The organism is Stenotrophomonas sp. YJH_SMC_40 (genome assembly GCF_059368615.1).
The window spans coordinates 112359-168343 of record NZ_JCAFRX010000006.1; the positions used below are offsets into that span (position 1 = coordinate 112359).

The following is a 55985-nucleotide window of genomic DNA, read 5'->3' on the forward strand; positions in this document are numbered from 1 at the left end:
GGTTGCTGCGCCATTCCTGGGCGATCTTCGCCAGCGGGTCGCTCTGGCCCTGGTGCTCGCGCAGGCGCTCGTGGACGCTGCGCATGAAGCGATGGAAGTGGGTGCGGTACTTCTGCTTGATCGGCAGCCCGTCGTAGAACAGGTCGACCAGGAAGGTCTTGCCGCGGCCGACGCCGCCCCAGAAGTACAGGCCCTTGACCGGCTCGGGCTTCTTCCAGAACGAGGACAGGCGGTCCAGCCAACCGTCCTCGGCACTGTCCAGCAGGCCCAGGTGGATGCGGTCCAGCTCGGCCAGCGCCGCATGCTGGGCCGGGTCGTTCTGCCAGTCGCCACGGGCAACCCCTTCCGCGTACCGCTGCGACGGGGTCAGTTCCACGTCGCTCATGCCGCCGCGCCCAGCCAGTGCTTGACGCCGTGGGTCAGCGCGCCGCGCAGGTCGATCAGCTTGCGGTGGAAGAAGTGGCTGGTCTCGGGCATGCGCACCAGCTCATGCGGGAAATCCAGCGAGTCCAGCCACTGGTAGACAGCCTGCGGGTCGACGATCTCGTCCTGCTCGCCCTGGATCACCAGCCAGCGGGCCGGCGGTGCGATGCCATCGAAGTCCCAGCGGCCGGCCGGCGGCGCGATCGAGATCAGCGCTTCCGGCTGCAACTCGGCCGCGGCCTTCAGTGAAACGAACGCGCCAAAGCTGAAACCGGCCAGCCACAGGCGGTCGTCCGGACGCTGGCTGCGCACCCAGGCGGCGACGGCCTTCAGGTCGTGCTGCTCGCCCACGCCATGGTCGAACTCACCGGCCGAACCACCCACGCTGCGGAAGTTGAAGCGCACCGTGGCGATGCCCAGCTCGCGCAGGGTGGTGGCGGTCATGGTGACCACCTTGTTGTGCAGGGTGCCGCCTTCGGTGGACAGCGGATGGCAGATGATGGCCACGATCGGCTGCACCGGCACATCGGCCTTGGGCAGGTCGACGACCACTTCCAGCGGGCCGGCCGGGCCGTCCAGTTCGAGGCAGGCGGTTTCGCCGGGGGCGACGGGGAACGAGTGCTTGTGCATGGCACCATGATACCGTCCCCCGCCCCTGCCCTGTGCCCGTCCCATGCTCTACCTGTCTTTGGCCGTGATCTGCAGCGTGCTGGTTTCGGTGTTGTTGAAGGTGGCCGGACGCCGCCAGCTGGATGTTTCGCAGATGGTCACCTGGAACTATCTGGTGGCGGCAACGCTCACCGCCGTGGTGCTGCAGCCGCCGCTGGATTCGCTGCGCGCGCCGCACGCGCCGTGGCTGTCATTGCTGGCGCTGGCGGTGGTGCTGCCCTCGATTTTCCTGGTGCTGGGCCGCGCGGTGGCGGTGGCCGGCATCGTCCGCAGCGACGTGGCGCAGCGGCTGTCGCTGCTGCTGTCATTGGCGGCAGCCTTCCTGTTCTTCGGCCAGACTGCCACGCCGTGGAAGCTGGCCGGGCTCGGCCTGGGCCTGCTGGCGATGGTGGCCATCAGCCTGCGCCCGCGCGGACCGGCGGTGGCGTCCTCGCCCGGTGGCTGGGGCTGGCTGCTGGGCGTATGGGGCGGCTTCGCGGTGGTGGACGTGCTGCTCAAGCAGGTGGCGCTGTCCGGCACGCCGTCGATGGCGGCGGTGCTGGCCAGCTTCAGCGTGGCCTTCGTGCTGATGCTGGCGTTGCAGCTGTGGCGGCACGCCAGTGGCCGCAGCCGGTTGGCCTGGCGCAACCTCGGCGCAGGTGCGCTGCTGGGCCTGCTCAATGGCGGCAACATCCTCTTCTATGTGCACGCCCACCAGTCGATGCCGGACAACCCGGCCACCGTGTTCGCCGGCATGAACATCGGCGTGGTGGTGCTGGGCGCGCTGGTAGGTGTGTTCGCCTTCGGCGAGGCCACCACGAAGTGGAACCGCGCCGGCCTGGCGCTGGCGGTGCTGGCGATCGGGTTGATCGCCTGGGGGTGAGCGTTGGTTGCGGCGGGCCATTTCCGCGCCCGCGGTGGGATGTCACTTTTCTTTTCGCGCGAAAAGAAAAGTAACCAAAAGAAACGCGCCGCCAGCCGCGAGCCGGTGCTGTGCACCGGTTCCCTGCGCTTCTCGGTGAATCAGGGGACAGCGCCGAACTCGCTGCGCTCAAACATCGGCGCCTCTTCGCCCCTGATTCACCTGCGATGCTCGGCTCGCTTGAAGGCGGACTGATAGATCAAAAGCAACGGCAGCATCCGTGCCGATCAAGGTCCCTCCCAGAGCAGATCCCCGCCGAACCTTATCTGTCGAAACCCAACAACAGCGGGTCGTGGTCGGAGCTGCGCCACGGGCCCTGCACGTTGCGGCCCTGGTAGCCACTGGCGTCCTGTTCGTCGGCATTGCTGTGCCACTCGGCGGCACCGCGCAGGCGCTTGGCCATGCCCGGGCTCAGCAGCGCGTGGTCGAGGCGGCCGGTATAGCCGTTGTAGACGTAGCTGTAGGGATGCTCGATCTTGGCGACCTTGAACGCGTCCTGCCAGCCCAGGTCATGCAGGGTGCGGATCGGGTCTTCCATCGCGTAGGCATTGAAATCGCCGAGCAGCACCGCGTCCTTTGCACCGGTACCGGTCGGGTCGGTCTGCAGCCAGGCGTGCAGCTGCTGCGCCGAGGTCACGCGGGTGGCGTTCCAGCAGCCCTGGTTGTCGTTGTGGTCGGCGTCGGCACCGGCGGCGTCGCGGCAGCCCTTCGACTTGAAGTGGTTGGCCACCACCACGAACGGCGCGCCCTGCTTGCCCTGGAAGGCCTGCGCCAGCGGCACGCGGCTGTGCGCGACGAACGGGCCACCGGTCAGCGTGGCCGGCTTGCCCACCGGCTGCAGGCGCGCGCTGCGGTAGATGATGCCGACCCGGATCGGGTTGTCACCGGGGCCGTTGCCCGCGTCGACAAAGCGCCAGTCGCCCTGCGCGCCACGGTCGCGGTTGAGCGCATCGACCAGTTCGGCGATGGCCGACTGCGGGCCGTAGCCGTCGTTCTCCAGTTCCATCAGCGCGGCGACATCGGCGCCCAGCGCGTTGACCGTGGTGACCAGCTTGGCCACCTGCGCCTTGTGTTCCTCCAGCGTGCGTGCGCCGCGCAGGGTCGGGAAGCCACCGCCCTGGCCGTCGCCGTTGAAGAAGTTCTCCAGGTTGAAGGCCGCCACATGCAGGTTGCCCGGCACGGTCGGCACCGCCGGGCGCTTCAGCTCCGGCAGCTTCAGCGCGCCTTCGACCTGCAGGCGCGGATGGCCCTGCGCGTCCATGCGCACGATGCCCTGCACATCGCGCAGCTGCATGCCGGTGCGCAGCACCGGGTTGCCCGGCAGGTAAGCCACGCTGGCCGGGTCGCGGGCATCGCTGCCATCTTCCAGCACCAGGCGGCGGCGCTGGTTGTCGGCCATCACCTGCTCATAGCCGGCAGTGCCCGGCGTGGCCACTTCGGTCGGCTGCCAGAGGCGGCCATCGAAGGCCACGGTGAGCTGGCCGAAGCGCTCCAGGCCGTCGGTACCGGCCAGGGTCAGCGGTGCGGCGATGCGCACGCGCTGGCCATCCAGTGCACGCCAGTCGGCCGGCGCGGCGGTCAGCACCACGGTGGCGCTGCTGCGCGCAGCGGAGGGCGACGCGGCCGGTGCGGCCTGCGGCTGGGCCTGGGCAAAGGCACCGGCCGGCAGCAGCAGGGACAGGGCAAGGGCGAGGGAACGGCGGCGCATCAACGGGCGACTCCATGGAAGAGGCGCACAGACTAACCTTGAAATGCGAAACCCCAGCGACGCGCGCGGTTTTGGCCTTGGCCGGCAAAGCCGCCGGCGGCAGACGGAGAACGACCGCGGCGATTGGGGCGACCGGCGGGTAGAGTCGACTGTTAGTCGACTAACGCGCGCTGCGCGGGCTTTTTCGGTGGCGTTGGGAAGAGCAGTCGACCAACAGTCGACTCTACCCCCGTTCCGCGGTTCCGCCATCCCGTTCGGCCGTTCCATGTTCCGCGGTTCCGCCATCCCGTTCGGCGGTTCCATGTTTCGACGTTTCCGCCGTTTCGCGGTTTGGCCGTTCCGGCGCCTACTTCAGGTTGCCCAGCATCCAGTCCACGGTGGCGTGGATCTGTTCCTCGGTCAGCGCCGGGTTGCCACCCTTGGGCGGCATGATGCCGCCATCCGGGCCGGTGTAGCCCTCGATGGCGTGCTTGTAGAGGCTGTCCTTGCCCTGCGCGATGCGCTTGTCCCAGTGCGAATGGTCCAGCGTCGGCGCCATGCCCACGCCGGTGGTGTGGCAAGCGGTGCACAGGTTGTCGAAGATGACCTTGCCGTCCTTGGTGCCGCCGTAGGCCACCTGCGAGGCGGCCTTGGCCAGCGCCGCGGCCTTGGCCGCAGCCTGCGCGGCGGCGCCGGTGCTGCCGGCATAGACCGCGCCGGTGGGCGAGATGCGCTGTTCGGTGCGCTTGGCCGCAGTCGGCGACACCTCGGGCGGAATCCGGGTGTGGATGTAGGCGGCTAGGAGGATGAGGCCGAGGGTGATGGTCGCCAGCAGCGCGATCACCATGGAGAAGCGTTTCAGGAACTCCAGATCGTAATTCCGCACTCTTCGTTACCCCTGGCTGATAGTCGTTGGACCACGGCTGAGCGACTGCGTGATGGACCGAGTATAGAACGCGCTTTGCGTGCGACAACAGGCGTCACTGCTGGTGCGGCGCAACATGCCGGGGGCTGGGGTCAGATCCCTTTTGCGGCGCAGAAGGGATCTGACCCCAGCAACAGAAGCCGGCCAGCGGCCGGCTCTACCACGTTACCGGGCGCCGATCGCGCGCAGGCAGAAGCTGCAGATCGCATCCACCAGCGCGTCTTCGTCGCGGTGCGCTTCGCGGCTGGGTGCGGTCGGGCCGACCATCGCCTCGGTGAAGGCGCCGACCAGGCAGGCGGCGGCCACATGCGCGTCCTGCGCCGGCAGCTCACCGGCGGCCACGCCCTCCTCCACCAGCCGCAGGAACACGTCGCCGAAGGCGCGACGACCACGCATGCGCTCAGCCTCCACGTCCGGATCGACCGGTTCGACGATGAAGGCATGCGCCAACCCCGGCCCGGCCAGGGCGCGGCGAACGAAGGCGGTGATCGCCAACCGCAGGCGCTCGCTGGCCACCTCCGGACCACTGGCGATGCGCTCCATGATCGCGACCTCGTGGGCCACCGCGGCGTTGAGCACCTCCACGAACAGCTCGGCCTTGGACGGGAAATGGCGATAGATCAGGCCGGTGGATACCCCCGCCTGGGTCGCCACGGCGGTCACCGGGGCGTTGCGCCAGCCGCCGGTGGCGACCAGCTCACGGGTGGCCAGCAGGATCCGTTCACGGGCCCCGGCCAGGCGTTCTTCCATCAGTGCAGAGCGTTTGTAGGCCATGTTTTGATTCTGGTTTCAATTTTTGAATTTGTATTCACTTCTTATCCGAACCCCGCTACGCTGGGTCCAATCGCCCGTGCGGGCCGCGGTCCTGCAGACCGCCGCCCGCTCCCCCGCCGGGTGCGTCCATTTCCTGCCATCCCGTCGTGGAGCCACCACAATGCACGTGCCATCCCTGAACTTCGACCTTGGCGAAGACATCGACCTGCTGCGCCAGAGCGTGGCCCATTTTGCCGCCGCCGAGGTCGCACCGCTGGCCGCCGAGGCCGATGCCAGCAACCAGTTCCCGCTGGCCCTGTGGCCGAAGCTGGGCGAACAGGGCCTGCTCGGCCTCACCGTGGAAGAAGCATACGGCGGCACCGGCATGGGCTACCTGGCCCACGTGGTGGCGATGGAAGAAATCTCGCGTGCCTCCGGCGGCATCGGCCTGTCCTATGGCGCGCACTCCAACCTGTGCGTGAACCAGCTGCGCAAGAACGGCAACGAAGAACAGAAGCAACGCTTCCTGCCCGGCCTGTGCGACGGCAGCCTGGTCGGCGCGCTGGCGATGAGCGAGCCGGGTGCCGGTTCGGACGTGGTGTCGATGAAGCTGCGCGCCGACAAGCGCGGCGACCGCTACGTGCTCAACGGCAACAAGATGTGGATCACCAACGGCCCGGATGCCGACGTGCTGGTGGTCTATGCCAAGACCGACATGGACGCCGGCGCCAAGGGCATCACCGCGTTCCTGGTCGAGAAGGGCATGAAGGGCTTTTCCACCGCGCAGAAGCTGGACAAGCTGGGCATGCGCTCCTCGCCCACCTGCGAGCTGGTGTTCCAGGACTGCGAAGTGCCGGAAGAAAACGTGCTGGGCCAGGTTGGCGGTGGCGTGCGCGTGCTGATGTCCGGCCTGGACTACGAGCGCGTGGTGCTGTCCGGCGGCCCGCTGGGGCTGATGGCCGCAGCGATGGACGTGGTGATGCCGTACGTGCACGAGCGCCACCAGTTCGGTGAGGCGATCGGCAGCTTCCAGCTGATCCAGGCCAAGATCGCCGACATGTACGTCGGCCTGGGCGCCTGCCGCGCCTACGTCTATGCCGTGGCGCGCGCCTGCGACCAGGGCCGCACCACCCGCCAGGACGCCGCCGGTGCCATCCTGTACGCCGCCGAGAAGGCGACCTGGCTGACCGGCCAGGCGATCCAGATCCTGGGCGGCAACGGCTACATCAACGAATACCCGACCGGCCGCTTGTGGCGCGACGCCAAGCTGTATGAAATCGGCGCCGGCACCTCGGAGATCCGCCGCATGCTGATCGGCCGCGAACTGTTCCAGCGCACCCTGTAAGGCCACCGCGATGACCGTCCTGAACAGCCAGCTGCAACCGGGCAGCGATACCTTTGAAGCCAACCGCGCGGCCATGCAGGCCGTGGTTGACGATCTGCACGCCACCCTGGCGCGCACCGCGCTGGGTGGCAGCGAGGCCGCGCGCGCCAAGCACACCGCACGCGGCAAGCTGCTGGTGCGTGACCGCATCGACGCCCTGCTCGACCCCGGCAGCGCCCTCCTCGAAATCGCGCCGCTGGCCGCGCATGGCATGTACGAAGACGCCGTGCCAGCCGCCGGCGTGGTGGCCGGCATCGGCCGGGTGAGCGGCGTGGAGTGCGTGATCGTGGCCAACGATGCCACGGTCAAGGGCGGCACCTACTACCCCATGACGGTGAAGAAGCACCTGCGCGCGCAGGAGATTGCCGAACAGAACCACCTGCCGTGCATCTACCTGGTCGATTCCGGCGGTGCGTTCCTGCCGCTGCAGGACGAAGTCTTCCCCGACCGCGACCATTTCGGCCGCATCTTCTACAACCAGGCCAACCTGTCGGCGCAGGGCATTCCGCAGATCGCCTGCGTGATGGGCAGCTGCACCGCTGGTGGCGCCTACGTGCCGGCCATGAGCGACGAGACGGTGATCGTGCGCGAGCAGGGCACGATCTTCCTCGGCGGCCCGCCGCTGGTGAAGGCGGCCACCGGTGAGGTAGTGACCGCCGAGGAACTGGGCGGCGCCGACGTGCACACGCGCATATCCGGCGTGGCCGACCACATGGCTGACAACGATCTGCAGGCACTGGCACGGGTGCGTGCGATCATCGCGCAGCTGAACTGGCGCAAGCCGGAACCGGCGATGGCGGTGCAGGCCAGCGAAGAACCGCTGCTGCCGGCACACGAACTGTACGGTGTGATCCCGGCCGATACGCGCAAGCCCTACGACGTGCGCGAAGTGATCGCGCGCCTGGTCGATGGCTCGCGCTTCGACGAGTTCAAGCCGCGCTATGGCGCAACGCTGGTCACCGGTTTCGCCCATCTGAATGGCTACCCGATCGGCATCATCGCCAACAACGGCATCCTGTTCTCCGAGTCGGCGCTGAAGGGCGCGCACTTCATCGAGCTGTGCACCCAGCGCAACATCCCGCTGGTGTTCCTGCAGAACATCACCGGCTTCATGGTCGGCCGCAAGTACGAACAGGGCGGCATCGCCAAGGACGGCGCCAAGCTGGTGATGGCGGTGGCCTGCGCCAAGGTTCCCAAGTTCACCGTGGTGATCGGCGGTTCGTTCGGCGCCGGCAACTACGGCATGTGCGGCCGCGCGTACTCGCCGAACTTCCTGTGGATGTGGCCGAACGCTCGCATCGGCGTGATGGGCGGCGAGCAGGCCGCCAGCGTGCTGGCCACGGTCAAGCGCGATGGCATCGAAGCCAAGGGCGGCCAGTGGCCGGCTGCGGAGGAAGACGCGTTCAAGGCGCCGATCCGCGACCAGTTCGAGCAGCAGGGCCACCCGTACTACGCCAGCGCGCGCCTGTGGGACGACGGCGTGATCGATCCGGCCGACACCCGCCGGGTGCTGGCCCTGGCGCTGTCGGCCAGCCTCAACGCCGCCCCGCAGCAGACGCGCTTCGGCGTGTTCCGCATGTAATCCATGCCATGACCGAGCACGCTCCCATGAAGCCCGTTGCCATGTTCACCAAAGTCCTGATCGCCAACCGTGGCGAAATCGCCTGTCGCGTCATCGCCACCTGCCGCCGCCTCGGCATCGCCACCGTGGCGGTGTATTCCGATGCCGACCGCAACGCGCGCCACGTGCGCCTGGCCGACGAAGCCATCCGCATTGGTCCGGCCGCCGCGCGTGAGAGCTACCTGCGCGGCGATGCGCTGCTCGACGCGGCACGCGCGACCGGCGCGCAGGCCATCCACCCCGGCTACGGCTTCCTGTCCGAGAATGCCGACTTCGCCGATGCCTGCGCCGCCGCCGGCATCACCTTCATCGGGCCGCCGGCCAGCGCCATCCGCGCGATGGGCGACAAGAGCGCGGCCAAGGCGCTGATGGCCAAGGCCGGCGTACCGCTGACCCCGGGCTACCACGGCGACCAGCAGGCACCGGACTTCCTGCGCACGCAGGCCGACGCCATCGGCTACCCGGTACTGATCAAGGCCAGCGCCGGTGGCGGTGGCAAGGGCATGCGCAAGGTCGAGCGCAGCGAGGACTTCGTCGATGCGCTGGCCAGCTGCCAGCGCGAGGCGGCCTCGGCGTTCGGCAACGACCACGTGCTGGTCGAGAAGTATGTCGAGCGCCCGCGCCATATCGAGATCCAGGTATTCGGCGACAGCCACGGTGACGCGGTGTACCTGTTCGAGCGCGACTGCTCGGTGCAGCGCCGCCACCAGAAGGTGCTGGAAGAAGCGCCGGCCCCGGGCATGAGCGCGGAACGTCGTGCTGCGATGGGCAAGGCGGCGGTCGATGCCGCGCGCGCGGTGGGCTATGAAGGTGCGGGCACGGTGGAGTTCATCGCCGGCCCGGACGGCGATTTCTACTTCATGGAAATGAACACCCGCCTGCAGGTCGAGCACCCGGTCACCGAGTACATCACCGGTACCGACCTGGTGGAATGGCAGCTGCGCGTGGCCTCGGGCCAGCCGCTGCCGCTGCGCCAGGAGCAGCTGGCCATCCACGGCCACGCGATCGAAGCGCGCCTGTATGCCGAAGATGCCGACCGTGGCTTCCTGCCCTCCACCGGCACCCTGCGCCGCCTGCGCCTGCCAATCCCGTCGGCCCATGTGCGCGTGGATACCGGCGTGGAGGAAGGCGACAGCATCACCCCGTACTACGACCCGATGATTGCCAAGCTGATCGTCTGGGACGTGGACCGCGATGCCGCGCTGCGCCGCATGAGCCAGGCGCTGGCCGACTGCCAGGTGGTAGGCGTGACCACCAATACCGGCTTCCTGCGCCGGCTGGTGAATACCGGTTCGTTCGCGCAGGCCAGGCTGGATACCGCGCTGATCGAACGCGAACAGGCGGCATTGAGCGTAGTCGGCGACAGCAACGATGCACTGTGGCTGCTGGCAGCGGTGGCCGCCGTGGCCAGCACCGCAGCAGCCACCACCGATGCCCGTGACCCGCATTCGCCATGGCAGGCACAGGACGGCTGGCGCCTCGGCGCGTCTGCGCCACGCGTGCTGCCGCTGCAGCAGGGCGAGCGCCGGCACACACTGAAGGTCTGGACGCAGGCCGGTGGCTGGCGCGTGCAGCGCGATGACGCCGCGCCGGTTCAGGTGATCGGCACAGCCGATGCGCAGCATCTTACCGTGCAGCTGGGCGAACGCCGCTGGTCGCTGCAGCTGCTGCGCGACGGTGACCAGCTGTACCTGTTCGGCGCCGACGGCCAGCACCGCTTCACCCTGCATGATCCGGTGGGCGAATCGGACCACGCCGTGGCGGATGCCGGCAGCCTGCTGGCGCCGATGCCGGGCAGGATCGTCGCGACACTGGTCGCGGCCGGCACCGAGGTCAAGCGCGGCACGCCGCTGGTGGTGCTGGAAGCGATGAAGATGGAGCACACCCTGCAGGCACCGGCGGATGGGACGGTGAAGGGCTATCGCGCCAAGGCCGGCGACCAGGTGGGTGATGGCGCGGTACTGGTGGACTTCGAAGCGGCGTGATGCAGCAGAGGCCGCGCGGGGTCAGCCCGCGCGGTCTTCAAGGTTCCAGATCGTGCCTGCCGGGTCCAGTTCGCTGGTCGTCATCCGTGATGCACGCCATCCGAAACCGCAGACCGCGAGTACCCCCTCGTTGATCGTGTCCAGGCCCAGGGCACGTTCGATGGGCTTTTCGTTGATCGCTGCAGTAATGAATGCTCCCAGGCCGGCATCCGTGGCCGCCAGGTACAGCGTCTGGGATAGATGTCCCGCCTCCATCGCGACAACCCGATAGCTTTTCCCATGCTGGCGATACTTCCAGTACGTCCTGTTGAAACGCGGGGCCAGGACCACCAGCACGTGCGCATCCGCGAACCAGTGCTGCTGGCCGACCATGGACATCACGAAGTCGCGATCGATGGCCACGGGGCAATCAACCGGCATCAGTCCGTGGCCCTGCGCTCGATAGAGGTACATGCCCGCGGCAAGTCCATCGACATTGCGCACCAGCACGTAGGCTTCCACAGGATGCAGTCCGCCGCCCGAAGGGACGTTCTTCTTCAGGAACACCAGATCATCGCCTTCGCGCTGGCAGCTGCTGCTGCCGAATGCCCGCTGCAGCATCTGGCTCAGCAGGGGCAGCGGCAGTGATCGGGTGACATCGAAGTTCCGGCAGGTGACGCGCCGCGCCAGCAGTGCGTCGAAATCGTTGGACTGCTGAGGCGGCAGTGGTACCAACCCAGCGTCGGCAGCGGCAGCGTGCGGTGGCGGCGGTCCCAACGTCCTGCGCATCTGCGAGGCCGTTTCGATCTGTGATTCACGCATGTTGCGAACGGCGTCAACATCCTCCCAGCGTGAGAAGGCATGCATGACCGCAGCCAGGGGATGCCAATGCGTTGCACGCAGCCGCTCGTCACGAGCGGCAACATCGTCATCCTGCCCCCGGGTCAACACCAGGCCACTGGCGATCAGCAGGTCCATCGCGGGTGAACAGGCCTTCCCTGCCTCAAGCGTGGTCCATGCACTTGGGCTCAGGCTTCCCAGCAGTGCCTGTGCCGCAGCGTCCAGCACCACCGGTCCATCCAGGTGGGGGGCGAGTGCCTCCCAGGCAAGCGTGCGCACCAGCCCATCACCACCGCGCAGCAGGCCCTCAAACTCGAACCGGATCTGCTCGGTGGGCTGTACCACTACGATCGCGCAGCGCCTGACATCCATCGGATCAGCCCTTCCTTCATCGTGAATCCACGTTATCGAACCGCGACCCGATTCCTTTACATCTCCCGCTCTACCCTCTCAAGAACCGCTTGGCCAAGCCGACATCACCACTGCCCCTCGACACTCCATGGATGCAGGACACAATGCCCACGTTGACGCTCTCGCTGCCGGTCGCAAGGACGCTGGTTCAGCGCCTCGCCACCGATGACACCTTCCGCCAGCTCTTCGCCACCGACACGGCTGCCGCGATACTGCTGGCTGGACACGTTCCATCCAACCCGGCTGACCTTCAGCAGTTCGTCCAGGATTGCTGCAAGAACATCTGCCTGGCGGAGAAAGACGTCATCGCACAGGCCGAAGAGCAGATCATCGCCATGCTGACCAGTGGTACCGGCTACTCCGTGCCGATGCTTGAGGACGGTTACGGCTCGCCGCGCACGCTGCGCTGAGGCATCGAGGCCATGGTGTCGGCAGCCTCGATTGCCGGCGTCGCCATGAGCCTCCGCACATCCACTACGTTAAGCGCCTGCAGGCAGAAGCTGCATTGCGCTTCTGCATATGCAAATCCGGGGCGATCACGCAGCCAACGCGTCTGCTCCTGGGCAACATCCTTCAGGCCCGCCTCCAGCGCCAGGTCACGCACTGCCAGCCGCACCTGCAGGCGTGGCTGCTTCTTCAGCAGCGGTACGAGCAGGTCCAGCCCGGCCTGGGGCCGGCCCTCATGCTGCATCATCCGCCCGGCCAACAGGGTGACGTACTGGCGCAACACGCTGCTGTCAGGGAGATCCTGAAGCGCGTTCATCCGGGCCTGGACCGCCTTGGCCGGTGCGGCATCGCCCAGTCTCAGTGCCAGCAAGGCTGCTGCGTGTGCTGCAACCAGGCGATCCACTACCTCCACCGCGGGTTCGCCGCTCAGCTCTGCGAACGGCGCGGTCGCGGCCACGCGCGCCACCATCAGCGCCTTCGACCTTCTGCCGGCCATCATGTAGGCGACGGCCAGGGGCATGTCGAAGTTGTACCGATCCATGCCCTGGCGCTGTCCGGCAAGCATCCTTCCCTGTTCGGCGAGCTTGATGGCGCCCTCGACATCGCCTTGGTCAAGCGCAATCGTGGTAGCGAAATTGCCAGCATGGAAGTTGCCTGGATCGATCCGCCCAAGCAGCGCATTGGCCTTCTCGAACTCGGAACGCGCTGCCGCTACCGTCGCCTGGCGCATCAATGCACCTTCCCAACCATTGCCGGCGGCACGACTGAACGCGATGTCAGCCTCTGCGTAGCGCTCGCTGGCCAGCAAGGCGCGGCCGTACTGGTCCTGCGCGATCTCAGGCAGTTCGACCCTGCTTTGTGCAACACGCCTGGAAAGCGCCAGGGCCTCGGCAAGGCGGTTCTCGTGGAAAAGATTCAGACCGGCGTTGTAGCTTGCAGGCATGTAATCCGGATACAGCTCCGCCATGCGCGCCCAGCCATCGGTGGCGCGATCCGGATCACTGATCTGCAGCGCCCAGTTCTGCACGTACAGGCGCTCGCGTGGCGTAAGGTGCCCTGATCGACGGTCGGCCTCTGCCAGCAGACGCCGGGCATCGCGGTAATTCATCATGGCGAAGCGACAGCGGGCTTGGCCCAGCCATGCCAGGGCGAACTCAGGATCGACCTCGATCGCCTGCCCGAAGAACGCCATCGCGCCGTTGAAATCTCCTCGGCTGTAGCGCTTCTGGCCCAAGGCAAACGCACGCAACGCATCCATGCTGCCCGTGGTCACCTCCGGCAGGGATTGGCTGTCGCGCTGGATCAATGCGGGCTCTTCGCCCAGGCGATCGCGCAGCTGGCGCGAAACATCGTCCACCGCCGCCAGTACCGCACCCGCCTTCGCATCGGCGGATACCACGGCCAGGGTGCGCAGCGTCGACGGCTCGACCACCTCCACGCTGAAGCGGGTTCGGCCGCCGACATCGGTCGCCGATGGCACGAACACCAGGCGGGCGCCCGTGCGCACCGCCACAGCGGCGGCATCGCCACGTTCGCGGACACCGCGATCCGGCGGTTTCCGCATCATCTCAAGGGTACGGCTGACGCGGTCGTCACTGACGACGTTGACGTAGCGGGACTGCTCGAGACTGATCCGGAACGCCTGGTCCAGGGCGTCATCGAGCAGTCGATTGCCGGTGAGGTTATGCAGCCCGCCGAGCACCACCCAGTCGCGTTCGGCGAACGCGATGGCCGGCTGTGGCCGGGTCAGCAACCAGACACCAAGCACTGCGGCCAGCAGTACGGCGGCCTGCGCCGCCATCGCCAGCGGACGGCGCCACAACGGAAGATCACGCCGGGCCTTGGCCGTGTGCCGCAGCCGCCCCGGGGTGGGCATGCCCGCCGCCTGCACGCCGTAGACTTCGGCTGGCTGGCTCACGCCCTTGAAGCGCCATCGCCCGAACGATCGCCATTGCAGGCCTTCAGCCATCGCGCCCAGCGACCCACTGGAGCGACGCACGATGGATTCGGCCACCGCCGAAAGCAGGATCTGGCCCGGACGTGCCAACTGCATCAGGCGCGCCGCCGTCGGCTTGGCCAGGCCTTCGACTTCAATCGCCTTGGCCCCAGCCCGCACTGCCTCGGCGCTGTTCTCCCAGGTCAGCACATCGCCCACATGCAGACCGGCCCGCGCCTGCAGATGGATCTCGTGTCTCTGCCCCAGCGGCTGCAGCCCACGCTGGTAATCCAATGCGAAGCCAAGCGCGTCGATCGGGCGCTCGAACAGCATGAACAGCCCGTCGGAGCGATCGATCAGCTGGCCGTTCCAGCGCTGCTGCAGCGCCAGCACCAGGCGGTCGTGTTCCTGGAACAGTTCTGCGGCAGCGACATCGCCGATGCGTTCGACCAGCAGCAGCGAGTCACACAGGTCGGTGAACAGCAGGGCGCGCAGTTGCTGGTTGTGCGGCGCCGACGTTCCGTTGTCGCCATTCATCGCCTCTGTCTCCCGATCTAGGGTGAGTCCACTGCGTCTGCCCAACGCAGGCAGTTGCCACCATCACGCTTGGCCTGGTACAGCGCACGATCCGCGCTGGCGTACCACTCGCTCCAGCCCGCATCCGGGTCCAGCAGGCTGGCGCCGATGCTGACCAGGCTGACGTGCGGCGTGCCGTGGCTGCGCTCAAGCAGGCCGTGTACCGCGCTGAGGATGAACTCTGCCGCGTGCTGCACGATCTCGTGGTTGCCACGACGCAGGATCAGGCAGAACTCGTCACCGCCGAGCCGGCAGGCCAGGTCCTGCTCACCGGCCATCGAGCGCAGGATGTTGCCCATGCTCTGCAGCACGCGATCGCCGGCCTGGTGGCCATGGCGGTCATTGATCTGCTTGAAGCGGTCGCAGTCGATGAGCAGCAGCGCCTGCGGCAGCCCACTGCCATCGGCGCGGCATTCCTGCAGGTACAGGGTGAGGCCACGGCGGTTGTGCAGCCCGGTCAGTTCATCGGTACGCACCAGTTCACGGGTGTGGGTCAGCTGGTGGGTAGTGATGTACAGATTGTCCAGCGCGGTTTCCAGATCATGGTTGCGCCGGCGCAGCTGGCTGATCAGCGCCTGTTCGTTGGTCAGCACGCGCATGATCGTGCGGCGCAGGAAGTAGGCGACCAGGCCCGGATCGGATTCCACCAGACGATGGAAGTCGGCGGGCCCCAGCTCAAGCACCTCGCAGTCCACCAGGGCGCGCGCACTGGCGCTGCGCGGGTGGTCACCCACCAGCAGGCCCAGCTCACCGAAGAACTCCTGCTGCCCGAGGGTCTTGATCACCAGGTCCTCGCCGAAATCCAGTTCGATCTGGCCTTCCAGGATCACGTACATGCGCTCGCCACGGTGGCCACGCTGGAACAGCCACTGCCCGGCATGAAGCTTGCGTGGACGGGCAAATCTGGCGAACAATGCGACCTCGGCATCGGACAGCAGCGCATGCACGATCTCGGCCATCGCCACCCGGGCGATACCTGACGTCACATCACTGTTCTCGGCCGCACCCCTGCCGGTCATTCCCTGCACCCGCCGCCAGCGTCCCCTGGTGAGCCGCGGAGCATAGCACCGCTTTAAAATGTGCGCCCTATCTCATTTTGAGCCGTGTGGTCCGCTTTCCCGATGTGAAGGCGCACGGTGGCCGTTCTGCCCGCCACGGTCCAGGGAAAAGTCGTTCCGGATCAATCTGATGGCCACCTTCACAGGGTTTCGGCCAAGTTGCCGGACTGTGGGGTGCGCTGGATTGACGCTGCATGCGTTCATCGCGTTTCCATCGATACAACAACGCCGGCAAGTCCCCCGACCGGCCGGCGTTGCCTGGCCCTTCCCTGGCCACCCTGATCGGATTCGCGACCCCGGTAGAGCCGGCCGCTGGCCGGCTTCTCCGTAGTGCCCGAAGGCGCACGTGGGTGCCGGCCAGCGGCCGGCACTACCGCATCACGCGGCGCGTTCGCTGCGCCCGCCGTGGAACTGCTCTTCTTCGGTCGAGCCGGTCAACGCGGTGGTCGAGGACTGGCCCTGCTGGATCGCCTGAGTCACGGCATCGAAGTAGCCGGTGCCAACCTCGCGCTGGTGCTTGACCGCGGTGAAACCACGCTCGGCGGCTTCGAACTCGGCTTCCTGCAGTTCCACGAACGCGCTCATCTGGCGGCGTGCGTAGCCGTGGGCCAGATTGAACATGCCGTAGTTCAGCGCGTGGAAGCCGGCCAGGGTGATGAACTGGAACTTGTAGCCATAGCTGCCCAGCTCACGCTGGAACTTGGCGATGGTGGCGTCGTCCAGGTTCTTCTTCCAGTTGAAGCTGGGCGAGCAGTTGTAGGCCAGCAGCTTGCCCGGGAACTTCGCATGGATCGCCTCGGCGAACCTGCGTGCGAATTCCAGGTCCGGCTTGCCGGTCTCGCACCACACCAGGTCGGCGTAGGGCGCGTAGGCCAGGCCACGGCTGATCGCCTGGTCCAGGCCATTGCGGGTCTTGTAGAAGCCCTCGACGGTGCGCTCGCCGGTGGTGAACGGGCGGTCGTTGCCGTCGATGTCACTGGTCAGCAGATCCGCGGCCTCGGCATCGGTGCGCGCGACCAGCAGGGTCGGCACGCCCAGCACGTCGGCGGCCAGGCGTGCGGCGTTGAGCTTCTCGATGGCCTCGCGGGTCGGCACCAGCACCTTGCCGCCCATGTGGCCGCACTTCTTCACCGACGCCAGCTGGTCTTCGAAATGCACGCCGGCGGCGCCGGCCTCGATCATCGCCTTCATCAGTTCGAAGGCGTTGAGTACGCCGCCGAAACCGGCTTCTGCGTCGGCCACGATGGGCTGCAGGAAGTCGATGTCATCCTTGCCTTCGGCGTGGTGCAGCTGATCGGCACGCAGCAGCGTGTTGTTGATGCGCTTGACCACCGCCGGCACCGAATCGGCCGGGTACAGCGACTGGTCCGGGTACATCTGGCCGGCCAGGTTGGCGTCGGCCGCCACCTGCCAGCCGGACAGGTAGATCGCCTTCAGCCCGGCCTTGACCTGCTGCATGGCCTGGTTGCCGGTCAGCGCACCCAGCGCGTTGACGAACTCGCGCTCATGCAGCGATGCCCACAGCTTCTCCGCACCCAGGCGGGCCAGCGAATGCTCGATGTGGACGGTGCCGCGCAGGCGCACCACGTCGGCGGCGCTGTAGTTGCGCTGGATGCCTTCCCAACGCGGGTTGGTATCCCAGTCGTGCTGGATCTGTTCGGCAGTGGGCAGCTTGCTCATGTCTTTCTCCAGTTCGGTTCGTGCGTGCAACGGGGAGGGAAACGGCGGGTTTGCGGGCAGTCGGTCAGTCGATGCGCGCGTAGGCCGGCAGGGTCAGGAAATCGGTCAGTTCGTCGCTGCGGCTCAGTTCGCCGAGCAGGGCGATGGCCTCGCCGATGCGTGCGCCACCGGGCAGCGCGGCGGTATCGCCCAGCCGTGCCGGCAGCTGCGAGAGGGTGGAATCCAGCAGCGCGAGGTCGATCGCGGTGCCGTCGTCCAGCTGCTGGCCCGGCGTGTGCAGCCACTGCCACAGCTGGCTGCGACTGATCTCGGCGGTGGCCGCATCCTCCATCAGGTGGTGGATCGGCACGCAGCCGTTGCCATCCAGCCAAGCGGCCAGGTAGCGCACGCAGACTTCCACGTTGCCTTCGAAACCGGCGCGGGTGATGGTGCCCGGCGGCCGTGCGATCAGTTCGTCGCGGCCGACGCGCACGTCCTGGCGCAGCACGCTGTGCTGGTTCGCACCGGGCATGTGTTCGTCGAAGATCGCCATCGCCACCGGAATCAGCGCCGGGTGCGCAACCCAGGTGCCGTCATGGCCAGCGGTGACTTCGCGCAGCTTGTCGGCGCGCACGCGGGCCATCGCCTGTTCGTTGGCGGCGGCATCGTTGTTGATCGGAATCTGCGCGGCCATGCCGCCCATCGCATGCGCACCGCGGCGGTGGCAGGTCTGGATCAGCAGTTCCGAATAGGCCTTCAGGAACGGCTGGGTCATGGTCACCTGGCCGCGTTCGGGCAGCACGCGGTCGGCGTGGCGGCGGAAGGTCTTCAGGTACGAGAAGATGTAGTCCCAGCGCCCGCAGTTCAGGCCGACGATGCGGTCACGCAGCGCGTGCAGGATCTCGTCCATCTCGAACACCGCCGGCAGCGTTTCGATCAGCACCGTCACCTTGATCTGGCCATGCGGCAGGCCGAGCATGCCTTCGATGTGCGACAGCGCGGTCTCCCACAGCGCCGCCTCTTCCATGCTCTGCAGCTTGGGCAGGTAGAAGTACGGGCCGCGGTCCTTCGCCTGCAGGGTGCGGGCGTTGTGGAAGGCGAACACCGCCGCGTCGAACAGGCCACCGGCCAGCGGCTGGCCGTCGATGGCCACGTGCTTTTCGTCCAGGTGCCAGCCGCGCGGGCGCACGATCAGCACCGCCTGCTCGTCGTACGGGCGCAGGCTGTAGTGCTTGCCATTTGCAGCGGTGAATTGCAGGTCACCGCGCACCGCCGCCGCCAGCGACTGCTGGCCGGCCAGCAGGTTGCGCCAGGTCGGCGAGGTCGAATCCTCGAAGTCGGCCATGAACACCTTGGCGCCGGAGTTCAGCGCGTTGATGACCATCTTCGGGTCGGTCGGGCCGGTGATCTCGACGCGGCGGTCCTGCAGCGCGGCCGGCAGCGGGGCAACGCGCCAGTCGCCGTTGCGGATCGCGGTGGTGTCTTCACGGAAGTCCGGCAGGCCGCCCTGGTCGAAGAACGCCTGGCGCTCGCGGCGGGCCTGCAGCTGTGCCTGCCGGCCCGGCTCCACCGCGCGGTGCAGCGACACCAGCAGGGCCAGCAGCGGCGCCGGCAGCACGGTGTCCTGGCCGGCCACGCGGGTCGCCAGGGCGATGCCGGGGGTAGCCTTGCTGGCAGGGGTGGGAACAGCGGAAGCGACGGCGGACATGGGGCGACTCCAGCGGTGGGGGAACGACTCCACGGTGCCGCTGGGCCGGAGTATTTGGCAAAACAGTTTTTGCAATGCTTTACATAACTTGTGCTAATACTTGTGACGCCATGACCACGCGCCCCTCGCCAAGTCCTCGTTTTTCCTACAAATCCGACCGGTTGAAGCCGCTGCGCGCGTTCTGCCAGACCGTGCGCCTGGGCTCGGTCTCACGGGCGGCTGAGGCACTTTTCGTCAGCCAGCCGGCGATCAGCCTTCAGTTGCAGGCGCTGGAACGGGAGCTGGGGGTGCCGCTGTTCGAGCGCAGCGGGCGCCGCCTGGTGCCCAGCCGCGAGGGCCAGCTGCTGTATGAAATGGCGCAACCACTGGTGGAAAACCTGGACGGGCTGGAGGCGCGCTTCCGCGACAAGGTGCGCGGCCTGGATGCGGGCGAACTGAACATCGCCGCCAACAGTTCCACCATCCTCTACCTGCTGCCGAAGATCGTCGAACGCTTCCGCCTGCATCACCCGGACGTGCGTCTGACCCTGCACAACGCGATCAGCGCCGACGGCACCGACCTGCTGCGCGAGGATGCCGCCGACCTGGCGATCGGTTCGATGACCGATGTGCCGGCCGACCTGAGCTACGCCCCGGCCTACCGCTTCGAGCAGGTGCTGATCGCACCGCACGATCATCCGCTGGCCAGTGGCGGCGAGCTGGAGCTGGCCGACATCGCGCGCTATCCGCTGGTGCTGCCGCCGAAGCGGCAGATCACCTACCGGCTGGTGGACCAGGTGTTCCAGCGCCACCGCATCGCCTACACCGTGGCACTGGAGGTCGGCGGCTGGGAGGTGATCAAGCAGTACGTGGCGATGGGCATGGGCATTTCGATCGTGCCGGCGCTGTGCCTGAACGAGGCCGACCGCGAGCGGTTGGCGGCGCGATCGATGAAGCGCTGGTTCCCAGAACGCAGTTACGGGGTGATCGTGCGCCGGGGCAAGGCGCTGTCGGCGCAGGCGCGGGCGTTCATCGAGCTGATCCAGCCGGAGTTGTTCAGCCCACGCGATTACGACCAGAGCGGGCATTCGGAGCGGTGAGGGGTGTTCTGGTTTGCAGGGCTGCCGCCCTGCACCTGCAGAGGCCGAAGCAACGGCAACGTCAACGGCAACAGCGGGCATTCCGTGGGATGGCGGGGTGGGTCCGGTTGTGGGGGACGCCGTAAACCCGTCCATGAAGTGACCCCCGAGGCTTGGTCGCGGCATCCATGTCGCTCACACCCCCGCAACCGGACCCACCCCGCCTTCGACAGTTGGTTGCTGCTGTTGGTGCCAGCTGCTGTTGGTGGGTGCCGACCGTTGGTCGGCACGGGATCGGATCCCATCTCTGATTCATTTCCGGCTGACGATGAATAAACTGGCCGCATGTCCATCGAACTCCGCCACCTGCGTTACTTCCTCGCTGTCGCCGATACGCTGCACTTCGGCCAGGCGGCGGAGCGGCTGGGCATGTCGCAGCCGCCGCTCAGCCAGCAGATCCGCCAGCTGGAGGACCTGATCGGTGCGCGCCTGTTCGTGCGCAGCCATCGTCGTGTGCAGCTGACGCCTGCGGGCGAGCTGCTGCAGGAACGTGCACGCGCCATCGTGCAGCAGGTGGAAGCGGCGGTGGACGAGGTACAGCGCGCGCAGCGCGGTGAGCAGGGTGAACTGCACATCGGCCTGACCCGCGCCACGCCGCTGTCGCCGCAGATTCCGCGTTCGATCCTGCATTACCGCCAGCAGTATCCGCAGGTGCGGCTGCAGCTGAGCGAGATGAACACCCTGCAGCAGATCGACGCGCTGCTCGACGGGTCACTGGACGTGGGCATCATCCGCAAGCGTGCGCTGCCGCCGGAACTGGTGGCGCACAGCCTGTTCGTCGATCCGCTGGCGTTGATCGTGCATGCCGACCATCCTGCCCTGCGCAGACTGTCGAAGCAGGGCACGCTGTCGCTGCGCGACTTCGCGCAGGAGCCATTCGTGGCGTTCCGCCGCAGTGCCGGTGCCGGCATCCACGACCACATGATCGCGTTGTGCGCGGCTGCCGGATTCACGCCGCGCATCGTGCAGGAGGCGGGTGAAGCCTCGACGCTGATCAGCCTGGCCGCCGCAGGCCTGGGCGCCGCGATCCTGCCGTCTTCGTGCGATCACATCCGGGTGGAAGGATCGCGCTTCGTGGCGCTGGCCGATGCCGGTGCCCATTCGGAAGTGCAGCTGGCGTGGCATCGCGAACGGGTAACCCCGTTGATCCGCAATTTCGCCACGCTGCTGCGCGGGGCATTCGCCGGTAGAGCCGACTGTTAGTCGACTATCGCGCGCAGGGCGGGGTTTTCGCGATCTGATGGAAGAGCAGTCGACTAACAGTCGACTCTACCTCGGCAAACCCGCCACACCATGGTTGCCGGCCAGCGGCCGGCACTGCCGTGCGTCGGTTCACGCCGTGACCGGCTGCGGCGCGCGCTGCTGCAACGCCCAGACGATGCCGCCGCCGACCAGGGTCAGCACGGCCGCGAACGCGCATACGCCAAGCCAGTCCCAGGCCGCATAGGCCAGGCCACCCACACCGCCCAGCACGCTGGACCCCAGGTAGTAGGCGAACAGGTACAGCGCCGAGGCTTCCGCACGCATCGCACCGGCGCGGCTTCCAACCCAGCTGCTGGCCACGGAATGACCACCGAAGAAGCCGAACGTCACCAGTGCGATACCCAGCGCCATCGTGCTCAGCCACGGCATCGCCAGCAGCGCGATGCCGGCGCCGATCAGCGCGAACGAGATCGACAGGATGCGGCCGCGTCCGTAGCGCGTGGCCTGGTGGCCCATCCACGCCGAACTGAAGGTACCCACCAGATAGACGCTGAAGATCAGCCCGACCACGGTCTGGCTGAGATGGTAGGGCGGCGCCAGCAGGTGATAGCCCAGGTAGTTGTAGAGGGTGACGAACACGCCCATCAGCACGAACGAGGTGGCGAACAGCCACGGCAGGCCCGGGTCGGCGAACAGCATGCGCCAGCGCGACGGCAACTGGCGCAGGCCATCACGGCGGGGCTGGAAGTGACGCGACGGCGGCAGCTGCAGCCACAGCAGCACGGTGCTGGCCACGGCGATGATCGAGACCACGCCGATGCCCCAGCGCCAGCCCCAGTGATCGGCGATGATGCCGGCCAGCAGGCGCCCGCTCATGCCACCGATGGCGTTGCCGCCGATGTACAGGCCCATCGCCAGGCCCAGCGCACGGCTGTCCATTTCCTCGACCAGGTAGGTCATCGCCACCGCCGGTACGCCGCTCAGCGCCAGGCCAAGCAGGGTGCGCAGCACCAGCAGCGTGGTCCAGTCGTCCACCAGCGCGGTGCAAAGCGACAGCATGGCCGACGCCAACAGCGCAACGATCATCAACGGGCGACGGCCGACCGCGTCGGACAGCAGGCCGGCCAGCAGCATCGCCACCGCCAGCGTGCCAGTGGTCAACGACAGCGACATCGCGCTGCCGGCGGCGGACACGCCGAAGTGACGGCTGAACTCGGGCAGCAGCGGCTGCACGGTGTACAGCAGGCCGAAGGTGGAGAAGCCGGCCAGGAACAGCGCCAGCGCGGTGCGGCGGAAGGCCGGGGTGCCCTGCTGGATGCGGGTGTCGGTGCCGGTATCGAGAGTGGAGGGACGGCCTTCAACGGCCGCCGCAGTTTCGCCAGTCATGGAATCGAAGGGCCGGTGGGGACGGCCGAGCGTGGGAGGGAACGGGCCTCAGACTAGGCCCGTCCATCCAGTCGATCCATAACCTGATAAGTCAGGATTGATACTCAAGAAGTATCAATTAAGCTTACAGGCGCTGCCACTCGAAACCGTCGCCGCGGCGGTAGTACACCGCCACCGCACGGCCGTAGACCTTGTCGGCATCTACGAAGCCGAAGAAGCGGCCATCGAAGCTGTTGCCACGGTGGTCACCCAGCACCAGCACCTTGCCGTCCGGCACCACCAGGTCGGCGATGTCCGGGCCGCCCCCCATGTCCAGATCGAGGCTGGCACGGCGTTCACCGAAGGCTTCCACATCCTGCAGGTCCGCGGTCTGCAGCGGCTGGCCGTTGATGGTCAGGTGCCCTTCGTGCAGCTGCACATGGTCACCGGCCACTGCGGCAACGCGCTTGATCAGGCGGGTGCCGTCGGCTGGCGAATCGAATACCGCCACTTCGCCGCGCTGCGGCGTGCCGGTGGACATCAGCTCCCTGCTGGTGAATGGCAGGCGCAGGCCGTAGGCGCGCATGTCCACCACCACCCGGTCGCCGGGCTGCAGGGTCGGCTGCATCGAACCGCTGGGCACCACGTAGTGGTTGGCGAGGGTATCGCGGGCGGCGGCGAGCAGGCCGAGCATCACCAGCAACGGCAGCGCCTCCTTTTTCAGCCAGGCCAGCGCGCGATCAGAAAAGGGAGGGCGGGCAACGGCGTCCATGGCAGGCTCCGGGTGGGTGGTAGCTGCATCAGACCACACATGGGGGGAGAGGTTCCCGGTAGCGCCGGGTTACGCAGGTTTTACGCGCGGGACCGGCCGCGGGCATCGCACCTTTACGGCCAGCGCGCGCATCGTGTGCCCACCGCGCCACAGGGCGCATTCCGCAAGGTGTTGTATGACCCTCCTGGTGATCCGCCACGCATCTTCGTCCGCGCCGCGCCCGCAATTGCCGGCGCAGCTGAGCGGCCATCGCGTACTGTGCAGCGACTGCGCCAGCCTGTCCGAAGTGCGCCAGTGCCTGTGCCAGCCGCAGGCGCGTTCGGCCGACTGGGTGCTGCTGGATGTCGGCGTGGCCGACGAGGCGCAATGGCAGGCCGAGGGCGGTGCGCTGCAGGCGGCGCTGGAACGGCTGCCGGCGCAGTACATCGAGTTGCAGGCACCCAGCGAGCCCGGCCTGGAGTCGCGCCTGCGACTGCAGCATGGCCCCGCGGCGGTGGTCATCGACCAGCGCAGTCAGCAGGCCGGTTACCCGTTGTCGCTGGCCATCGTCGGCCGCCGCCTGGCGCAGGAGGGCTGAGCGATGTCGATCTTCATCATCCGTGGCCCGGAAGCCGCCGGTGCATTGATCCGCACGGCGATGCCACTGCCGGCGCCGGTATTGAAGTCGCTGGTGCACCGGGCGATCGACGCCGGCACCAGCGTGGCGATACGCGCCTGCGGCTCGGAACAGGAACTGCTGGACGCCCTGCGCGTGGCCGACCACAGCCGTGGCGAGGTGACGCTGCTGGACCCGGGTGCGTGTGCCAACAGCCTGCGTCTTCAGCGCCTGCTGCCCTACCTGCACAACGCCTACGTGGAAGTACATGACGACGGCGCGGTGGCCGAGCCGTGCCTGCCGGCCGGTGTCGGCCAGCGCCTGGGCATCGCCGCCGGGTACGGTGCGCAGAGCTATGTGCTGGCGCTGGACATCGCGCTGGATCACCTGGGATTGGCCGAACAGGCCAATCGCGTGCACGTGGGGACGTGATGGCCGGGCTGTGCCCGGCACCCGGTAGTGCCGGCCGCTGGCCGGCAACCTCTACAGCAACAGCAACAGCCAAAGCCGGTTTCCTGGGGGAAGGCGGGGTGGGTCCGGTTGCGGGGGACGCTGCAAGTACGTCCCTGTGAGCTTGGCCGCGGCATCCATGCCGCGGACACCCCCGCAACCGGCCCCCCCCGCCTTCGACAGATCTCCGCGAACTGTCGGAACAGCATGGCCTGCTTTTGGTGGGTGTCGACCTTGGTCGATACATGGATCCACGCCATGCGTGGATGAGCAGCAAACTGCGGAATCTATCGATGGTATCGATTCAACGAAAAACGGCGGGGTTTCCCCCGCCGTTATTTCTTTCGTACTCCAGGTCGCGCTTATTTCAGCCCGCGGAACTTCAGCAGCGGTTCCACCGACGGGTCCTTGCCGCGGAAATCGCGGTACAGGGTCGACAGCTCCACGCTGTTGCCGCGCGAGAGGATCTTGTCGCGGAATTCCTGGCCATTGGCGGCGGTCAGGCCACCGTGTTCGGTGAACCACTGATAGGCGTCATGGTCCAGCACTTCCGCCCAGAAGTAGGCGTAATAGCCGGCCGAGTAACCGCCACCCCAGATGTGGTCGAAGTAGGTGGTGCGGTAACGCGGCGGCACCTGCGGCAGGTCGACCTTGAACTTCTTCAGCGCGCTCGCTTCAAAGGCGCCGACGTCCTGCAGCGGCGCGTCGGCCTTCTGCGTGTGCCAGGCCAGGTCGAGCAGTGCGGCCGACAGGTACTCGGTGGTCGCATAGCCCTGGTTGAAGCTGCGTGCCTTGAGGATCTTGTCGACCAGCTCCTGCGGCATCGCCTCGCCGGTCTTGTAGTGCTTGGCGTAGTTGGCAAACACCTTCGGGTCCAGCGCCCAGTGCTCGTTGAACTGCGACGGGAACTCGACGAAGTCGCGCGAGGTGGCGGTGCCGGCAATCGACGGATACTTCACGTTCGAGAACATGCCATGCAGTGCATGGCCGAATTCATGGAACATGGTGGTGACGTCGTCGAAGCTGATCAGCGCAGGCTGGCCGGCGGCCGGCTTGGTGAAGTTGCAGACGTTGTAGACCACCGGCTTGGCGCCGGTCAGGCCGTCCTGCTCGACGAACACGTCCATCCAGGCGCCGCCGGACTTGCTGTCACGCTTGAAGTAGTCGGTGTAGAACAGGGCCAGCGAGGTGCCGTCCTTGTCGAACACTTCGTACACCTTCATGTCCGGGTTGTAGGTCGGAATGTCGGTACGCGGCTTGAAGGTGATGCCGTACAGCTGGGTGGCGGCGTAGAAGACGCCGTTCTGCAGCACGTTGTCCAGTTCGAAGTACGGCTTGATCTGCGACTCGTCCAGATCGTACTTGGCCTTGCGCACCTGCTCGGCGTAGAAATCCCAGTCCGAGGCGGCGACCTGGAAGCCGCCCTTCTGCGCGTCGATCACCTTCTGGATCTCGCCGGCTTCGGCGCGCGCCTTGGCGGTAGCGGCCGGCACGGTGTCGGTCAGCAGCTTCAGCGCGGCAGCCGGGGTCTTGGCCATCTGGTCGCCCAGCTGGTAGTCGGCGAAGGTGTCGAAGCCAAGCAGCTTGGCCTTCTGCGCACGCAGCTGGGCCAGGCGCTGCACGGTCTGCCGGGTGTCGTTGGCATCGCCACGCTCGGCGCGGGTTTCCGAAGCCTTCAGCACGGCGGCACGCTGGTCGCGGTCACTCAGCGAGCCGAGCACCGGCTGCTGGGTGGTGTTCTGCAACGGCAGCAGGAACTTGCCATCCAGCTTGCGCTCCTTCGCTGCGTTGGCGGCGTTGTTGATCGCATCCTCGTCCAGGCCGGCCAGCTTGGCCTTGTCGTCAACGACCACGGCGGCGGCCGCGGTGGCAGCCACCAGGCGAGTATGGAACTGGGTGGAGAGCGTGGTCTCTTCCACGTTGAGCTTGCGCAGCGATGCCTTGTCGGCGTCGGACAGCTGTGCACCGGCGCGCACCAGGCCATCGTAGTAGTGCTCGACCAGGCGCTTCTGCACCGGATCCAGTTCAAGGGTGTCGCGCTGGTCATAGATCGACTTCACGCGCGCGAACAGCTTCGGGTCGAGGTTGATCTCGTCCTGGTGCGCGGCCAGCTTCGGCGCCACTTCTTCCTGGATCTTCTGGCGTGCATCGTTGGTATCGGCCTGGACCAGGCCGAAGAAGATGCGCGACACGCGGGTCAGGGTCTCGCCGCTGCGCTCCATCGCCACGATGGTGTTGTCGAAGGTGGCCGGCTCGCTGCTGTCGGCGATCTTGCGAACGTCGGCCAGGTGCTGGCGCATGCCTTCTTCGAAGGCCGGCAGGTAGTCGCTGTCCTTGATCTTGTCGAACTGCGGCGCCTGGAACGGCAGCGTGCTGGCGCTCAGCAGCGGATTGGTGGAGGCTTCGGCCGGCTGCTGGGCCGGGGCTTTCTGGGCATCGGACACGGGGGTGGACTCCTTGCCGGAACAGGCCGCCAGCGCCAGGCTGATGGCGGCGGCCAGGACTACGGTACGCGACATGTAAAACGCTCCTTGGGCAGACGGTATGGAATACCAGCCCTCCACCCTACTCCTGTCGCGCTCGCCCGGCATGTGCCGGACGTGGCGTCTATGCGACGGCCTGCGGCCGGCTCAGACCGTGCCGCGGGTCTTGCCGATCCACGGCCGGTAGAACTCGCGGATGGCGGCCATGTCGGCAGCATCGTCGCCGGTCGGCTGGAACAGCGGGCCGATGCCGATGGTCTTTTCCGGGTAATGGAAATAGGCGGCCAGGATCGGCACGTCGGCCATCCGGGCGATCTTCAGGAAGCCGGCCTTCCACTCCTTCACCGCCTTTCGGGTGCCCTCGGGGGTGATGGCGAACCACATCTTCTCGTTGTTGCGCAGCAGGTCCACCGCCTGGCCCACCGTGCCCTGCGGCGAGCTGCGGTCCAGCGGGATCACGCCCAGCTTGTGCAGCAGCGGCCCCAGCGGCCACCAGAACAGCGAGGCCTTGCCCAGCACCTTCACCTTCATGCCCAGCGCGATCTTGGCCGCCATGCCCCACAGGCCGTCCCAGTTGGACGAATGCGGCGCGATGATGAACACCAGGCGCGGGATGTCAGGCAGGGTGCCGGTCACCTTCCAGCCGCCCATGCGCAGGGTGCAGCGCGCCAGCCAGCGCAGGAAGGCATTGGGTTTGACCTGTGGCATCTGCGGCGGCACGGCCGGCAGCAGCGGAGTCGGGTTGTTCAAGCAATCACTCCCAGTCACGTGATGAGCGCCCGCGCTTGATCTGCGCGCGCCCGCGTTTGGCGTCCAGACGACGCAGTTTCGACCCGAGGGTCGGCTTGGTGGCCTTGCGCGGTTTGGGCACGCTCAGCCCGGCCTGGATGAAGGCCGCCAGCCGCTCGCGCGCATCCTCGCGATTGCGATCCTGGGTACGGAAACGTTGCGCGTCGATGACCAGCACGCCTTCGCCGGTCATGCGCCGGTCACGCCGCGCCAGCAGGCGCGTGCGCAACGGTTCGGGCAACGAGGGCGAGTTGGCCACGTCGAAACGCAGTTCCACCGCAGTGGAGACCTTGTTGACGTTCTGGCCACCGGCACCGCTGGCACGCACGAACCGCTCGACGATCTCGCCGTCGGGGATTTCAAGCTGCGCGTTGATGGTGACCGGTCCACTGCCCATCCGCGCATTGTAGCGGCAGCCACGCGTCGGAGTGCGCATCGCGCGCCGTATGCCGCCGATCAGGTAACGAACACGCCGCCTTCGCCTTGGCTGCGGGTATGCTGGCCGTCCCATGTACCGCAGGAAGCTTCGCATGACCCGCTCCGCACCCGCCCTGCCCTCCCTGCTGCGCCGCGCCGCCCTGCTGCTGGCGCTGGCCGTGGCCAGTGTCCCCGCCCTGGCCGCGCCGCCGACCGATGGCGACATCAACCGTCTGCTGTCCGCGTCACGTGCGCAGAGCATGATCGACACCATGCTGCCGCAGATCGAGGCGATGCAGCAGCAGCAGTTCCAGCAGGTGGCCGCACAGCGCCAGCTCAATGCCCAGCAGCAGGAGCAGCTGAAGCGGATCCAGGCACGGACCAGCCAGACCCTGCGGCAGGCACTGTCCTGGCAGCAGCTGCGGCCGATGTACGTGGACCTGTACAAGAAGACTTTCAGCAAGGAAGACGTGCTGGCGATGGCCGAGTTCTACGAGAGCGCGTCCGGCCAGAGCCTGCTGGACAAGACCCCGGCCCTGATGCAGAACGTGATGGTGGCGATCCAGGCGCGCATGCAGCCGCTGTTCGCGGACCTGCAGAAGGACCTGGAAGCGATCGTCAACGAGCCGGAAAAGAAGTGAGGTCGTGCCGGCCGCTGGCCGGCAACCTCGTACGGTTGGGATCAGGCAGATGCCGGCCAGCGGCCGGCACTACCGTCTATAGGTCCACCTGCCAGCCGAACAGGTCCAGCGCCTTCTGGAACTCACGATCCAGCGGCGCACTGACATCCACGTTGCCGCCCTCAGGATGCGGGAAGCGCAGGCGCTCGGCGTGCAGCAGCATGCGGTGCACACCCTGCATGCGGAAGATGCGGTTGTGGCGGCCATCACCATGGCTGGTGTCGCCGATCATGTGATGCGACAGGTGCTTGAGGTGCCGGCGGATCTGCCGGAAGCGCCCGGTCTGTGGCTGGCAGCGCAGCAATGCGTAGCGTGAGCTGGTGAATTCGCCCACCGGCACCGACAACTCGCCGGTGGCCAGGCGCTGGAAGTCGGTGATGGCCGGCTTCTTCACCGGCTTGCCCGGCCCCCCATCGAGATCGTGGTCCACGCGCCAGGACAGCGCGGCCGGCCAGCCGCGGCAGACGGTCAGGTAGTCCTTCAGCACTTCGCCGCCCATCAGCGCCTTGCCCAACGCGCTGGCGGTGTCGCGGTCGAAGGCCAGCAGCAGGCAGCCACTGGTGGCGCGGTCCAGGCGATGCACGAGGAAAATCGGGCGGCCCAGCTGCTCGCGCAGGCGGTCGGCCAGGAAGTCGTCTTCGCCACGGGCCAGCTTGCTGTCGTGGACCATCAGCCCGGCAGGCTTGTTGACCACGGCCAGGCGCTCATCCAGATGCAGCAGCTGCAGGGGCGCGGTGTCGGTCTCGACCGCGGCGAGGGTGTCAGGTTCGGTGCTCACGGCGGAATTATCGGGGCTGGGTACTGAATGCGGTAGAGCCGGCCGCTGGCCGGCTGCCTGCGGATCGTCTGGCTGCTGGGCTTGCCGGCCAGCGGCCGGCACTACCAGATCAGGCGCGGCCGGCGCTACCGGATCAGGCGCGGGCAGCGCGGCGGTCAGGCGTTGCGTACGGCCAGCAGCTCGCCGTTGCCCACCGGCACCAGGCTGGTGCTGAAGTCCGGATCAGCGTCCAGCAGCGTCCGCAGCGGTTCCATCTCTCCCGCATGCGAGGTGGCATTGTCCACCACCAGCAGGCCACCCGGACGCAGCACGCGGCGCAGTTGCGGCCACCAGCCGGCGTATTGCCCGCGGTCCGAATCGAGGAACAGCAGGTCAATGCTGGCATCGGCGGCCTGTGCAAGCCACGGCCCGGCATCGTCGTGGACCAGCGTGATGCGATCGGCCAGGCCACTGCGCGCGAAGGTGTCACGCGCCATCGCCGCCTTGTCCTCGGCGTATTCCAGCGTGGTCACGTGGCCGTTGATGGCGGCGGCGGCCTCGGCCAGCCATAGCGTGGAATAGCCGTTGGAGGTGCCGATCTCCAGTACGCGGCGCGCAGTGCCGAAGCGCACCAGCACCGCGAGGAATTCGCCCGTATCTGGCGTGATGTTGAGCATGCGGCGGCCGCGTTCGACTTCACGGGCGTCGTTTTCGGCACCGAAGTGGGCCAGTTCGTTCTTCAGTTCCGACAGTTCCAGGGCCATTTTCCGCTGAGCTCGCCATGACGCAGCGTCCATTCTTACCCGAATCCCGGAATTTCGTATGAATCCTAGAGCCGCTGCATTTTCACGCTGAGATAGTTCCCGCCTCCTTCGCGCGGGGACAGCATGCCTGGCCGCCGCGCACCCGGCTTCCGCTAGGACACGGCCATGACATTGAACATTCTGGCAATCGGTGCCCATCCAGATGACATCGAACTCGGTTGCGGTGGCAGCCTGGCAAAGCTCGCCCGCGCCGGCTCACGCATCCATGCACTGGTACTCAGCCGTGGCGGCCGGGGCTGCCACGCCGGCATCGACCGCAGCGATGAATCGCATCGCGCCCTGCACCGGCTCGGGGTGGCCGAGGTGATCCAGCAGGATTTCCCGGACACACGATTCCCCACCTGCCGCAACGACATCATTGCGTCGATCGAACAGGTCTGCACGCTGATCGAACCAGACCGCATCTACACGATGTGTGGTGAGGATCATCACCAGGACCATCGCACCGTTCACGAAGCGTCGATCATCGCCTGCCGCCACATTCCGCAGATCCTCTGTTATGAGAGCCCCAGCACCCTGCCGCAGTTCGCGCCGCAGGTGTTCGAGGACATCAGCGCGCAGCTGGAGCTGAAGATCCACGCGCTGCGCGAGCATGCCAGCCAGGGCGATCGCCACTACATGCAGGAAAGCCATCTCCGCTGCCATGCGCAGTTCCGTGGCCAGCAGATCGGCATCGGTCCCAGCGAGGGCTTCCTGCCCTACCGTCTGGTGCTTTGATGAAGACGCTGTTGTTCCTGGCCATGTGCGCTTTCATCCTGGTACGAATCTGCGTGCAGGCCTCGCGCCGGCCCAGCACCCGCCTGTACAGCATCGACGCGATCGTGCCGGCCTACAACGAAGCCCCCTGCCTGGAGCGCTCGCTGGCCAGCCTGCTGGAAAACCCGTACGTGGCGCGGGTGATCTGTGTCAACGATGGTTCCACCGACAACACGGCTCAGGTGCTTGATGCACTGCAGGCGCGCTGGCCCGGGCGCCTGGTGGCCGTGCACCAGGCCAACACCGGCAAGGGCGGTGCGCTGATGCACGGGCTGCAGCACGCAACCGCCGAGCAGGTGTTCCTGACCGACGCAGATACCCATATCGATTCGCGCAGCCATGGCCTGGGCTATCTGCTGGCCGAGATCGAGCGCGGCGCCGATGCGGTTGGCGGGGTCCCCTCGTCCAGCCTGCAGGGCGCCGGCTTCCTCCCCCATGTGCGCGCCAGCCTGAAACTGCCGATGATCGTGATCAAGCGCAGCTTCCAGCAATGGCTGGGAGGCGCACCGTTCATCGTTTCCGGCTCATGTGGCCTGTTCCGTACCTCGGTGCTGCGCAAGGTCGGATTTTCCGATCGCACCCGCGTGGAGGACCTCGACATGTCCTGGTCGCTGGTTGCGCAGGGCTATCGGGTTCGCCAGAGCATCCGCTGCGTGGTCTACCCGCAGGAATGCAACACGCTGGTGGAGGAATGGCGGCGCTGGCGACGCTGGATCGTCGGCTATGCGGTATGCATGCGCCTGCATCGCCGCCTGCTGCTGACCCGCTTCGGCATTTTCAGCATCCTGCCGATGATGCTGCTCGCCCTGGCCGGCATCATGCTGTCGCTGCAGGTATGGTTCGGCGCGGCCCGGCTGCACGGACCGGGTGGCCTTGCCCTGTCGGTGATGCCGCTGTTCTGGACCGGCATCGTCATGCTGCTGGCAGTGATCAGTGCCATCCACCACCGACGCGCGTGGCTGGTGCCGGCGGCGGCCTTCTCGATGCTGTATGTACTGCTCGCCTATGCGATCTGGCTGTTTCATGGCTTGGCGGGGCTGTTCACCGGCCGCGAACCCGTGCGCGACAAGCCGACGAGGTACCCGCATGTGGTGGAATGACCTCGCCGCGATGGCCGAGGCACTGTCGACACTTGCGCCCCACACTGATCCCGACGCAAGGGTCTCGCCACGGGCCACCCTGCAGGGCGCCGTACGGATCGGTGCCGGCAGTCGCATCTGCGACGGCGCCCATGTCCAGGGTCCGGTGTCGATCGGCCGCGATTGCCTGATCGGCAACAACGCACTGCTGCGCGGCCCGCTGTGCATCGGTGACGGCACGCGTATCGGCTTTGCCAGCGAACTGAAGAACGCACGGTTGGGCAACCAGGTCAGCATCGGCCCGCAGTGCTTCATCGCCGACAGCCGCATCGATGACCGGGTCTATCTCGGCGCCCTGGTGCGTACCAGCAACCATCGCCTGGATGGGGCAACGGTCACCGTCCACATCGGCGACACCGTCATCGACAGCCAGCGCGACAAGCTCGGCGCCTGGATCGGCGAAGGTGCCGCGCTGGGCGTCGGCGTGATCATCCTGCCCGGCCGCATCGTCGCGCCGGGAAGCCAGTTCGGGCCGCGCATCACCGTGGAACGAAACCTGCCGCCCGGCCGCTACCGGCTGCTGCAGTCATTGCATTCCCAACCCCTGGAGTAACCCCATGCGATTGATCATCCGTGGCGCACTGCCATGCGCCCTGCTGCTGGCTGTCTGCAGCGCCCACGCCGGCGTCGACCGTGTCACGGTGCAGCTGGACCATGCCGACTACAGCGATGGCTTCGGCAAGCGCGACGTACAGACCGTGGACGTGGCCGGCCGCAGTGGCGGCAGCCGCTGGCACCTGGGGTTGGCCCATGGCGAGCGTGACTACGGCAGCAGGCGATTCAGCGGCAACCGCATGCAGGGCTCGCTGCACCATCGCTGGAGCCCGCGCCTGTCCACCCGCACCGCTGTCACGGCATCCAACGATGATCCGGTGTTCGTCAATCGCCAGGTCAACCAGGACATCCAGTGGAAAGTGACACCGCAGACCGTACTGAGCGTGGGCGGCAAATACGCCCAGTACCATGCCGGCGCCCATGTGAGCGGCTGGTCGGTGGGTGCCTCGCATTACTTCCCGCGCGTGACTGCCTCACTGCGCCACGAGCGGCACCGCCAGTCCAATGGACCGGATGGGCATGGCACCACACTGTCGCTGCGGCTGAAGGATGGGCAAGGCCGTGGTTCGACCCAGCTGTGGCTGGGCAGCGGCACGTCCGGCTACACCGCCGAGTCCGATCCGCTGCTGCTGCGCGAGCACGATGCACGGCGTGCCTTCCTGCGCCGCAGCCAGCCATTGGGCGAGCATCTGGTGCTGGACGTGGGTATCGGCAAGACCTGGCACAGGACGCGCCTGGACAGCTTCCAGAGTGTGCAATCGCACCTGGGCCTGGGCTACCACTGGTGAGCCTGTAATTGATCGGCGGCGTACCTTGCCGCCGATCTTCAATCTGCCGGGGTCAGCGCCACCACGCGCGCGCCAGCGCCACCACGCCGACCGCACCGGACAGCCAGCTCCACGCCGGCACGTCGCCCCAGTACCAGCCCGGCGGCTGCAGCACGTACATCAGCGCGGCGATGGCCAGCAGGCCAACGCCGGTGATTGCGCCGACCGCGCGCTTCTGCAGGCGCTGCACGCTGGCGTCGAGCGCGACCAGATCGCGCGAACGCATCGCCAGTTCGTGGCGGCCTTCCACCTGCTGGGTCAGCCAGGCGTGCACCAGCCGCGGCATGTCCGGCGCATGGGTCATGATTTCCGGCAGGCGCTTGCCCAGCTCGCGCACCACCCGGCGCGGGCTGTAGCGCTCGCGCAGGATCTTCGCCAGCACCGGCTTGGCCACCGCCCAGATGTCGATCTGCGGATCGAGCTGGCGGCCGACGCCTTCGATGTTCAGCAGGGTCTTCTGCAGCAGGATCAGCTGCGGCTGCAGGGTCAGTTGGTAACGCTGGGCCACGCGGAACAGCTTCATCAGCACTTCAGCCAGCGAGATCTGCGACAGCGGGCGGGTGAAGTACGGCTCGCACACCGAACGCACGGCTGCTTCCAGATCATCGATGCGCACGTTGTCCGGCATCCAGCGCGCCTGCACATGCAGCTCGGCGATGCGGCGGTAATCGCGGTTGAAGATGGCCATGAAATTCTCGGCCAGGTAGTACTGATCTTCCTGCGACAGCTGCCCCATGATGCCGAAGTCCAGCGCGATGAAGCGCGGATTGGCACGGCGCGCCGGATCGGTGTCGACCCAGATGTTGCCGGCGTGCGCGTCGGCATGGAAGAAGTTGTCGCGGAACACCTGGGTATAGAACACCCGCACGCCCTTGGCGGCCAGCGCCTTGCGGTCGATGCCGGCCTTGTCCAGTGCAGCGATGTCATCGGACGGAATGCCCCAAACGCGCTCCAGGGTCAGCGCGCGCTCGGCGGTGTGGCTCCAGATCACTTCCGGCACGTACAGGTCGTCGGAGTTTTCCCAGAAGCGGCGCAGCACGCTGGCATTGGCGCCTTCGCGCTGCAGGTCCAGCTCGGCGGCCAGGGTGTTCTCGACCTCGGCCACCACTTCGCGCGGCCGGATCTTGTCGGCGCGCGGGTGGGTGCGCTCGACCAGCGCGGCCAGCGAATTGAGCAGGGCAATATCCGCGTCGATCTGCTTCTCGATGCCCGGTCGAAGTACCTTGACCACCACCTGGCGACCATCAGCCAGCGTGGCCGCGTGCACCTGCGCGATCGAGGCCGAAGCCAGCGGTTCGGTGTCGAAGCTGGCGAAGGCCTCGCTGACCGGCAGGCCGAGCGCGTCCTCGACGATGCGGCGCGCGGTCTCGCCATCGAACGGCTTGACCCGGTCCTGCAGCAGGGTCAGTTCGTTGGCCACGTCCGGCGGCACCAGGTCGCGGCGGGTGGACAGGATCTGGCCGAACTTGACGAAGATCGGGCCGAGGTCCTGCAGCGCCAGGCGCAGGCGCGCACCGCGCGACTGTGAGGCGATGCTGGCCGAGGCGCGCGGCACGAACGGCTTGGCCAGGCGCAGCCAGCGCTCGGCCGGCGTGCCCTGCAGCAGGTCGTCGAGGCGGTAACGCAGGATCACCCGGCCAATGCGGCTGGCCCGCAGCACGGCCTTCATGCGGCACCCCGCAGGCGCTGCACGCGTGCACCAAGGCGCTCCACGTCATCGCGCAGCACATCCACGTCGTCGTGGAAGGCATCCAGCTCGGCGCGCGGCACCACATCGCGCGACTCCTCGGTGATGAACTCAGCGGCGCTGTGGGCCAGGTCGATCGCCCCCTGGCGCGCGTGCTGCAGGGCGCTGCGCAGGGTGTTGGCGACCTGCACGCCCAGTACTTCGCCGAATACGCTGACGAACGGCTGCTGCCAGTCCGGATCGAAGCCCTTGGCCAGCTGCTGCAGGCGGCGCGCCAGCTCGGCATCGCCGGCCACGCGCACACGGCCCTTGCCGTTGTTGTCGCCGCGCCGCGCGTTGGCCAGCAGCGGCAGTTGAGCGAGCACACCGGCCAGGCTGCTGCGCACGGCCAGGTCGGCTTCCTGTGCATCCACCGGGCCGACCCGCAGCTGGTCGCCGTCGACGCTGATGCGCATCGCCAGCGCCGGCGCTTCCAGGGTCAGGTCGATATGCCGGCCGTCGAGGCTGGCCAATGCATGGCGGGTATCCGGATCCAGCGCCAGCGCGCGGTTCAGGGCGATCTGCAGGGCGCGGCCAGCGACCGGCTTGAGGGACTTGAGCAGGGAGAGAGCCATGTGCGCATTCTACCTGCGTGGGTGGGGGGCTTGGGCCGGGCTGCCGCCCGGCACCCGCAGACGCAACGGCAACGGCAACGGCCAAAGCAACAGCGGGCATTCCGTGGGTTGGCGGGATGGGTCCGGTTGCGGGGGACGCCGTAAACCCGTCCGTGGGGGCTTGGCCGCGGCATCCATGCCGCGGACACCCCCGCAACCGGCCCCACCCCGCCTTCGACAGGTTCCTGCTGCTCTTGGTGGGTGTCGAGCTTGGTCGACACGGTAGATCCACGCCATGCGTGGATGGATTTCTGGTTCACCTGTGCCTCACGCGGATGGCCGATGAAGGTTCATGCTATGGGGCCACGCAACGCACAGGACATCGCACTCCCCATGGCAAGGACCCGGGTTGGCATCATTTTCGGGGGCAAGTCTTCCGAGCACGAAGTTTCGCTGCAGTCGGCGAAGAACATCCTCGATGCGCTTGATCGCGAGCGCTTCGAGCCGGTGCTGGTCGGCATCGACAAGCAGGGCCAGTGGCATCTGAGCCAGCCGGATACCTTCCTGATCAATGCCGATGATCCGTCGCGCATCGCGCTGCATCGGTCCGGCACGTCGCTGGCGGTGCGTCCGGGTGCGGAGCAGGCGCAGCTGCAGCCGTCCGATACGGCCAGTGCGCTGGGCCAGATCGATGTGGTGTTGCCGATCGTGCATGGGCCACTCGGCGAAGACGGGGCGCTGCAGGGCCTGCTGCGCATGGCCAATCTGCCCTTCGTCGGTTCGCCGGTACTGGGCTCGGCGGTGGCGATGGACAAGGACGTGACCAAGCGCCTGCTGCGCGACGCGGGGCTGCAGGTGGCGCCGTGGCTGTGCATCCGCCGCCATGAGGCCGCGGAGGTGGATGCCGATGCAGTGATCGCCCAGCTCGGCCTGCCGCTGTTCGTGAAGCCGGCCAACCAGGGTTCGTCGGTGGGTGTGAGCAAGGTCAAGGATGCGGCGGGCTTTGCCGAGGCACTGGCATTGGCGCTGCGCTACGACCACAAGGTGCTGGTGGAATCGGCGGTGGTCGGCCGCGAGATCGAATGCGCGGTGCTGGGCAACGAGCATCCGCAGGCCAGCGTATGCGGCGAGGTGGTGGTGCACGACGAGTTCTACGCCTACGACACCAAGTACATCAATGCCAATGGCGCTGACGTGGTGGTGCCGGCCGACATCGACGCCGCCACCCAGGCGCGCATCCAGCAGATCGCGCGGCAGGCCTACCAGGCGCTGGAGTGTGCGGGCATGGCGCGCGTGGATGTGTTCCTCACCGCAGACGGCGAGATCGTCATCAACGAGGTCAACACGCTGCCGGGCTTCACCCGCATCAGCATGTACCCGAAGCTGTGGGGCGCCAGCGGTGTCGACTACACCGCGCTGATCACGCGCCTGATCGAACTGGCGCTGGAACGCCATGAGGCCGATCGCGGGCTGCAGAGCGCTGTGTAACGTGGTGATCGCCCGCAGAGTCGAGCATGGCTCGACTCTGCGGAAAGCGATGCCGGCCAGCGGCCGGCACTACCGGCTAGCCTCGCTTGCGGAACATCGAGATCACCGCAAGGATCAGGAACACCACGAACAGGATCCAGGCGATGTTCGTTGCGGCGCCGGCGATACCGGAGAAACCCAGAACGGCGGCGATGATGGCGATGACAAAGAAAATGATGGCGTAATGCAGCATGGCGCTCCTCGCGGGTGGTCGAGCCTTGGATGGCGTGGGTCCATCCTCCCGATCCTGCGGTGTGCAACCAGTGACGGCGATCTAAGCAGCAGATGAAGCCTTCAGCCTGCGCAGCCCTTCTTCGATGCTGACCTGCGGCACATAGCCGAAGTCACGGCGGGCCGGCTCCATGCTGTACCAGTGCGGCGTGCACAGCTGTTCGGCCAGGAACCGGGTCAACGGCGGTTCGCCGCGCAGGCGCAGCAGCGGCCACAGCCGCTCGCAGATGGCGCCGATACGGTACGCGGTCTTGAAGCTGATCGCCTTGTCCACGGTCGGTGCACCCACCGCCTGCAGCAGCTTGTTGACCAGCTCGCGCATCGGCAGCGGTTCGCCGTTGGAAATGAAGTAGGCCTTGCCTGCACATGCGGCACCGGGCGCCAGTGCCTCGAAGGCGAGGAAGTGGGCAAGCGCGGCGTTGTCGATGTAGGTGGTATCGACCTTGTTGCTGCCATCGCCCACCAGGCGCAGGCGGCCCTGTCGTGCACGTTCGGCCAGGCGCGGTACCAGCTGCTGGTCGCCAGGGCCCCAGATCAGGCGCGGACGCAGCGCCACCGTCGCCAGCGACGCGTCATTGGCCGCCAGCACGCGCTGTTCGGCAATCGCCTTGGTGGCCGCATAGGGCGCCTGGAAATCTTCGCCGTACGGCACCTCGTCGGCGCCGAGGCCTTCTACCGGGTGCGTGGCCCGGTGCGTCACGCTGGGCGTGGAGGTGTAGACCAGCCGGCCGATACCGTGCGCACGGCAGGCGGCGATGACGTTGTCGGTGCCGACCACATTGGCCTGGTGGTAGCTGTCATAGCTGCCCCACGCACCGGCCTTGGCACCGTTGTGGAATACCGCATCGACGCCGGCCACCGCATGCAGGACCGCCTGCGGGTCGGCCAGGTCGCCACGGATCTGGCCCACGCCCATCACCTGCAGCTCCGGATAATGGCTGCGGTTGAACGCCAGTACCTGGTAGCCACGTTCGACCAGCCCGCGGCACAGCGCCTGGCCAAGGAACCCACCACCACCGGTGACCAGGATCTTCATGCGCGCTTCTCCAGTTCGGCGCTGGCCCAGACGGCGAGCTTCTCGCGGCCGATCTTGGCGTTGTGACGGATATCGACGGGGAACGCCGGATGCACCAGGAAGTGCTGCAGGCCGGCCTCAGGCGTGCGCGCTGCGGCATGCACACGCAGCGCTTCCTGCAGCGCCGGGCTGTCGGACTGGCCGCGCAGCAGTTCCACGCACAGCACCGGCACCTGCGCACCGGCGGCGCCGACACCGACCAGCGCGGTGCGCGCCACGCCTGCGACGGTGTTGAACACCGGCTCGACCTGTTCGGTGTACAGCGGTCCGCGCGCGGTTTCCACGCGCTGCGTCTTGCGCCCGCAGAACCACAGGCGACCCTGCGCATCGAAGTAACCGACGTCGCCCATGCGATGCACCACGCGGGTGCTGCCATCGACCAGTGTCTCGCGGATCTTCGCTGCGGCCGTGGCCTGCGGGCGGTTGAAGTAGCTGTCGGTGGCGGTCGGGCCAGCCACCGTGATTTCTCCCACTTCGCCAACCGCCAGCACGCGCGCCTGCGACCAGTCGGCCAGCGGCGCGTCATCGATGGCGATGATGCGCACTTCGTTCGGCGCCACCACGCTGCCCACGCAGGTGCCGGCGCCGGCCTCGGTGGCGGCGCGCGTGCGTTCCAGCTCGCGGCCTTCGACCACCGCCACCGGCAGGCACTCGGTGGCGCCATACGGCGTCCAGAACTGCGCGTCGGCCGGCAGCAGGCTGCGGATGGTGGCGACCACGTCCGGCGGCACCGGCGCACCCGCCGAGGTCACCCGGGTCACCGTCGGCAGCGGCCGGCCATGCTTCGCCAGCACCCGCATCAGCGCCGGCGAGCCGAACAGCTGGGTCACGCCGAAGCGCTGGATGGCGTCGTGCAGGCGCGCCGGGTCGGCCTGCGCCGGCCGGGTCGGGTCCATGTCCGGGATGACCGAGGTCAGGCCCAGCGCCGGGTCGAACAGGGCAAACGGCGGGAAGGTCGGCAGGTCCACCCCGCCCGCTTCCATGCCGAAGGCGCTGCCCAGCAGCTGGATCTGGCCGACGAAGTGGCGGTGGCGGTAGACCACGCCCTTGGGCACGCCGGTGGAGCCGCTGGTGAACAGGATCGCGGCCATGTCCTCGCCGTCGGTGGCGGCCAGCATCGGCCCACCCTTGGCGCCGGCGCGCTCCAGCGCGGCCAGCGTGGTCCCGCCCCAGCCGAGGCGGCGGCCCACGGTCACCAGGCGCGCCGCCGAGGGTGCCCAGCGCAGCACCAGCCGCGCCACGTGCGCCAGCGGAATGCCGATGAAGGCCTCCGGCTGCGCCTCGTCCAGGCACTGCTTCAGCGCGCGCCTGTCGATGCCCGGGTCGACCAGCACCGGCACCGCGCCCAGCTTGAACAGGGCAAACATCAGCAGGAAGAACTCCGGCGACGGCCGCACCATCACCACCGTGCGCACTCCACGGCCGATCCCGTAGCCGGCCAGGCCGGCCGCCATGGCGTCGCTGCGAGCGTCCAGCTGGCGGTAATCCAGGGTCACGTCGTAGGCGGCCATGCCGTTGCCGGCGCCACGGCGGCCAGGGCAGCGGATGGCGATCTGATCAGGCCGTTCACGCGCCAGTTCAGGCAAGCGGGCGGCAATATTGCAGGGTCGGTTCATCCGTTCATTGTCGCCGCTTACGGAATTTCTTGCGCGGCGGCCCACTTCGTGGAAAATCCGCACCCTCGTTCCTGATTCCGACTGCCGCCCGAGGCGGCTTGCCCATGCAACATCCCTGCATGACCTGCGGCGCCTGCTGCACCCAGTACCGCGTGGCCTTCCACTGGATGGAATCAGACGAGGTCACCCCCGGCGGCGTGCCGCACCAGCTCACCGAGGTGCTGGACCCGCACCGCCTGTGCATGCGCGGCACCCATTCCAAGCCGGTGCGCTGCGTGGCGCTGGATGCGCAGATCGGCGTGTATTCACGCTGCACCATCCATCCCAACCGGCCCAGCGTGTGCCGCGAGGTGGATGCATCGTGGGAGTACGGCAAGGCCAGCCCGCAGTGCGACAAGGCGCGCATCGCCTATGGCCTGGATCCGTTGACGCCGGCCGACTGGCGCTGGCGCGATGACGCCGACAACGACGACGACCATCCGGACGACAACGGCAACAGCCCTTCCTCGCCGCCGCAGGCGCCGGTCGCCGCGTAATGGTAGTGCCGGCCGCTGGCCGGCAACCTCATCAACCCTTCGGGTGTGCCGACCAACGGTCGGCACCCACCGGAAGAGGAAGGGGTGGGTGCCGACCGTTGGTCGGCACACCGATCAGATCGGGTTGGCGTCCAGGAACGCGCGGATCTCCGGCACCAGCACCTCGTGCTTGTCTTCCAGCACGTAATGCCCGGCGTCCTCGAACGCATGTACCTGGGCCCGCGGCAGCGCGGCCTGGAAGCCCTTCAGGAAGTGGTGGTCGAACACGAAGTCGCGCAGGCCCCAGCCGAGGAAGGCCGGCCGGTCGGCGAACGACGGCAGCGCCTTGCCGGCACGCTCCAGCAGCGACCACGCCTTGTCGGCCGGCGACAGCGGGATGTCCTGCATGAAGCGGATGGTGCTGATGCGGTTGGCCCAGCTGTTGTACGGCGACACGTAGGCGCGGCGCACGTCGGCCGGCATCTTCCGCTCCACGCCCAGCCACGAGGCACCGGAGGAGAACGCGTTGAAGGTGCGGATGATCCACTCGCCGATCTTCCAGTGGCGGCCCAGCGCGATCTGCCACGGCATCTTCTTCGCCGCCGGCATCGGGAATGCAGCGGTATTGAGCACCACCAGGCGCTTGACCTGGTCGTGGTGCGACAGCGCCCAGCCGAAACCGATCATGCCGCCCCAGTCGTGCACCGCCAGGGTCACCGGGCCGGTGATGCCCAGATGCTTGAGCAGCGCATCGAGGTCGTCAACGCGCGACTGCAGCGTGTACTCGTAACGGCTGTCATCGGGCTTGTCCGACAGGCCCATGCCGATGTGGTCCGGCACGATGCAGCGGTACGTGTCCGACAGGCCGGCGACCAGCGTGCGCCAGTAATAGCTCCACGACGGGTTGCCGTGCACCATCACCACCACTTCGCCGTCGCGCGGGCCTTCGTCGAGATAGTTCATCGACAGGCCGGGGCGTACCTCGAAGCGCTGCGGGTGGGCGGGGTAACCGGGAAGCTGGGACATCGGATCGCACCTGTAGAAAGGGCCGGTAAACCGGCCCTTGAACACTTGGAAAAATCATCGCTGCCCGTCGTGCAGCAGGTCAGCGGTGACTCTTTTACCAGACCACTTCAGCCATCGAGCAGTTCAGGCCCGAGCCGATACCCAGAAGCGCGATGCGATCGCCCTTCTTCAGCTTGCCCAGCTGCTTGAGCTTGCTCAGCACGATCGGCACCGAGGCCGGGCCGATGTTGCCGTGCTCGCCGAAGATGGTCATGACCTTCTTCGGGTCGATGCCGAAGTTCTTGATGAACGCGGCGGTGTGCGGCTGGCTGACCTGGTGGATCACGAACTGGTCCAGCTCTTCCACGGCCCAGCCCAAGGCGATCTTGGCGGCGGTGAAGGTCTTCTGTGCCAGCTTGATGCCTTCGATCAGCAGCAGGCGGGTGTCGGTGACCATGCGGTCCAGGTTGCCCAGGCACAGCTGGTTCCACTCGGTGGCCGAGCGCGTCACGCCGCCCTTGTAGCGCGGGGCGTCCGGCACCAGCTCCGAGCGGGCCATCACCATCGCCGCGGCACCCGAACCGGTGGTCAGGGCGGCCAGCTCGTTGCGGAAATCGTCAGCGGTGACGTCCGGGGCGGTCATGCGCTCCAGGGTCTTCTCGTACACCAGGTTGGCGGTCTCGCCGTCCACCACCAGCGCGTAGTCGATGTCGCCGCGCTCGATCATGCGCGCGGCGATGTCCATGCCGTTGATGAAGGCCAGGCAGGCATTGGCGACGTCGAAGGTCATGCACTCGTCGCTGACGCCGAGGTTGCCCGAGACGATGGAGGCCGTGGACGGCTCCAGGTAGTCGCGGCTGACCGAGGTGTTGACCAGCAGGCCAACCTGCGTCGCATTGATGCCTGCGTCTTCCAGTGCCTTGCGGCCTGCCATGGTGGCAGCGTCGGACGCCAGCACGCCGTTGTCCCACAGGCGGCGCGCGTGGATGCCGGCGATGTCGCCGAGCACGTCGGTGCGGATACCCAGGCGATCCAACGTCGGCTGCAGGCGTTCGTTGATTTCCTTGGTGGTCAGCGTATGCGGCGCGTCGACGTGTGCCAGGCCGGCGATCGAGACATTCTTGAAGAGCATCGAGGTTAGCGCCAAGGCTCAGGCAAAAGGGGGCGCTATTCTATAACCCCCGGGGCCTTCACCGCATCTTTACGAATTCAGCCTTGGCCGTATGGTGAAGCGTTCAGCGCGGCGGGCACTGGAATGCGGCGAAGCGCTGGCTGCCATCGGCCGGGGCCGCGGCGGCCTGCACGGCATTGGCGCCGGCGCTCGGGGCCTCGTTGCGGGCCAGGGTTTCCAGCTCTTCCTGCACGCGCAGCGGGTTGCGGTTGTAGAAGCCGACCTTGCTCTTCACGGTCACCACCACCTCGCCCTTGGCGATGCAGCCAGCGGGAACCGGGCCTGCCGGCAGCACGCGGGTCGCCTTGCCGGCCGGTTCGATCGGCACCCAGGTACAGGCGGTGACGGTGAGCAGCAGGGAGGAAAGCAGCAGAACGCGCATGGGCAGATCCTGGAAGGGTATGGAGGGATTCTGCCTGAACCGCCTGAATCGGGGGTAGCCGGTGGGGGGACGGATCCCCCGCAGGGGGTTGTGACCCCGCCTTCGGGTCACGGCGTTGCCGGCCAGCGGCCGGCACTACCTGGGGAGGCCTGCCCGCGGGGGCGGGCAGGCGCATCCCTTATTTCTTGACCGGGTTGCCTTCGGCGTCGATCACCGTCACCTCGCCCAGGTTCAGCGCACGCACGGCCGCTTCGGTCTGCTTGAGATCACCCACCACCACCCAGGTCAGCGCCTGCGGCTTGATCTCGGCGGCGGCCTGCTGCACCTGCGCCGGGGTCATCGCCTCGATCTCGGCCTTGCGGCGCAGCACGTAGTCGTCCGGACGCTTGAACTGCACGATCGAACCGATGGTCGAGGCGACCGCGCTGGCGGTCTCGTAGGCACCGGGCAGGCTCAGGGTCTGGATGTTGCGGATGCGGTTGACCTCGGCGGCGGTGGCCGGCTTGCTGCCATCGGCGAACGCGGCGATTTCCTTGCGCATTTCCGCCATCGCCGGGCCGGTCTTGTCGATCTGCACCGGCGCGCTGGCCATCCACGGGCGCTGGCCCACCGAGTTGATCGCGCTGCTGCGCGCACCGTACGACCAGTGCTTGTCCTCACGCAGGTTCATGTTCAGGCGCGAGGTGAAGTCGCCGCCGATCACGCCGTTGGCAATATCGAAGCGGGTCGAGCTGGTGGCGCTGGACGGCGCCCCCACCTGCCCTGCGAACAGGTTGGCCTGCACCGCACCCGGCTGGTCGATCAGGAACACGCGCGGGCCCTTCGGCAATGCCACGTCGGTGGCGGCCTTCACCTGCGGGGCGTCGCCCGCAGCCTTCCAGTCGCCCAGCTGCTTGTCCAGCAACGGCACGATCTCGGCCAGGGTGGTGTCACCGACCACGATCAGGGTGCCGTTCTGCGGCCGCAGCCAGTCGTGGTGGAAGTCGACCAGGTCTTCGCGGGTCAGGCCGTTGATCGCTGCTTCGTCACCGCTGCCGGTGAACGGAATGGCATACGGGTGGCCCTTGCCGTACAGCAGCGGCGGCAGCACGCGCATCGCCACCGCACCCGGGTTGACCTTCTCCTGCTGGATGCCGGCAATCCAGCTCGCCTTGACCCGGTCGATCTCGCCCTGCTCGAAGCGCGGTTCGCGCAGCAGGTCCCGATACAGCGCCAGCGACGGTGCCAGGTTTTCCTTCAGCGCCGACAGGTCCACGCTCATGGAGTCCAGCCCGGCCGAGGCATCCAGGCTGGCGCCCAGTGCATCAGCGGCATCGGCGAAGGCCAGCGAGCCGAGCTTGCCGGCGCCTTCGGTCATCAGGCTCATGGTGAAGTTGGCGGTGCCCGGCTTGCGGCCCTGGTCGGCGCTGAAGCCACCCGGGAACTGGTAGCTGAACTGCACCACCGGAATCTCGTGGCGCTCGGCCAGGATCACCTGGGTGCCGTTCTTCAGCGTGGCGCGCTGCAGCGCCGGGAACTTCAGCTGCGGGAACTCGCGGGTCTGCGGTACGCCGGCCTTGCGGTCCACCTGCTCGGGCAGCGTGCTGTACTTGGGGTCCACCGCCGGCACGTTGAACGGCTTCGGCGCCTGGCTCGGGTCTTCCTTCAGCGCCACGCGCTCACCCGGTGCAATCACCAGGGTGTGGCTGCCCTTGTCCAGCCACTGCGCGCCCAGACGGCCCAGATCAGCAGCACTGGCCTTCTCGATGTTGGCCAGCGAGGTGCGGAAGCAGCCCGGGTCGCCGGTGAACACCGCGCACTCGGCCAGTGCGTCGGCCTTGCCGCCGAAGCCGCCGATGCGTTCGATGCCACGGATGAAACCGGCGCGGGCACCGGTCTTGGCGCGCTCCAGCTCGGCCGCGGTCGGGCCCTGCTTGATCAGCCGGTCCAGTTCCTCGTCGATGATCTTCTCGACCTTGGCCGGGTCCTGGCCCTGCTTGACCGTCGCCATGATCACGAAGTTCGAACCCAGCTGCGCCGTCGACAGGCCTGCCGCGATGCTGTCCACCAGCTTGTCCTGGTGCTGCAGGCGCTGGCTCAGCCGCGAGGACTTGGCGCCGCCCAGTACCTGCGCGAACAGCTGCAGCTGATCGACCTCGGTGGTACCGACCTGCGGCACGTTCCAGGCGCGGTAGATACGCGCCTGCGGCACCTTGTCGGTCATCGTCTCGCGCGTGTCGGCGCTGCGCTTGGCCACGTTCACCGCCGGCTGCGCCATGGTCGGGCCGGCCGGGATGCTGCCGAAGTACTTGCCAACCTTTTCCTTGGCGGTGGCCAGGTCGATGTCGCCAGCCAGTACCAGCACGGCGTTGTTCGGGCCGTACCAGGTGCGGAACCAGGTCTTCACGTCATCCAGCGACGCCGCGTTCAGATCGTTCATCGAACCGATCACGCCGTGGTGGTACGGGTGGCCAACTGGATACAGCGCCTTGTTGAGCTGGTCCCAGGCCTGGCCGTAGGGCTGGTTCTCGCCCTGGCGCTTCTCGTTCTGCACCACGCCACGCTGCTCGTCCAGCGCCGCCTGGTCGATCGCACCGACGAGATGGCCCATGCGGTCCGATTCCATCCACAGCGCCATGTCCAGCGCAGTGGTGGGCACGTTCTCGAAGTAGTTGGTGCGGTCGGTATTGGTGGTGCCGTTCTGGTTGGTGGCGCCGACCTGCTTGAACGGCTCGAAGAACTCGCCGTCGTGGTTTTCGCTGCCCTGGAACATCAGGTGTTCGAACAGGTGCGCGAAGCCGGTGCGGCCGGCCGGTTCGTCCTTGCTGCCGACGTGATACCAGACGTTGACCGCGACGATCGGCGCCTTGCGATCGGTGTGCACGATCACGCGCAGGCCGTTGGGCAGGGTGAACTGCTCATACGGGATATCGACCTTGGCCGGTGCGGCCGGCTTTGCCGCCAACGCATGGGAAGGCACAAGCGTGCCCAGGGCGGTGCTGAGGGCAACGGCCAGCAGCGCAGTGCGCGGGCGAAGGGCGAGAGACATATCCGGATCCTTGGTCACATAGGTGAACCCCGATCCTAGCGTGCGCGCGCAACGGCAGGAATCGGTCGCCAGTCACTGGGGGTGTTTGCCCCTGTGCGCCATCCGCAGCGCCGATCTGCCCTGTCCGAGCCGTCACAAGCACCCGCCAGCAACGTCCGGACAGTGTCCGCAGCACATCGAATGGACAGGTGTCCGCCCGCCGGACACTTTTCGATGACCATAAAACCCTTGCAAATCAATAATTAAAAGTTGGCACGGGGATTGCTTGGTAGTTCCTGCACCAGGAAGGGCTTCAGACAAAAGCTGACTGAAGACTGAACAAACGCAGGAAATCGAAAATTTTCCTTGCAAGCCCAGAATTGGTGTACTACCTTACTACCACACCACTGATCACCAACACTAAACAGGCCCCGTCATGAACGCCAAGACCATTGCCATCGCCATCGCCCTGATCGCCGGCACCGCGGTTGTTTCGTCGGTGCAGGCCTCCGAATCCATCAAGACCCTGTCCACCGTGCAGGTTCGTCCGGCCGCCGACCAGCTGGCCCAGCAGGCCTGGGAACAGGCCAGCGGCATCCCGACCCTGGCCACCGTGGAAGTGCGCCCAAGTGCCGACCAGCTGGCCGAGCGCAGCGGCTACGTCGCCGCCCCGGTCGCCGCCGCGATGCCGATCACCACCCTGGCCTCGGTGGAAGTGCGCCCGAGCCTGGAGCAGCGCGTCGCCCTGGCCGCCGAACTGGAAGCCCAGCGCTACGCCGCAACCCTGGCTGCCGCCGCCACCAGCGTCGCCAACCAGGTGATCGTCAACCTGCCGGCCCTGCAGGTGCGTCCGAGCGCCGCCGACCTGCAGGCCCTGGCCACCGAAACCGCCCAGGTCCTGCTGCGCCCGTAAGCGGTGCCGCCCTGCCTCGCGCAGGGCGTGCGCCGTAAAGGCGGCGGTCGTCGCAGGTACACTGCGCCGATGAATGCCGCGCCCCAGTTCCACGTGATCCTGTTCCAACCGGAAATCCCGCCCAACACGGGCAATGTGATCCGGCTCTGCGCCAACACCGGCGCGCAGCTGCACCTGGTCGAGCCGCTCGGCTTCGCACTGGAAGACAAGCAGCTCAAGCGCGCCGGCCTGGACTACCACGAGTATTCGCGCCTGCAGGTGCACCCCGACCTGGACACCGCGCTGGCGCGGATCGCACCGAAGCGGTTGTTCGCCCTCAGTACGCGTGCCAGCGTCCGCTATGACAGCGTGGCGTTCGAAGACGGTGATGCCTTCCTGTTCGGCCCGGAAAGCCGCGGCCTGCCGCAGGACGTGCTCGATGCCTTGCCCGATGGCCGCCGCCTGCGCCTGCCGATGCGGCCGGACAACCGCAGCCTCAATCTTTCCAACACCGTTGCCGTGGTGATGTACGAGGCGTGGCGGCAGCATGGGTTTGCCGGCGGCGCGTAACGCCACGCGTCTCTCTTCTGCCTGGTCGTTGCTGTGGCGGGCGCATGCGTTCATGGGCGTTACTTTTCTTTCCGCGCGGAAAGAAAAGTAACCAAAAGAAACGCGCCGCCATCCGCGAGCCGGCGCTGCGCACCGGTGCCCTGCGCTCCTCGGCCCGCCGGGGGGCGGCGCGGAACTCGCTGCGCTCAGACACCCGCGCCTCTTCGCCCCCGCCGGACCTGCGGTGCTCGGCTCGCTTCAAGGCGGACCCAACAGCCGCGCGGTACAGGCTGTCCTTGAACCCATCTCGGTACGGTGCGCGGTTCGGTACACCGATCGCTCGCCTGCGAATACGCTACTGGGCAATGCCGGCCAGCGGCCGGCACTACCAACTCAATGCCGGCCAGCGGCCGGCACTACCGGTGCACTCAGAACGCGTTGATGCCGGTCAGTTCGCGGCCGATCACCAGCTGGTGCACGGTCTCGGTGCCTTCATAGGTGATCACCGATTCCAGGTTCAGCGCGTGCCGGATCGCCACGTGTTCGGTGGTGATGCCGGCGCCACCCAGCAGGTCACGGCATTCGCGGGCGATGTCGATCGCCATGCGGCAGTTGTTCCACTTGGCCAGGCTGACCTGCTGCGGCTGCAGCTGGCCGGCTTCCTTCAGGCGGCCCAGCTGCAGGGCCAGCAGCTGCGCGGTGGTGATGCGGCGGGCCATCTCGGCCAGCTTGATCTGCGCGCTCTGCGTGGCCGCCAGCGGGCGACCGAACAGCACGCGCTCCTTGGCATAACCCAGCGCTTCATCCAGGCAGGCAATCGCCGCACCGATGGGGCCCCAGCTGATGCCATAGCGGGCCTGGGTCAGGCAGCCCAGCGGCCCCTTCAGGCCCTTCACGTTCGGCAGCCGGTGGCTGTCAGGCACGCGCACGTCATCGAAGAACAGCGCCCCGGTCAGCGATGCGCGCAGGCTCATCTTGTGCTTGATCTCCTGCGTGGTGAAGCCGGCCATGCCCTTTTCCAGCGCGAAACCCTGGATGCCGTCCTCGGTCTGCGCCCAGACGATGGCCAGGTCGGCCACCGGGCCGCTGGTGATCCACATCTTGCTGCCGCTGATGCGCCAGTCGCTGCCGTCGCGCACCGCGCGGGTCTTCATGCTGGCCGGATCGGAACCCCCATGCGCCTCGGTCAGGCCGAAGCAACCGATCAGTTCGCCGCGCGCCATCGCCGGCAGCCACTGCTGGCGCTGTTCCTCGCTGCCATAGGCGTAGATCGGGTACATGCACAGCGAGCTCTGCACCGAGACGAAGCTGCGCAGGCCCGAATCGCCGCGCTCCAGCTCCTGGCAGATCAGGCCGTAGCTGACCGCGCCGAGGCCACCACCGCCGTACTCGGTCGGCAGGGTCGCACCGAGCAGGCCCAGTGACGCGATCTCCGGCACCAGTTCATCGGGGAAGCGGGCCTGGTCGAAGGCATCGCCGATGATCGGCAGCACGCGCTCGTTGGTGAAACGGGCGACGCTCTCCTGCACCGCGCGCTCTTCCTCGTTGAGCAGGGAACGGACATCGAACAGATCGTACGGATGCAAAGCCATGGCACTCACGCGCAGTCAGGACCGGGCCATTGTCGGTCATCCGCAAGCATCGCGTCTGGTAGGTGTGGACCTTGGTCCACGGATGCGGGTCCGGGCGGTGAAACAATGTGCCAACCAAGGTTGGCACCTACCCGGCCGCGAGCATTACGCTGCACCGCAGCAATCATGACGTGAACATCGGCGATCTAGCTCGATCACGCGCGTCCCGGTACCCTGACACATTCAAACAACCGTTTCGCCCGTGGCCGCACGCGCGATTCCCAGGCACCGCCGGTGGCCCCGATGCCGGCCCTACCCACGAGTCATGCAATCGATGAGCGCTGAAGTCAACGCCCTGCCCCCGCGTGAAGTAATGGAATTCGACGTGGTGATCGTCGGCGCCGGCCCCGCCGGCCTGGCCACCGCGATCCGCCTGCGCCAGCGCGCGATCGAAGCCGGCCGCGAATTGTCGGTGTGCGTGCTGGAGAAGGGGTCCGAACCAGGCGCGCACGTGCTGTCCGGCGCGGTGATGGATCCGCGCGCGCTGACCGAACTGTTCCCGGACTGGGCCGAGCGTGGCGCACCGCTGAAGCAGAAGGTCACCCGCGACGAATTCCTGTTCCTCAGCGAAACCGGCGCACGCAGCACGCCCAACGCGCTGCTGCCGGAGTGCTTCCACAACGAAGGCAACTACATCATCAGCCTGGGCGAAGTGACCCGCTGGCTGGCGCAGCAGGCCGAGGCGCTGGAAGTGGCGATCTTCCCCGGCTTCGCCGCCGCCGAGGTGCTGTACGGCGACACCGGCGAAGTGATCGGCGTGGCCACCGGCGACATGGGCATCGAGAAGGACGGCAGCATCGGCCCGGCCTTCGAGCGCGGCATGGCGCTGCACGCCAGGTACACGATCTTCGCCGAAGGCGCACGCGGCCACCTGGGCCGCCAGCTGATCGCCCGCTACAAGCTGGACGAAGGCAAGGACCCGCAGGCCTACGGCATCGGCATCAAGGAACTGTGGCAGATCGACCCGGCCAAGCATGAGCCGGGCCTGGTGGTGCATGCCGCCGGCTGGCCGCTGGACAGCGACACCTACGGCGGCGCGTTCCTGTACCACGCCGACGGCGGCAAGGTCGCCATCGGCTACGTGGTCGGCCTGGACTACCGGAACCCGTGGCTGAGCCCGTTTGAAGAGTTCCAGCGTTTCAAGACCCATCCGTCCATCCGCAAGCACCTGGAAGGCGGCACCCGCATCGGCTACGGCGCGCGCGCGATCACTGCCGGCGGCCTGCTGTCACTGCCGAAGACCGTGTTCCCCGGTGGCGCACTGGTCGGCTGCGAGGCCGGCTACCTCAACGCCAGCCGCATCAAGGGCAGCCACGCCGCGATCAAGACCGGCATGCTGTGCGCCGACGCCGCGTTCGATGCACTGGCCGCCGACCGCCAGCACGATGAACTGAGTGCCTACCCGACGGCGTTCGAAGCCAGCTGGCTGTTCACCGAACTGCAGCAGGCCAAGAACTTCAAGCAGTGGTTCAAGAAGGGCCAGACCGTGGCCACGCTGATGACCGGCGTGGAGCAGTGGCTGCTTCCCAAGCTGGGCGTGCGCAACCCGCCGTGGACCCTGCACCGCACCCAGCCCGACCACGCCTGCCTGGAACCGGCGGCCAAGCACACCCGCATCGCCTACCCGAAGCCGGATGGCGTGCTGACCTTCGACCGGCTCAGCTCGGTGTTCCTGAGCAGCACCAACCACGACGAGAACCAGCCCAGCCACCTGACGCTGAAGGACCCGAGCATTCCGGTGAAGGTGAACCTGGCCGAGTACGCAGGCCCGGAAGCGCGCTACTGCCCGGCCGGCGTGTACGAGTTCGTCGGCGAAGCCGACAGCGCGCGCCTGCAGATCAACGCGCAGAACTGCGTGCACTGCAAGACCTGCGACATCAAGGACCCCACCCAGAACATCGTGTGGGTGACCCCGCAGGGCGGCGGGGGCCCGAACTACTCGGGCATGTGAACGCCACGGGCTGCGACCGAGCGTCGCAGCCCGTCGCTTGCCACGCACCGCTATCCTGCCCGCCCATGCGTGCATCATTCCTGCTCATCGCTGTTGCCGTGGCCCTGGCCGCCACGGCCTGCCAGCGCCCGCCTGCAGCGCCCGCCACGCCGGAACAGGCGCAGCAGCAGGCCATGCAACGCGCGTTCGAGTTGTGTGCCGGCTGCCACACCGTGCAGCCTGGCGGCATCCACCGCTTCGGCCCGAACCTGCACGGCGTGATCGGCCGTCGCGCCGGCAGCCTACCCGACTACGGCTATTCCGACGGCATGCGCCGCGCCGACATCACCTGGTCCGCGCAGACCCTGGATGCGTTCCTGCAGTCACCCACCCATGTTGTACCGGGCACACGCATGTACAACGCCTTCCCCAGCGCCGAACGCCGTGCGCTGGTGATCGCCTACCTGCAGCAGCAGTCGGCTCAGTGAGCCAGGCGCTGCAACTGCTGTTGCAGCCGCGCCACGAATGCCGCCACCGCGGTGAACAACGGCACCGGATCGGTCTCGGCCGCATCCTGCAGGCGCTCGACCAGTGCATTGGCCTGCGCGGCCAGCACCGTCGCTCCCACCGCGCCCAAGCCACCGGCCTGGCGATGCAGGTGCAGCGCGGCAGCCTCACGGTCGCCGGCCTCCAGCGCGCGCTGCACAGCGGCCAGGTCACCTGCACTGGCCTGCAGCAGGCTGTCGCGCAACTGCTCGGCGACCGCACGTGAGCCGAAGCGCCGCTGCAGGCTGTCCAGATCGGGCAGCGTCCTGTCATCGACGGCAGCGGACTCGGCCAGCGGCTCCTCGAACCGTTGCCCCTGCGCCTGCGGCAACCAGCGCAGCAGTGCCGCGCGCAGTGTCGCCAATGACAATGGCTTGGCCAGCACCTCATCCATCCCGGCTTCACGGCAACGACGTGCATCGTCGTCCAGCACGCTGGCGGTCAGCGCCAGTACGGTCAGCCGCGGCTGGCCGTTGCGGCCTTCGCGTTCGCGCAGCAGGCGGGTGAAGGCGAAACCATCCAGTACCGGCATCCGGCAATCGGTAATGACCAGATCAAAGTGCTCCGATGCCAGGCGATCCAGCCCCTGCTGGCCATCGCCGACCAGCACATGCGGCACACCCAGCTGCTGCAGCCGCCAGGCCATCATCGCCTGGTTGGTCGGATGATCTTCGATGACCAGCACGCGTGCCTGGCGCAGCGCCGGCGGCAGCAGCGCCGCCTGTTCCTGCTCGGCGACCAGCGCTTCAACATCACTGCTGCCGGCTTCCACCAGCGACAGCCGCACCTCGGCGCGGGTGCCCTCGCCCAGCGTGCTGTGCAGTTCCAGCTCGCCATCCATCATCTGCACCAGGCGCTGGCAGATGCTCAGGCCCAGGCCGGTTCCACCATGGTCGCGCTGGATGTACGCACCGGCCTGGGTGAACGGCGCAAACAGGTGCTGCAGCTGTTCCGGTGCGATGCCGATGCCGGTATCGGTGACGCTCAGGCAGAGCGGCTGGCTGCCGTCTTCGGCGGTCGGCCCCAGCACTTCCAGCTGCAGCCGCACTTCGCCGCGCACGGTGAACTTGATGGCGTTGCTGAGCAGGTTGAACACGATCTGGCGCAGGCGCACGCCATCCACTTCGTGCGCGGCTGCCAGCTGCGGATCAATCTGCACGTGCAGGTCCAGCCCACGTGCGCTGGCCTGCGCCGACAACAACCGGCACACGCTTTCCAGCAACGGCCGCAGCGGCTGCGGTACCGGCTCCAGCCGCAATGCGTTGGCCTCCAGCCGCGAGTAGTCAAGGATGTCGTCAAGGATCTGCCGGAGCATCTGCGCCGAATCCTCGATCACGCCAAGGATGCGTTTCTGCTCTGCATCCAGCGGTGAGTGCGCGAGCACTTCCAGCATCCCCAGCACGCCACTCATCGGCGTGCGGATCTCATGGCTCATGGTGGCCAGGAAGCGGGATTTCGCTTCGGCCGCCTGCTCGGCCTCGGCCTTGGCTGCGGTCAGGGCATCCGCTTGTGCACGAGCCTCGCTGGCATCCACCCAGTAGCCACTCCAGGTCACCACACCGGCTTCGGCGGCATAGGGTTGCGCCTGGGTGCGCACCCAATGCGGGCCTGCTCCATTGCCCCGCAGGCGGAATTCCAGCATGAGCGGTGCGAACTGGTGCGCGGCCTGTTCGACCGCCTGCAGGATGCGCGCGCGATCGTCCTCTTCGACGCGTTCCAGCAACATTGTGGCGTCCTGCTCAGCCTGCTGCCGGGTGATCCCGAACAGCGCCTGGAGGTCACCGGCAATGAACGGGAAGCGGAGCGTGCCATCAACCTCGCGACGGGCCTGGTAGACCACGGCAGGCAGGTTGTCGGTCACTTCGGCCAGGCGCTGTTCCAGCTGGCGGCGCCCGGCCACCTCGCGGCGCAGGCGCCAGTAGCCGATGCCATGCACCAGCAGCGCGGTCAGCAGCACCAGCAGCAGCGGTACACCCCAGCGCAGCGTGCTTCGCCAGTCGATGCCGTTGTGGTACTCCACCGCCAGCCAGTCGCCGCGCAGCGCTTCGCGCTCGCGTGGCGTCATCTGCAGCAGCAAGCGATCGAAGGTCGTGGCGAGCGCCGCATGCCGGCGCTCCACGGCCAGTGCCAGCTGGTCGTTGAAGCCCGCGGGCGCGGCAACCTGCAGGCGTCCCGGAAAACGCGTGCGCAGCAGGTGGTCGACCAGGGCCAGATTGCCCACGTAGGCGTCGGCCTCACCATCGATCAGGCGTTGCATGGCCTGTTCGGCGCTGCGCGCGGCGACGATCCTGGCCTGCGGCGCCTGCTGCAGCACGTAACCGCGTACGCGCTCCGGATCCGACAGCAGTACGCGCTTGTCCTGGAGGTCGGACAGGCCCAGCAGCGCCGGGCTGTCGTGGCGGCTGACGATCACGTTCGGCACGCTGATGAAGGGTTGGCTGTACACCCAGTCCGGGCCCAGATAGTGCGAATCAACGGGAATGCCCATCACCGCCTGCAGCTCGCCGCGGCGCGCCTTCTCGCGCACCTCATACCAGTCATGGCTGTTCTGCGCCTGCAGGTTGGCACCGGCCTGCATCAGCCGCGCCAGGTACTCGCTGGCCAGGCCGCTGGGCCTGCCATCCTCGTCGGCGAACGACAATGGGGCGGCGTTCGGCGCGAAGCCGATCTTCAACGGCTGTTGCAGAACCCGCTTCTCGGCCTGGCTGAGCGCCAGCTGCGCCGATGCCGACCACTGCGGCAGGGGCAGCCAGCGTTGTGCCAGTGCGTCGCGCTGGGCCTGGCTGGTCGCGGCCAGCGCCAGGTCCAGCGCTTCGGCCAGCGGTTGCTTGCTGTTGGGAACGCCGAAGTGCATCCGTTCGGGAGGCAGGTCGCTCGGACGCAGCAGGACGACACCCTGCAGGTGCTGGCGTGCGATCAGTTCGGTGGCAACGTAGGCATTGCCTATGTAGACATCAGCTTTGTCGTCTCTGACCATCTGCAGCGCAGCCAACGAGCTGTTTGCGACAAGCTGCACCGCACGCGGGAAACGTGCCCGCACCTGCGGGCCGGTCAGGAAATCCTGCTCGATGACCACCCGCAATCCGTCCAGGTCGGGCATGTTCGAAGCACGCAGATCGCCCGGCCTCCCCACCAGCGCCAACGGCGCCTCGCCATAGGCAGCGGTATAGACCATGCACTGGGTGCGGTCGGCACTGAGACCGACATTCATTACCACGTCGATCTCGCCACGACAGGCCGCATCCAGCACGGATGTCCAGTCGGAATAACGCCTCGCCTCGACCTTCACACCCAGCTGACGGGCGAGAAGCGACAGATAATCCGGCCCCAGGCCAACCTGCTGGCCATCACGGAGGGACTCGAACGGCGGCCAGCCGCTGTCATACTGGCCCACGACGATGCTTGGATGGGCGGCGAGGTACTCGCGCTGCAGGGGACTGAGCGGCAACAGCCCGGGCACTGCCTGTGCCAGCGCCACGGGCAGCACCAGCACGGCCAGCAGCAGGACCAGCCCGCGAACAGCCCAGCTACGCATCGGCGTCGATCTCCTAGAATCCTGACAGGGCCGCGATGGTCGCGGCCCGGCTTGCCCGGTGGCCATACTAGAGCAATGAGCTTGCGCATCATCATCGCAGACGACCACCCTGTGGTCCGTATCGGTACCCGCGCCGTCATCGAATCGAGCGGGGTCGGCCGCGTGGTCGGCGAGGCTGACAGCGCGCAGGCGCTGATGGCCCTGCTCGGCAGCCAACCCTGCGACCTGCTGGTGACCGACTATTCCATGCCAGGCAGCCCACAGGCCGACGGCTTCGCCATGATCGGCATGATCCGCCGCCGCTTCCCCGACCTGCCGGTGCTGATGCTCAGCGTCTCCAACAACCTGGCGATCCTGCGCATGGTGCTCGACAGCGGCGTGCTCGGCCTGGTCGACAAGAG

49 protein-coding genes (2 of these 49 cut by a window edge) are annotated in these 55985 nt (G+C 67.4%); 21 read left to right on the forward strand and 28 right to left on the reverse strand.

Annotated elements, in window-relative coordinates:
- Positions 1 to 385, reverse strand: the start of a protein-coding gene (zapE, locus tag AC5P6X_RS13075; RefSeq protein ID WP_329755847.1) for a cell division protein ZapE. 716 nt of this gene lie to the left of the window's left edge; only the first 385 of its 1101 coding nucleotides appear in the window; its start codon is at positions 383 to 385; the stop codon falls past the left edge of the window.
- Positions 382 to 1053: an alpha/beta hydrolase gene (locus AC5P6X_RS13080; protein WP_060380667.1), complete on the reverse strand. Its 672-nt coding sequence runs from the start codon at positions 1051 to 1053 to the stop codon at positions 382 to 384. Before AC5P6X_RS13080 ends, zapE begins: the two co-directional genes overlap by 4 nt.
- 43 nt (positions 1054 to 1096) lie before the next feature.
- Here AC5P6X_RS13080 and AC5P6X_RS13085 point away from each other — a divergent pair, with 43 nt between their 5' ends.
- Positions 1097 to 1954: an EamA family transporter gene (locus tag AC5P6X_RS13085; protein ID WP_088436828.1), complete on the forward strand. Its 858-nt coding sequence runs from the start codon at positions 1097 to 1099 to the stop codon at positions 1952 to 1954.
- A 301-nt stretch (positions 1955 to 2255) separates the two neighbouring features.
- Here AC5P6X_RS13085 and AC5P6X_RS13090 read toward each other — a convergent pair whose 3' ends face one another.
- From AC5P6X_RS13090 to AC5P6X_RS13100, 3 genes are all read right to left on the reverse strand, one after another.
- The gene (locus AC5P6X_RS13090) at positions 2256 to 3701 is read right to left on the reverse strand and encodes an ExeM/NucH family extracellular endonuclease (protein WP_285311658.1); all 1446 of its coding nucleotides are present in this window, start codon (positions 3699 to 3701) and stop codon (positions 2256 to 2258) included.
- Between the two features lie 346 nt (positions 3702 to 4047).
- A complete protein-coding gene (locus tag AC5P6X_RS13095; protein ID WP_329755845.1) occupies positions 4048 to 4566 on the reverse strand; it encodes a c-type cytochrome in 519 nt (172 codons plus the stop codon).
- Positions 4567 to 4770: 204 nt separating this feature from the next.
- Complete coding sequence (locus tag AC5P6X_RS13100; protein ID WP_005407661.1) at positions 4771 to 5379, reverse strand: TetR/AcrR family transcriptional regulator; 609 nt, start codon at positions 5377 to 5379, stop codon at positions 4771 to 4773.
- A gap of 160 nt (positions 5380 to 5539) precedes the next feature.
- On the opposite strand from AC5P6X_RS13100, the gene AC5P6X_RS13105 reads away from it, so the two are divergent.
- From AC5P6X_RS13105 to AC5P6X_RS13115, 3 genes are read left to right on the forward strand one after another with little or no spacing between them, the layout of a single operon-like run.
- Positions 5540 to 6703, forward strand: coding sequence for an isovaleryl-CoA dehydrogenase (locus AC5P6X_RS13105; protein WP_005407660.1), 1164 nt, complete (start codon positions 5540 to 5542; stop codon positions 6701 to 6703).
- Between the two features lie 10 nt (positions 6704 to 6713).
- A complete protein-coding gene (locus AC5P6X_RS13110) occupies positions 6714 to 8324 on the forward strand; it encodes a carboxyl transferase domain-containing protein (RefSeq protein WP_049449351.1) in 1611 nt (536 codons plus the stop codon).
- An 8-nt stretch (positions 8325 to 8332) separates the two neighbouring features.
- Entirely contained in the window at positions 8333 to 10348 is a 2016-nt protein-coding gene (locus AC5P6X_RS13115) for an acetyl/propionyl/methylcrotonyl-CoA carboxylase subunit alpha (protein ID WP_425531778.1), read from the forward strand.
- 21 nt (positions 10349 to 10369) lie between these two features.
- On the opposite strand, the gene AC5P6X_RS13120 is transcribed toward AC5P6X_RS13115, so the two are convergent.
- A complete protein-coding gene (locus tag AC5P6X_RS13120) occupies positions 10370 to 11539 on the reverse strand; it encodes a putative peptide maturation dehydrogenase (protein WP_099606035.1) in 1170 nt (389 codons plus the stop codon).
- A 143-nt stretch (positions 11540 to 11682) separates the two neighbouring features.
- Between AC5P6X_RS13120 and AC5P6X_RS13125 the strand changes: the two genes are divergently transcribed.
- Positions 11683 to 11988: an NHLP-related RiPP peptide gene (locus AC5P6X_RS13125; protein WP_005407656.1), complete on the forward strand. Its 306-nt coding sequence runs from the start codon at positions 11683 to 11685 to the stop codon at positions 11986 to 11988.
- Here the strand turns inward: AC5P6X_RS13125 and AC5P6X_RS13130 are convergent.
- The 4 genes from AC5P6X_RS13130 to aceB all read right to left on the reverse strand — a co-directional run bounded on the left by AC5P6X_RS13130 (position 11961) and on the right by aceB (position 18962).
- Entirely contained in the window at positions 11961 to 14498 is a 2538-nt protein-coding gene (locus tag AC5P6X_RS13130) for a putative peptide modification system cyclase (RefSeq protein ID WP_088436832.1), read from the reverse strand. The two genes, AC5P6X_RS13125 and AC5P6X_RS13130, sit on opposite strands and share 28 nt — an antisense overlap.
- Positions 14499 to 14515: 17 nt before the next feature.
- Complete coding sequence (locus AC5P6X_RS13135; RefSeq protein WP_024956231.1) at positions 14516 to 15556, reverse strand: GGDEF domain-containing protein; 1041 nt, start codon at positions 15554 to 15556, stop codon at positions 14516 to 14518.
- 417 nt (positions 15557 to 15973) lie between these two features.
- Positions 15974 to 17275, reverse strand: coding sequence for an isocitrate lyase (gene aceA, locus AC5P6X_RS13140; RefSeq protein ID WP_005407653.1), 1302 nt, complete (start codon positions 17273 to 17275; stop codon positions 15974 to 15976).
- A gap of 64 nt (positions 17276 to 17339) precedes the next feature.
- Positions 17340 to 18962, reverse strand: coding sequence for a malate synthase A (gene aceB, locus AC5P6X_RS13145; RefSeq protein ID WP_049449340.1), 1623 nt, complete (start codon positions 18960 to 18962; stop codon positions 17340 to 17342).
- 110 nt (positions 18963 to 19072) lie between these two features.
- On the opposite strand from aceB, the gene AC5P6X_RS13150 reads away from it, so the two are divergent.
- Positions 19073 to 20041 carry a LysR family transcriptional regulator gene (locus AC5P6X_RS13150; protein WP_024956234.1) on the forward strand — a complete coding sequence of 323 codons (969 nt, stop codon included), beginning with the start codon at positions 19073 to 19075 and terminating at the stop codon, positions 20039 to 20041.
- A 324-nt stretch (positions 20042 to 20365) separates the two neighbouring features.
- The gene (locus AC5P6X_RS13155) at positions 20366 to 21283 is read left to right on the forward strand and encodes a LysR family transcriptional regulator (protein ID WP_005407650.1); all 918 of its coding nucleotides are present in this window, start codon (positions 20366 to 20368) and stop codon (positions 21281 to 21283) included.
- 129 nt (positions 21284 to 21412) lie between these two features.
- Here the strand turns inward: AC5P6X_RS13155 and AC5P6X_RS13160 are convergent, their stop codons facing one another.
- Together AC5P6X_RS13160 and lepB are read right to left on the reverse strand one after the other, a co-directional pair.
- Positions 21413 to 22669 carry an MFS transporter gene (locus AC5P6X_RS13160; RefSeq protein ID WP_108269915.1) on the reverse strand — a complete coding sequence of 419 codons (1257 nt, stop codon included), beginning with the start codon at positions 22667 to 22669 and terminating at the stop codon, positions 21413 to 21415.
- A 124-nt stretch (positions 22670 to 22793) separates the two neighbouring features.
- Positions 22794 to 23420, reverse strand: coding sequence for a signal peptidase I (lepB, locus tag AC5P6X_RS13165; protein WP_005407648.1), 627 nt, complete (start codon positions 23418 to 23420; stop codon positions 22794 to 22796).
- A gap of 175 nt (positions 23421 to 23595) precedes the next feature.
- Here lepB and AC5P6X_RS13170 point away from each other — a divergent pair, with 175 nt between their 5' ends.
- Complete coding sequence (locus AC5P6X_RS13170; RefSeq protein ID WP_033835527.1) at positions 23596 to 23997, forward strand: hypothetical protein; 402 nt, start codon at positions 23596 to 23598, stop codon at positions 23995 to 23997.
- Positions 23998 to 24000: 3 nt separating this feature from the next.
- Positions 24001 to 24447: a 3-dehydroquinate dehydratase gene (locus tag AC5P6X_RS13175; protein WP_004153636.1), complete on the forward strand. Its 447-nt coding sequence runs from the start codon at positions 24001 to 24003 to the stop codon at positions 24445 to 24447.
- 380 nt (positions 24448 to 24827) lie between these two features.
- Here the strand turns inward: AC5P6X_RS13175 and dcp are convergent, their stop codons facing one another.
- The 3 genes from dcp to arfB form a co-directional block, all read right to left on the reverse strand.
- Positions 24828 to 26984 (reverse strand): peptidyl-dipeptidase Dcp, encoded by a 2157-nt coding sequence (gene dcp / locus AC5P6X_RS13180; RefSeq protein ID WP_012478784.1) that lies wholly within the window; start codon positions 26982 to 26984, stop codon positions 24828 to 24830.
- Positions 26985 to 27095: 111 nt separating this feature from the next.
- The gene (locus tag AC5P6X_RS13185; RefSeq protein WP_005407645.1) at positions 27096 to 27698 is read right to left on the reverse strand and encodes a lysophospholipid acyltransferase family protein; all 603 of its coding nucleotides are present in this window, start codon (positions 27696 to 27698) and stop codon (positions 27096 to 27098) included.
- A gap of 4 nt (positions 27699 to 27702) precedes the next feature.
- Positions 27703 to 28134, reverse strand: a complete 432-nt coding sequence (gene arfB, locus AC5P6X_RS13190) for an alternative ribosome rescue aminoacyl-tRNA hydrolase ArfB (protein ID WP_005407644.1) — start codon at positions 28132 to 28134, stop codon at positions 27703 to 27705.
- A 133-nt stretch (positions 28135 to 28267) separates the two neighbouring features.
- Here arfB and AC5P6X_RS13195 point away from each other — a divergent pair, with 133 nt between their 5' ends.
- Entirely contained in the window at positions 28268 to 28795 is a 528-nt protein-coding gene (locus AC5P6X_RS13195) for a DUF2059 domain-containing protein (RefSeq protein ID WP_329755843.1), read from the forward strand.
- A 76-nt stretch (positions 28796 to 28871) separates the two neighbouring features.
- Here the strand turns inward: AC5P6X_RS13195 and AC5P6X_RS13200 are convergent, their stop codons facing one another.
- Both AC5P6X_RS13200 and AC5P6X_RS13205 read right to left on the reverse strand, forming a co-directional pair.
- A complete protein-coding gene (locus tag AC5P6X_RS13200; RefSeq protein ID WP_088435786.1) occupies positions 28872 to 29612 on the reverse strand; it encodes a pseudouridine synthase in 741 nt (246 codons plus the stop codon).
- 155 nt (positions 29613 to 29767) lie between these two features.
- Positions 29768 to 30355: an O-methyltransferase gene (locus AC5P6X_RS13205; protein WP_108269920.1), complete on the reverse strand. Its 588-nt coding sequence runs from the start codon at positions 30353 to 30355 to the stop codon at positions 29768 to 29770.
- A 165-nt stretch (positions 30356 to 30520) separates the two neighbouring features.
- Between AC5P6X_RS13205 and AC5P6X_RS13210 the strand changes: the two genes are divergently transcribed.
- Genes AC5P6X_RS13210 through AC5P6X_RS13225 form a run of 4 tightly spaced genes read left to right on the forward strand, consistent with a single transcriptional unit; the run spans position 30521 to position 33653 of the window.
- On the forward strand, positions 30521 to 31132 hold the full coding sequence (locus tag AC5P6X_RS13210) for a PIG-L deacetylase family protein (RefSeq protein ID WP_012478778.1): 612 nt from the start codon (positions 30521 to 30523) through the stop codon (positions 31130 to 31132).
- The gene (locus AC5P6X_RS13215; RefSeq protein WP_049460985.1) at positions 31132 to 32271 is read left to right on the forward strand and encodes a glycosyltransferase family 2 protein; all 1140 of its coding nucleotides are present in this window, start codon (positions 31132 to 31134) and stop codon (positions 32269 to 32271) included. Before AC5P6X_RS13210 ends, AC5P6X_RS13215 begins: the two co-directional genes overlap by 1 nt.
- A complete protein-coding gene (locus tag AC5P6X_RS13220; protein ID WP_005407638.1) occupies positions 32258 to 32863 on the forward strand; it encodes an LbetaH domain-containing protein in 606 nt (201 codons plus the stop codon). The genes AC5P6X_RS13215 and AC5P6X_RS13220 overlap by 14 nt, the downstream gene beginning before the upstream one ends.
- A gap of 4 nt (positions 32864 to 32867) precedes the next feature.
- Positions 32868 to 33653 carry a YaiO family outer membrane beta-barrel protein gene (locus tag AC5P6X_RS13225; RefSeq protein WP_012478775.1) on the forward strand — a complete coding sequence of 262 codons (786 nt, stop codon included), beginning with the start codon at positions 32868 to 32870 and terminating at the stop codon, positions 33651 to 33653.
- 52 nt (positions 33654 to 33705) lie between these two features.
- On the opposite strand, the gene ubiB is transcribed toward AC5P6X_RS13225, so the two are convergent.
- Both ubiB and AC5P6X_RS13235 read right to left on the reverse strand, forming a co-directional pair.
- Positions 33706 to 35361 carry a ubiquinone biosynthesis regulatory protein kinase UbiB gene (gene ubiB / locus AC5P6X_RS13230; protein ID WP_049449324.1) on the reverse strand — a complete coding sequence of 552 codons (1656 nt, stop codon included), beginning with the start codon at positions 35359 to 35361 and terminating at the stop codon, positions 33706 to 33708.
- Complete coding sequence (locus AC5P6X_RS13235; RefSeq protein WP_049449322.1) at positions 35358 to 35993, reverse strand: ubiquinone biosynthesis accessory factor UbiJ; 636 nt, start codon at positions 35991 to 35993, stop codon at positions 35358 to 35360. The genes ubiB and AC5P6X_RS13235 overlap by 4 nt, the downstream gene beginning before the upstream one ends.
- Before the next feature lie 372 nt (positions 35994 to 36365).
- Here AC5P6X_RS13235 and ddlA point away from each other — a divergent pair, with 372 nt between their 5' ends.
- Positions 36366 to 37460, forward strand: a complete 1095-nt coding sequence (gene ddlA, locus AC5P6X_RS13240) for a D-alanine--D-alanine ligase (protein ID WP_049449320.1) — start codon at positions 36366 to 36368, stop codon at positions 37458 to 37460.
- Between the two features lie 76 nt (positions 37461 to 37536).
- On the opposite strand, the gene AC5P6X_RS13245 is transcribed toward ddlA, so the two are convergent.
- From AC5P6X_RS13245 to oleC, 3 genes are all read right to left on the reverse strand, one after another.
- Positions 37537 to 37692 carry a DUF1328 domain-containing protein gene (locus tag AC5P6X_RS13245; RefSeq protein ID WP_005407633.1) on the reverse strand — a complete coding sequence of 52 codons (156 nt, stop codon included), beginning with the start codon at positions 37690 to 37692 and terminating at the stop codon, positions 37537 to 37539.
- A gap of 81 nt (positions 37693 to 37773) precedes the next feature.
- On the reverse strand, positions 37774 to 38766 hold the full coding sequence (gene oleD, locus AC5P6X_RS13250) for a 2-alkyl-3-oxoalkanoate reductase (RefSeq protein WP_049449319.1): 993 nt from the start codon (positions 38764 to 38766) through the stop codon (positions 37774 to 37776).
- Positions 38763 to 40421, reverse strand: coding sequence for an olefin beta-lactone synthetase (gene oleC, locus AC5P6X_RS13255; RefSeq protein ID WP_049449317.1), 1659 nt, complete (start codon positions 40419 to 40421; stop codon positions 38763 to 38765). Before oleC ends, oleD begins: the two co-directional genes overlap by 4 nt.
- Positions 40422 to 40525: 104 nt before the next feature.
- Between oleC and AC5P6X_RS13260 the strand changes: the two genes are divergently transcribed.
- Complete coding sequence (locus AC5P6X_RS13260; RefSeq protein WP_005407630.1) at positions 40526 to 40957, forward strand: YkgJ family cysteine cluster protein; 432 nt, start codon at positions 40526 to 40528, stop codon at positions 40955 to 40957.
- 114 nt (positions 40958 to 41071) lie between these two features.
- On the opposite strand, the gene AC5P6X_RS13265 is transcribed toward AC5P6X_RS13260, so the two are convergent.
- The 4 genes from AC5P6X_RS13265 to AC5P6X_RS13280 form a co-directional block, all read right to left on the reverse strand.
- Positions 41072 to 41962, reverse strand: a complete 891-nt coding sequence (locus AC5P6X_RS13265) for an alpha/beta fold hydrolase (RefSeq protein WP_088435791.1) — start codon at positions 41960 to 41962, stop codon at positions 41072 to 41074.
- A gap of 94 nt (positions 41963 to 42056) precedes the next feature.
- The gene (locus tag AC5P6X_RS13270) at positions 42057 to 43073 is read right to left on the reverse strand and encodes a 3-oxoacyl-ACP synthase III (protein ID WP_004135358.1); all 1017 of its coding nucleotides are present in this window, start codon (positions 43071 to 43073) and stop codon (positions 42057 to 42059) included.
- 103 nt (positions 43074 to 43176) lie between these two features.
- Complete coding sequence (locus AC5P6X_RS13275; RefSeq protein WP_005407628.1) at positions 43177 to 43494, reverse strand: DUF4156 domain-containing protein; 318 nt, start codon at positions 43492 to 43494, stop codon at positions 43177 to 43179.
- 178 nt (positions 43495 to 43672) lie between these two features.
- Positions 43673 to 46522, reverse strand: coding sequence for a M16 family metallopeptidase (locus AC5P6X_RS13280; RefSeq protein WP_495215499.1), 2850 nt, complete (start codon positions 46520 to 46522; stop codon positions 43673 to 43675).
- 415 nt (positions 46523 to 46937) lie between these two features.
- Here AC5P6X_RS13280 and AC5P6X_RS13285 point away from each other — a divergent pair, with 415 nt between their 5' ends.
- Both AC5P6X_RS13285 and AC5P6X_RS13290 read left to right on the forward strand, forming a co-directional pair.
- Positions 46938 to 47414 (forward strand): XAC0231 family protein, encoded by a 477-nt coding sequence (locus AC5P6X_RS13285; RefSeq protein ID WP_005407626.1) that lies wholly within the window; start codon positions 46938 to 46940, stop codon positions 47412 to 47414.
- A gap of 69 nt (positions 47415 to 47483) precedes the next feature.
- Entirely contained in the window at positions 47484 to 47963 is a 480-nt protein-coding gene (locus tag AC5P6X_RS13290) for a tRNA (cytidine(34)-2'-O)-methyltransferase (RefSeq protein WP_005407625.1), read from the forward strand.
- A gap of 407 nt (positions 47964 to 48370) precedes the next feature.
- Here the strand turns inward: AC5P6X_RS13290 and AC5P6X_RS13295 are convergent, their stop codons facing one another.
- A complete protein-coding gene (locus AC5P6X_RS13295; protein ID WP_329755841.1) occupies positions 48371 to 49534 on the reverse strand; it encodes an acyl-CoA dehydrogenase family protein in 1164 nt (387 codons plus the stop codon).
- 313 nt (positions 49535 to 49847) lie between these two features.
- Here AC5P6X_RS13295 and AC5P6X_RS13300 point away from each other — a divergent pair, with 313 nt between their 5' ends.
- On the forward strand, positions 49848 to 51524 hold the full coding sequence (locus AC5P6X_RS13300; protein ID WP_329755840.1) for an electron transfer flavoprotein-ubiquinone oxidoreductase: 1677 nt from the start codon (positions 49848 to 49850) through the stop codon (positions 51522 to 51524).
- Between the two features lie 65 nt (positions 51525 to 51589).
- Positions 51590 to 51991 carry a c-type cytochrome gene (locus tag AC5P6X_RS13305; protein WP_005407622.1) on the forward strand — a complete coding sequence of 134 codons (402 nt, stop codon included), beginning with the start codon at positions 51590 to 51592 and terminating at the stop codon, positions 51989 to 51991.
- On the opposite strand, the gene AC5P6X_RS13310 is transcribed toward AC5P6X_RS13305, so the two are convergent.
- Positions 51985 to 55584, reverse strand: coding sequence for an ATP-binding protein (locus AC5P6X_RS13310; RefSeq protein WP_123959361.1), 3600 nt, complete (start codon positions 55582 to 55584; stop codon positions 51985 to 51987). The two genes, AC5P6X_RS13305 and AC5P6X_RS13310, sit on opposite strands and share 7 nt — an antisense overlap.
- Positions 55585 to 55659: 75 nt before the next feature.
- Between AC5P6X_RS13310 and AC5P6X_RS13315 the strand changes: the two genes are divergently transcribed.
- Positions 55660 to 55985, forward strand: partial view of a response regulator gene (locus AC5P6X_RS13315; RefSeq protein WP_005407620.1) — the 5' portion only. The gene runs 313 nt beyond the window's last position; only the first 326 of its 639 coding nucleotides appear in the window; the start codon lies at positions 55660 to 55662; its stop codon lies beyond the right edge, outside the window.

Coding starts and splice junctions, on each gene's coding strand:
- AC5P6X_RS13080 (WP_060380667.1), bottom strand. CDS start 1,053: ATGCACAAGCACTCGTTCCCCGTCGCCCCCGGCGAAACCGCCTGCCTC.
- AC5P6X_RS13085 (WP_088436828.1), top strand. CDS start 1,097: ATGCTCTACCTGTCTTTGGCCGTGATCTGCAGCGTGCTGGTTTCGGTG.
- AC5P6X_RS13090 (WP_285311658.1), bottom strand. CDS start 3,701: ATGCGCCGCCGTTCCCTCGCCCTTGCCCTGTCCCTGCTGCTGCCGGCC.
- AC5P6X_RS13100 (WP_005407661.1), bottom strand. CDS start 5,379: ATGGCCTACAAACGCTCTGCACTGATGGAAGAACGCCTGGCCGGGGCC.
- AC5P6X_RS13105 (WP_005407660.1), top strand. CDS start 5,540: ATGCACGTGCCATCCCTGAACTTCGACCTTGGCGAAGACATCGACCTG.
- AC5P6X_RS13110 (WP_049449351.1), top strand. CDS start 6,714: ATGACCGTCCTGAACAGCCAGCTGCAACCGGGCAGCGATACCTTTGAA.
- AC5P6X_RS13115 (WP_425531778.1), top strand. CDS start 8,333: ATGACCGAGCACGCTCCCATGAAGCCCGTTGCCATGTTCACCAAAGTC.
- AC5P6X_RS13120 (WP_099606035.1), bottom strand. CDS start 11,539: ATGGATGTCAGGCGCTGCGCGATCGTAGTGGTACAGCCCACCGAGCAG.
- AC5P6X_RS13125 (WP_005407656.1), top strand. CDS start 11,683: ATGCCCACGTTGACGCTCTCGCTGCCGGTCGCAAGGACGCTGGTTCAG.
- AC5P6X_RS13130 (WP_088436832.1), bottom strand. CDS start 14,498: ATGAATGGCGACAACGGAACGTCGGCGCCGCACAACCAGCAACTGCGC.
- AC5P6X_RS13135 (WP_024956231.1), bottom strand. CDS start 15,556: ATGACCGGCAGGGGTGCGGCCGAGAACAGTGATGTGACGTCAGGTATC.
- aceA (WP_005407653.1), bottom strand. CDS start 17,275: ATGAGCAAGCTGCCCACTGCCGAACAGATCCAGCACGACTGGGATACC.
- aceB (WP_049449340.1), bottom strand. CDS start 18,962: ATGTCCGCCGTCGCTTCCGCTGTTCCCACCCCTGCCAGCAAGGCTACC.
- AC5P6X_RS13150 (WP_024956234.1), top strand. CDS start 19,073: ATGACCACGCGCCCCTCGCCAAGTCCTCGTTTTTCCTACAAATCCGAC.
- AC5P6X_RS13155 (WP_005407650.1), top strand. CDS start 20,366: ATGTCCATCGAACTCCGCCACCTGCGTTACTTCCTCGCTGTCGCCGAT.
- AC5P6X_RS13160 (WP_108269915.1), bottom strand. CDS start 22,669: ATGACTGGCGAAACTGCGGCGGCCGTTGAAGGCCGTCCCTCCACTCTC.
- lepB (WP_005407648.1), bottom strand. CDS start 23,420: ATGGACGCCGTTGCCCGCCCTCCCTTTTCTGATCGCGCGCTGGCCTGG.
- AC5P6X_RS13170 (WP_033835527.1), top strand. CDS start 23,596: ATGACCCTCCTGGTGATCCGCCACGCATCTTCGTCCGCGCCGCGCCCG.
- AC5P6X_RS13175 (WP_004153636.1), top strand. CDS start 24,001: ATGTCGATCTTCATCATCCGTGGCCCGGAAGCCGCCGGTGCATTGATC.
- dcp (WP_012478784.1), bottom strand. CDS start 26,984: ATGTCGCGTACCGTAGTCCTGGCCGCCGCCATCAGCCTGGCGCTGGCG.
- arfB (WP_005407644.1), bottom strand. CDS start 28,134: ATGGGCAGTGGACCGGTCACCATCAACGCGCAGCTTGAAATCCCCGAC.
- AC5P6X_RS13195 (WP_329755843.1), top strand. CDS start 28,268: ATGACCCGCTCCGCACCCGCCCTGCCCTCCCTGCTGCGCCGCGCCGCC.
- AC5P6X_RS13205 (WP_108269920.1), bottom strand. CDS start 30,355: ATGGCCCTGGAACTGTCGGAACTGAAGAACGAACTGGCCCACTTCGGT.
- AC5P6X_RS13210 (WP_012478778.1), top strand. CDS start 30,521: ATGACATTGAACATTCTGGCAATCGGTGCCCATCCAGATGACATCGAA.
- AC5P6X_RS13215 (WP_049460985.1), top strand. CDS start 31,132: ATGAAGACGCTGTTGTTCCTGGCCATGTGCGCTTTCATCCTGGTACGA.
- AC5P6X_RS13220 (WP_005407638.1), top strand. CDS start 32,258: ATGTGGTGGAATGACCTCGCCGCGATGGCCGAGGCACTGTCGACACTT.
- AC5P6X_RS13225 (WP_012478775.1), top strand. CDS start 32,868: ATGCGATTGATCATCCGTGGCGCACTGCCATGCGCCCTGCTGCTGGCT.
- ubiB (WP_049449324.1), bottom strand. CDS start 35,361: ATGAAGGCCGTGCTGCGGGCCAGCCGCATTGGCCGGGTGATCCTGCGT.
- AC5P6X_RS13235 (WP_049449322.1), bottom strand. CDS start 35,993: ATGGCTCTCTCCCTGCTCAAGTCCCTCAAGCCGGTCGCTGGCCGCGCC.
- ddlA (WP_049449320.1), top strand. CDS start 36,366: ATGGCAAGGACCCGGGTTGGCATCATTTTCGGGGGCAAGTCTTCCGAG.
- AC5P6X_RS13245 (WP_005407633.1), bottom strand. CDS start 37,692: ATGCTGCATTACGCCATCATTTTCTTTGTCATCGCCATCATCGCCGCC.
- oleD (WP_049449319.1), bottom strand. CDS start 38,766: ATGAAGATCCTGGTCACCGGTGGTGGTGGGTTCCTTGGCCAGGCGCTG.
- oleC (WP_049449317.1), bottom strand. CDS start 40,421: ATGAACCGACCCTGCAATATTGCCGCCCGCTTGCCTGAACTGGCGCGT.
- AC5P6X_RS13260 (WP_005407630.1), top strand. CDS start 40,526: ATGCAACATCCCTGCATGACCTGCGGCGCCTGCTGCACCCAGTACCGC.
- AC5P6X_RS13265 (WP_088435791.1), bottom strand. CDS start 41,962: ATGTCCCAGCTTCCCGGTTACCCCGCCCACCCGCAGCGCTTCGAGGTA.
- AC5P6X_RS13270 (WP_004135358.1), bottom strand. CDS start 43,073: ATGCTCTTCAAGAATGTCTCGATCGCCGGCCTGGCACACGTCGACGCG.
- AC5P6X_RS13275 (WP_005407628.1), bottom strand. CDS start 43,494: ATGCGCGTTCTGCTGCTTTCCTCCCTGCTGCTCACCGTCACCGCCTGT.
- AC5P6X_RS13280 (WP_495215499.1), bottom strand. CDS start 46,522: ATGTCTCTCGCCCTTCGCCCGCGCACTGCGCTGCTGGCCGTTGCCCTC.
- AC5P6X_RS13285 (WP_005407626.1), top strand. CDS start 46,938: ATGAACGCCAAGACCATTGCCATCGCCATCGCCCTGATCGCCGGCACC.
- AC5P6X_RS13290 (WP_005407625.1), top strand. CDS start 47,484: ATGAATGCCGCGCCCCAGTTCCACGTGATCCTGTTCCAACCGGAAATC.
- AC5P6X_RS13295 (WP_329755841.1), bottom strand. CDS start 49,534: ATGGCTTTGCATCCGTACGATCTGTTCGATGTCCGTTCCCTGCTCAAC.
- AC5P6X_RS13300 (WP_329755840.1), top strand. CDS start 49,848: ATGAGCGCTGAAGTCAACGCCCTGCCCCCGCGTGAAGTAATGGAATTC.
- AC5P6X_RS13305 (WP_005407622.1), top strand. CDS start 51,590: ATGCGTGCATCATTCCTGCTCATCGCTGTTGCCGTGGCCCTGGCCGCC.
- AC5P6X_RS13310 (WP_123959361.1), bottom strand. CDS start 55,584: ATGCGTAGCTGGGCTGTTCGCGGGCTGGTCCTGCTGCTGGCCGTGCTG.